This is a genomic window from Pedobacter zeaxanthinifaciens (genome assembly GCF_003313335.1).
GTDB classification, from domain to species: domain Bacteria; phylum Bacteroidota; class Bacteroidia; order Sphingobacteriales; family Sphingobacteriaceae; genus Pedobacter; species Pedobacter zeaxanthinifaciens.
The window spans coordinates 1-57,671 of record NZ_QMHP01000003.1; the positions used below are offsets into that span (position 1 = coordinate 1).

Annotated in this window: 53 protein-coding genes (1 of these 53 running past the window's edge); 26 read left to right on the forward strand and 27 right to left on the reverse strand. The window is 38.3% G+C overall.

All coding sequences use genetic code 11. From position 1 onward, the window contains the following. The first annotated feature begins 936 nt into the window (after positions 1-936). The 6 genes from DUT68_RS04910 (at position 937) to DUT68_RS04935 (ending at position 7,376) form a co-directional block, all read left to right on the forward strand. The gene (locus tag DUT68_RS04910) at positions 937-1,881 is read left to right on the forward strand and encodes an outer membrane protein assembly factor BamD (RefSeq protein WP_113636339.1); all 945 of its coding nucleotides are present in this window, start codon (positions 937-939) and stop codon (positions 1,879-1,881) included. 1 nt (position 1,882) lies between these two features. After that, complete coding sequence (locus DUT68_RS04915; RefSeq protein ID WP_113636341.1) at positions 1,883-2,209, forward strand: DNA-directed RNA polymerase subunit omega; 327 nt, start codon at positions 1,883-1,885, stop codon at positions 2,207-2,209. A 135-nt stretch (positions 2,210-2,344) separates the two neighbouring features. Continuing rightward, positions 2,345-3,547 (forward strand): bifunctional phosphopantothenoylcysteine decarboxylase/phosphopantothenate--cysteine ligase CoaBC, encoded by a 1,203-nt coding sequence (gene coaBC, locus DUT68_RS04920; RefSeq protein ID WP_113636343.1) that lies wholly within the window; start codon positions 2,345-2,347, stop codon positions 3,545-3,547. Positions 3,548-3,567: 20 nt separating this feature from the next. After that, the gene (gene porD / locus DUT68_RS04925) at positions 3,568-4,467 is read left to right on the forward strand and encodes a type IX secretion system protein PorD (protein WP_113636345.1); all 900 of its coding nucleotides are present in this window, start codon (positions 3,568-3,570) and stop codon (positions 4,465-4,467) included. Positions 4,468-4,977: 510 nt separating this feature from the next. Beyond that, positions 4,978-5,355 (forward strand): BlaI/MecI/CopY family transcriptional regulator, encoded by a 378-nt coding sequence (locus DUT68_RS04930; protein ID WP_113636347.1) that lies wholly within the window; start codon positions 4,978-4,980, stop codon positions 5,353-5,355. 2 nt (positions 5,356-5,357) lie between these two features. Beyond that, on the forward strand, positions 5,358-7,376 hold the full coding sequence (locus DUT68_RS04935; RefSeq protein WP_113636349.1) for a M56 family metallopeptidase: 2,019 nt from the start codon (positions 5,358-5,360) through the stop codon (positions 7,374-7,376). A 627-nt stretch (positions 7,377-8,003) separates the two neighbouring features. On the opposite strand, the gene DUT68_RS04940 is transcribed toward DUT68_RS04935, so the two are convergent. Further along, on the reverse strand, positions 8,004-10,424 hold the full coding sequence (locus DUT68_RS04940) for an outer membrane beta-barrel family protein (RefSeq protein WP_113636351.1): 2,421 nt from the start codon (positions 10,422-10,424) through the stop codon (positions 8,004-8,006). Positions 10,425-10,605: 181 nt separating this feature from the next. On the opposite strand from DUT68_RS04940, the gene recN reads away from it, so the two are divergent. The 3 genes from recN to DUT68_RS04955 all read left to right on the forward strand — a co-directional run bounded on the left by recN (position 10,606) and on the right by DUT68_RS04955 (position 14,327). Next, complete coding sequence (gene recN, locus DUT68_RS04945) at positions 10,606-12,258, forward strand: DNA repair protein RecN (protein WP_113636353.1); 1,653 nt, start codon at positions 10,606-10,608, stop codon at positions 12,256-12,258. Positions 12,259-12,292: 34 nt separating this feature from the next. Then, positions 12,293-13,036 (forward strand): energy transducer TonB, encoded by a 744-nt coding sequence (locus DUT68_RS04950; RefSeq protein ID WP_113636355.1) that lies wholly within the window; start codon positions 12,293-12,295, stop codon positions 13,034-13,036. Positions 13,037-13,097: 61 nt separating this feature from the next. Next, positions 13,098-14,327, forward strand: coding sequence for a carboxypeptidase-like regulatory domain-containing protein (locus DUT68_RS04955; protein WP_113636357.1), 1,230 nt, complete (start codon positions 13,098-13,100; stop codon positions 14,325-14,327). Between the two features lie 56 nt (positions 14,328-14,383). Here the strand turns inward: DUT68_RS04955 and DUT68_RS04960 are convergent, their stop codons facing one another. Together DUT68_RS04960 and DUT68_RS04965 are read right to left on the reverse strand one after the other, a co-directional pair. Then, a complete protein-coding gene (locus DUT68_RS04960; protein ID WP_113636359.1) occupies positions 14,384-15,781 on the reverse strand; it encodes a Gfo/Idh/MocA family protein in 1,398 nt (465 codons plus the stop codon). Between the two features lie 20 nt (positions 15,782-15,801). Next, the gene (locus DUT68_RS04965) at positions 15,802-16,632 is read right to left on the reverse strand and encodes an endonuclease/exonuclease/phosphatase family protein (protein WP_113636361.1); all 831 of its coding nucleotides are present in this window, start codon (positions 16,630-16,632) and stop codon (positions 15,802-15,804) included. Positions 16,633-16,757: 125 nt separating this feature from the next. Here DUT68_RS04965 and DUT68_RS04970 point away from each other — a divergent pair, with 125 nt between their 5' ends. Continuing rightward, positions 16,758-17,828 (forward strand): PA0069 family radical SAM protein, encoded by a 1,071-nt coding sequence (locus DUT68_RS04970; protein ID WP_113636363.1) that lies wholly within the window; start codon positions 16,758-16,760, stop codon positions 17,826-17,828. A 460-nt stretch (positions 17,829-18,288) separates the two neighbouring features. Here the strand turns inward: DUT68_RS04970 and DUT68_RS04975 are convergent, their stop codons facing one another. The 6 genes from DUT68_RS04975 to mnmC2 all read right to left on the reverse strand — a co-directional run bounded on the left by DUT68_RS04975 (position 18,289) and on the right by mnmC2 (position 24,577). Then, positions 18,289-20,823, reverse strand: coding sequence for an ATP-dependent Clp protease ATP-binding subunit (locus tag DUT68_RS04975; RefSeq protein ID WP_113636365.1), 2,535 nt, complete (start codon positions 20,821-20,823; stop codon positions 18,289-18,291). Positions 20,824-21,209: 386 nt separating this feature from the next. After that, entirely contained in the window at positions 21,210-21,569 is a 360-nt protein-coding gene (locus tag DUT68_RS04980; RefSeq protein ID WP_113636367.1) for an iron chaperone, read from the reverse strand. Between the two features lie 59 nt (positions 21,570-21,628). Beyond that, positions 21,629-22,435 carry a nucleoside triphosphate pyrophosphohydrolase gene (gene mazG, locus DUT68_RS04985; RefSeq protein WP_113636369.1) on the reverse strand — a complete coding sequence of 269 codons (807 nt, stop codon included), beginning with the start codon at positions 22,433-22,435 and terminating at the stop codon, positions 21,629-21,631. Position 22,436: 1 nt separating this feature from the next. Further along, entirely contained in the window at positions 22,437-22,733 is a 297-nt protein-coding gene (locus DUT68_RS04990) for a hypothetical protein (protein WP_113636371.1), read from the reverse strand. After that, positions 22,720-23,850, reverse strand: coding sequence for an AI-2E family transporter (locus DUT68_RS04995; protein WP_113636373.1), 1,131 nt, complete (start codon positions 23,848-23,850; stop codon positions 22,720-22,722). Before DUT68_RS04995 ends, DUT68_RS04990 begins: the two co-directional genes overlap by 14 nt. A gap of 55 nt (positions 23,851-23,905) precedes the next feature. Further along, the gene (gene mnmC2, locus DUT68_RS05000) at positions 23,906-24,577 is read right to left on the reverse strand and encodes a tRNA (5-methylaminomethyl-2-thiouridine)(34)-methyltransferase MnmC2 (protein ID WP_113636375.1); all 672 of its coding nucleotides are present in this window, start codon (positions 24,575-24,577) and stop codon (positions 23,906-23,908) included. 391 nt (positions 24,578-24,968) lie between these two features. Here mnmC2 and DUT68_RS05005 point away from each other — a divergent pair, with 391 nt between their 5' ends. Continuing rightward, positions 24,969-25,307: an MmcQ/YjbR family DNA-binding protein gene (locus DUT68_RS05005; protein WP_113636376.1), complete on the forward strand. Its 339-nt coding sequence runs from the start codon at positions 24,969-24,971 to the stop codon at positions 25,305-25,307. Between the two features lie 125 nt (positions 25,308-25,432). On the opposite strand, the gene DUT68_RS05010 is transcribed toward DUT68_RS05005, so the two are convergent. Continuing rightward, positions 25,433-27,469: a M13 family metallopeptidase gene (locus DUT68_RS05010; RefSeq protein WP_113636378.1), complete on the reverse strand. Its 2,037-nt coding sequence runs from the start codon at positions 27,467-27,469 to the stop codon at positions 25,433-25,435. A 290-nt stretch (positions 27,470-27,759) separates the two neighbouring features. After that, on the reverse strand, positions 27,760-28,158 hold the full coding sequence (locus DUT68_RS05015; protein ID WP_113637017.1) for an RNA-binding S4 domain-containing protein: 399 nt from the start codon (positions 28,156-28,158) through the stop codon (positions 27,760-27,762). A gap of 158 nt (positions 28,159-28,316) precedes the next feature. Here DUT68_RS05015 and DUT68_RS05020 point away from each other — a divergent pair, with 158 nt between their 5' ends. The 4 genes from DUT68_RS05020 (at position 28,317) to DUT68_RS05035 (ending at position 32,293) form a co-directional block, all read left to right on the forward strand. Continuing rightward, positions 28,317-29,135 (forward strand): 2,3,4,5-tetrahydropyridine-2,6-dicarboxylate N-succinyltransferase, encoded by an 819-nt coding sequence (locus DUT68_RS05020; RefSeq protein ID WP_113636379.1) that lies wholly within the window; start codon positions 28,317-28,319, stop codon positions 29,133-29,135. A 27-nt stretch (positions 29,136-29,162) separates the two neighbouring features. Further along, a complete protein-coding gene (locus tag DUT68_RS05025; RefSeq protein WP_113637019.1) occupies positions 29,163-30,350 on the forward strand; it encodes a glycosyltransferase family 4 protein in 1,188 nt (395 codons plus the stop codon). A gap of 73 nt (positions 30,351-30,423) precedes the next feature. Then, positions 30,424-31,305, forward strand: coding sequence for a glycosyltransferase family 2 protein (locus DUT68_RS05030; protein WP_113636380.1), 882 nt, complete (start codon positions 30,424-30,426; stop codon positions 31,303-31,305). Between the two features lies 1 nt (position 31,306). Further along, positions 31,307-32,293: a glycosyltransferase family 2 protein gene (locus DUT68_RS05035; protein WP_113636382.1), complete on the forward strand. Its 987-nt coding sequence runs from the start codon at positions 31,307-31,309 to the stop codon at positions 32,291-32,293. A 5-nt stretch (positions 32,294-32,298) separates the two neighbouring features. Here the strand turns inward: DUT68_RS05035 and DUT68_RS05040 are convergent, their stop codons facing one another. Next, positions 32,299-32,847 (reverse strand): DUF4136 domain-containing protein, encoded by a 549-nt coding sequence (locus tag DUT68_RS05040; protein ID WP_157960779.1) that lies wholly within the window; start codon positions 32,845-32,847, stop codon positions 32,299-32,301. Between the two features lie 182 nt (positions 32,848-33,029). Between DUT68_RS05040 and DUT68_RS05045 the strand changes: the two genes are divergently transcribed. The 5 genes from DUT68_RS05045 (at position 33,030) to DUT68_RS05065 (ending at position 38,006) form a co-directional block, all read left to right on the forward strand. Beyond that, the gene (locus tag DUT68_RS05045; RefSeq protein WP_113637021.1) at positions 33,030-33,593 is read left to right on the forward strand and encodes an L-threonylcarbamoyladenylate synthase; all 564 of its coding nucleotides are present in this window, start codon (positions 33,030-33,032) and stop codon (positions 33,591-33,593) included. Between the two features lie 89 nt (positions 33,594-33,682). Beyond that, positions 33,683-35,131, forward strand: coding sequence for a CCA tRNA nucleotidyltransferase (locus DUT68_RS05050; RefSeq protein WP_113636386.1), 1,449 nt, complete (start codon positions 33,683-33,685; stop codon positions 35,129-35,131). Between the two features lie 160 nt (positions 35,132-35,291). Then, on the forward strand, positions 35,292-35,942 hold the full coding sequence (locus DUT68_RS05055; protein WP_113636388.1) for an IS1096 element passenger TnpR family protein: 651 nt from the start codon (positions 35,292-35,294) through the stop codon (positions 35,940-35,942). Positions 35,943-36,015: 73 nt separating this feature from the next. Continuing rightward, a complete protein-coding gene (gene miaA / locus DUT68_RS05060; RefSeq protein ID WP_113636390.1) occupies positions 36,016-36,915 on the forward strand; it encodes a tRNA (adenosine(37)-N6)-dimethylallyltransferase MiaA in 900 nt (299 codons plus the stop codon). A 26-nt stretch (positions 36,916-36,941) separates the two neighbouring features. Then, complete coding sequence (locus DUT68_RS05065) at positions 36,942-38,006, forward strand: LLM class flavin-dependent oxidoreductase (RefSeq protein ID WP_306419601.1); 1,065 nt, start codon at positions 36,942-36,944, stop codon at positions 38,004-38,006. Between the two features lie 70 nt (positions 38,007-38,076). On the opposite strand, the gene dnaA is transcribed toward DUT68_RS05065, so the two are convergent. The 3 genes from dnaA to DUT68_RS05080 form a co-directional block, all read right to left on the reverse strand. Further along, entirely contained in the window at positions 38,077-39,507 is a 1,431-nt protein-coding gene (gene dnaA, locus DUT68_RS05070; protein ID WP_113636394.1) for a chromosomal replication initiator protein DnaA, read from the reverse strand. Positions 39,508-39,701: 194 nt separating this feature from the next. Then, positions 39,702-41,246 carry an acyl-CoA mutase large subunit family protein gene (locus DUT68_RS05075; protein ID WP_113636396.1) on the reverse strand — a complete coding sequence of 515 codons (1,545 nt, stop codon included), beginning with the start codon at positions 41,244-41,246 and terminating at the stop codon, positions 39,702-39,704. A 59-nt stretch (positions 41,247-41,305) separates the two neighbouring features. After that, positions 41,306-41,836, reverse strand: coding sequence for a DUF7935 family protein (locus tag DUT68_RS05080; protein WP_113636398.1), 531 nt, complete (start codon positions 41,834-41,836; stop codon positions 41,306-41,308). 92 nt (positions 41,837-41,928) lie between these two features. Here DUT68_RS05080 and DUT68_RS05085 point away from each other — a divergent pair, with 92 nt between their 5' ends. Then, positions 41,929-42,282: a HesB/IscA family protein gene (locus DUT68_RS05085; RefSeq protein ID WP_113636400.1), complete on the forward strand. Its 354-nt coding sequence runs from the start codon at positions 41,929-41,931 to the stop codon at positions 42,280-42,282. A 146-nt stretch (positions 42,283-42,428) separates the two neighbouring features. Next, complete coding sequence (locus DUT68_RS05090; RefSeq protein WP_113636402.1) at positions 42,429-43,661, forward strand: ABC transporter permease; 1,233 nt, start codon at positions 42,429-42,431, stop codon at positions 43,659-43,661. A 71-nt stretch (positions 43,662-43,732) separates the two neighbouring features. Here DUT68_RS05090 and DUT68_RS05095 read toward each other — a convergent pair whose 3' ends face one another. The 5 genes from DUT68_RS05095 to DUT68_RS05115 are packed head-to-tail and all read right to left on the reverse strand — an operon-like array spanning position 43,733 to position 48,406. Next, on the reverse strand, positions 43,733-44,470 hold the full coding sequence (locus DUT68_RS05095; RefSeq protein WP_113636404.1) for a tyrosine-protein phosphatase: 738 nt from the start codon (positions 44,468-44,470) through the stop codon (positions 43,733-43,735). A gap of 49 nt (positions 44,471-44,519) precedes the next feature. Next, positions 44,520-45,089 carry a hypothetical protein gene (locus DUT68_RS05100; RefSeq protein ID WP_113636406.1) on the reverse strand — a complete coding sequence of 190 codons (570 nt, stop codon included), beginning with the start codon at positions 45,087-45,089 and terminating at the stop codon, positions 44,520-44,522. After that, complete coding sequence (gene galE, locus DUT68_RS05105; protein ID WP_113636408.1) at positions 45,089-46,105, reverse strand: UDP-glucose 4-epimerase GalE; 1,017 nt, start codon at positions 46,103-46,105, stop codon at positions 45,089-45,091. Before galE ends, DUT68_RS05100 begins: the two co-directional genes overlap by 1 nt. After that, positions 46,106-47,095 (reverse strand): UDP-glucuronic acid decarboxylase family protein, encoded by a 990-nt coding sequence (locus DUT68_RS05110; RefSeq protein ID WP_113636411.1) that lies wholly within the window; start codon positions 47,093-47,095, stop codon positions 46,106-46,108. It lies immediately after the preceding gene. Further along, a complete protein-coding gene (locus tag DUT68_RS05115) occupies positions 47,096-48,406 on the reverse strand; it encodes a UDP-glucose dehydrogenase family protein (protein WP_113636413.1) in 1,311 nt (436 codons plus the stop codon). Between the two features lie 156 nt (positions 48,407-48,562). Here DUT68_RS05115 and DUT68_RS05120 point away from each other — a divergent pair, with 156 nt between their 5' ends. Further along, on the forward strand, positions 48,563-49,684 hold the full coding sequence (locus DUT68_RS05120) for a 3-deoxy-D-manno-octulosonic acid transferase (RefSeq protein ID WP_306419602.1): 1,122 nt from the start codon (positions 48,563-48,565) through the stop codon (positions 49,682-49,684). Here the strand turns inward: DUT68_RS05120 and DUT68_RS05125 are convergent. The 3 genes from DUT68_RS05125 to DUT68_RS05135 form a co-directional block, all read right to left on the reverse strand. Continuing rightward, entirely contained in the window at positions 49,681-50,292 is a 612-nt protein-coding gene (locus tag DUT68_RS05125; RefSeq protein ID WP_113636417.1) for an HAD family hydrolase, read from the reverse strand. The two genes, DUT68_RS05120 and DUT68_RS05125, sit on opposite strands and share 4 nt — an antisense overlap. 2 nt (positions 50,293-50,294) lie before the next feature. Next, positions 50,295-51,305: a ferrochelatase gene (hemH, locus tag DUT68_RS05130; protein WP_113636419.1), complete on the reverse strand. Its 1,011-nt coding sequence runs from the start codon at positions 51,303-51,305 to the stop codon at positions 50,295-50,297. Positions 51,306-51,437: 132 nt separating this feature from the next. Then, the gene (locus tag DUT68_RS05135; protein WP_113636421.1) at positions 51,438-52,286 is read right to left on the reverse strand and encodes a 4-hydroxy-3-methylbut-2-enyl diphosphate reductase; all 849 of its coding nucleotides are present in this window, start codon (positions 52,284-52,286) and stop codon (positions 51,438-51,440) included. A 78-nt stretch (positions 52,287-52,364) separates the two neighbouring features. Between DUT68_RS05135 and DUT68_RS05140 the strand changes: the two genes are divergently transcribed. Further along, entirely contained in the window at positions 52,365-53,345 is a 981-nt protein-coding gene (locus DUT68_RS05140; protein ID WP_198659540.1) for a Fic family protein, read from the forward strand. 3 nt (positions 53,346-53,348) lie between these two features. Here DUT68_RS05140 and DUT68_RS05145 read toward each other — a convergent pair whose 3' ends face one another. Next, a complete protein-coding gene (locus DUT68_RS05145; RefSeq protein ID WP_113636423.1) occupies positions 53,349-53,858 on the reverse strand; it encodes a phosphoribosyltransferase family protein in 510 nt (169 codons plus the stop codon). Positions 53,859-53,986: 128 nt separating this feature from the next. Here DUT68_RS05145 and DUT68_RS05150 point away from each other — a divergent pair, with 128 nt between their 5' ends. Beyond that, on the forward strand, positions 53,987-54,712 hold the full coding sequence (locus tag DUT68_RS05150) for a head GIN domain-containing protein (RefSeq protein ID WP_113637025.1): 726 nt from the start codon (positions 53,987-53,989) through the stop codon (positions 54,710-54,712). A 60-nt stretch (positions 54,713-54,772) separates the two neighbouring features. Here DUT68_RS05150 and DUT68_RS05155 read toward each other — a convergent pair whose 3' ends face one another. Genes DUT68_RS05155 through rlmD form a run of 3 tightly spaced genes read right to left on the reverse strand, consistent with a single transcriptional unit; the run spans position 54,773 to position 57,166 of the window. After that, entirely contained in the window at positions 54,773-55,183 is a 411-nt protein-coding gene (locus tag DUT68_RS05155; RefSeq protein ID WP_113636425.1) for a hypothetical protein, read from the reverse strand. Between the two features lie 3 nt (positions 55,184-55,186). Continuing rightward, complete coding sequence (locus DUT68_RS05160; protein ID WP_113636427.1) at positions 55,187-55,735, reverse strand: hypothetical protein; 549 nt, start codon at positions 55,733-55,735, stop codon at positions 55,187-55,189. Continuing rightward, positions 55,736-57,166 (reverse strand): 23S rRNA (uracil(1939)-C(5))-methyltransferase RlmD, encoded by a 1,431-nt coding sequence (gene rlmD, locus DUT68_RS05165; protein ID WP_113636429.1) that lies wholly within the window; start codon positions 57,164-57,166, stop codon positions 55,736-55,738. Positions 57,167-57,588: 422 nt separating this feature from the next. Between rlmD and DUT68_RS05175 the strand changes: the two genes are divergently transcribed. Further along, a protein-coding gene (locus tag DUT68_RS05175) for a heavy metal translocating P-type ATPase (protein WP_237088261.1) crosses the window boundary here: on the forward strand, positions 57,589-57,671 show its 5' end (the start). It continues 2,371 nt past the right edge of the window; the window shows 83 of its 2,454 coding nt (coding positions 1-83); it begins with the start codon at positions 57,589-57,591; its stop codon lies beyond the right edge, outside the window.

Sequence of the window (57,671 nt, forward strand, 5' to 3'; positions counted from 1 at the left end):
GTCTTAATGTTCCGCCTCAGTTCTGCACATCGTTGTTCCAGTCTTTTTTTTACCGTTACCGAACTCCGTCTGGCAACTCCCGTTTCGTTTGGGACTGCAAAGGTAGGAAACTTTTTCTTTTCCGCAAATAAAAAATAAAATTATTTTTTACTGCCTTTCTCCACCTCATCTCCCCCATTTCCCTCTTCCTTCAAACCTCCCAACTTCCTTCCGAAGCGGAGTGCAAAGGTAGCAAAAATTAAAACCCCTGCAATACAGTAGTAACTATTTTTTTGGTAAATAAATACAACACTCTGGAATACAGCTTAAAAAATTTAAAAGTTATATAAACAAAATCCCGAAAACGTTGTTTACGCCCAAAATTATAAGATTACGAACATCAATAGTATGCTGCATAGTATCAGCTGACTTTATAAAAATGGCTAGTATAATATTATTCATGTTCATTAGCTTGATTAAAATGTTGCGCCTACTGTTTATATATATTAAATAGATTGGAGACGATATATACATTATATGAGTTAACATATCACGTATCACATAAGGAATAGCACACACAGCGAGCAACTGTTTTATAACTTGGCATTTCCACTATACAGAATAGTAGCTATTGGTATATATATAATGTATTGCGATATGCGATACAAGAACAGTTTTTTAGACGCTTTGGATTGACAACGTTTATAGCAGCATTGGTATTGCAAAATAAACCCGATGATAATGGAAAGCCCGCATCCCGATTGCAAAGAGGGAGCGGACTTGTAATGGACAGCGGGGCTGCAGCAGATAGGAGCAATGAAGCATATTTCCCTATCTTTCTATATGTATATGCTCTTTGTTAAAATTTGTTAAGTATTTTAAAGCTGAAAACGGTTTAACTAGCTTAGCCTTTATTATTTAATTGACGTTATCGTATTATTACCTTATCTTTGCAAAATGTTTAAAATTAAACACCTTATTATTTCTTTCGTTGCGGTAGCTATTTTAGGCTTAGGAGCTTGTAAAAGTCGTTTCGAGAAATTGCGTTTAAGTAACGATGTAGCCAAAAAATATCAAGAAGGTATTAGGCTTTACAATAAGAAAGATTACTCGAAAGCGTTGATTTTATTTGAGGGATTGGTACAGAAATATAGAGGTACGGCCGAAGCTGAAGATTTGAACTACTACTATGCTTATACTTTGTACCGTTTGAAAGACTATACGACGGCGAGATATAAGTTTAAAGAGTTTGCTGACACTTATCCGGCAAGTAAAAACGCGGAAGAGTGTAGATATATGGGGGCTTATTGCTACTATTTGGATTCGCCGAAATCATCTTTAGACCAGGAGAACACTTATAAGGCAATTGATGCGTTGCAGTTATTTATTAACCTTTATCCGAAAAGTGATAGAGCTACACAGGCGGCACAATATATTGCCAACTTGAGGGACAAATTAGAAAAGAAGGCATTTGATAATGCTAAATTGTATTACGATTTAGGCGGTTACGATGTAACTAATTACAAGGCTGCTGTAGTTGCTTTGAAAAATGCGCAAGTTGAATTTCCTGATATTAGGTATGCAGAAGAAATGAATTTGTTGATTGTAAAGGCGCAGTTTATGTATGCAAAGAATAGTTTTCCTGCTAGACAAGAAGACCGCTTTAACGAAGCACTTGACTATTACAACGAATTTATTGAAGCTTATCCTAGCAGCAAGTATGCCAAAGAAGCTAAGCAACTGAAAGATGATAGTGAAGCTGGCATTGCCAACGCGAAGAAGATATTAGCTGAAGAGGCTGCAATGATTGCCAAGTACAAAGCGTTAGAAGAAAGCGATAAGGGCAACAAAAAGAAAAAAGATACGACTAACAATAATTTAGATATTAAAACACAAAAATAATATGAGTACTCCAAAACCAGCTATTCCAAATACTACGGTTACTAGAAATGTTCATGATTTGGATAGATCGACTGATAACATTTACGAGTCGTTAGTGATTATTGCTAAAAGAGCTAACCAGATTTCGAACAACATGAAAGAGGAGCTACACGGTAAACTAGCGGAGTTTGCTTCATCTAACGATAACTTGGAAGAGGTTTTTGAAAATAGAGAGCAGATTGAAATTAGCAAGCACTACGAGCGTTTGCCAAAACCAACGCTTATTGCTATGGACGAATTCTTGAATGACAAGGTTTACCACAGAAACCCTAACAAAGAGCAAAAGTAACAGTTGCGCAGCGCTTTAATGCGTATGCGGTAAACCAACATAAGTATAGCCACAGCTGCACAAATTAACATAATTGTGTGCCTGTGGCTTAAATGCTTTTATGCCTATTATTTTTTAATTTATATTTGCTTGCAGATGTTAAAACATAAAAATATTCTATTAGGCGTATGTGGCAGTATTGCAGCCTATAAATCGGCAGTATTAGTGCGGTTGCTTGTAAAGGCTGGTGCTAATGTGAAAGTAATTCTTACTAACGATGCTGCCAACTTTATTACTCCATTAACTTTAGCTACGCTTTCTAAAAACCCGGTATACACACAGTACTTTGAAGCCGAAACAGGTGTTTGGAGTAACCATGTGGAGCTTGGCCTATGGGCAGATTATTTTTTGGTTGCTCCGGCCAGTGCCAACACAATTGGGAAAATGGCAAATGGGCTTTGCGATAATTTACTTACTGCCGCTTACTTATCTGCCAAGTGCCCCGTGTTGTTTGCGCCAGCGATGGATTTGGATATGTGGCAACATGAAAGCACTCAAGAGAACATCAGCAGGTTGCAGCAATTTGGTAACATTATGATTGCCCCCGGAACCGGCGAGTTGGCAAGTGGCCTACATGGACAAGGACGAATGGCCGAGCCAGAGGAAATTGTTGCTTTTTTAGCTACTGAAATTTCGAAAAACCTACCGCTATTAGGTAAAAAAGCACTGGTTACTGCCGGACCAACGTATGAAGCCATTGATCCTGTGAGGTTCGTTGGAAATCATTCGTCAGGAAAAATGGGGTTTGCCATTGCTGAACGGTTGCAGGAGCTTGGCGCAACAGTAACCTTAATAGCGGGACCAACGGCATTAACAACCACTAAAGCTATTAATAGAATTGATGTTTTAAGTGCCGAAGATATGTTGCATGCTTGTACTGCAAATTTCGCCGACAGTGCTATTACTGTGATGAGCGCAGCAGTGGCTGATTACACTCCGGTTGAGGTAGCTCAGCAAAAAATCAAAAAGAAAGAAGAACACTTTAGCATTGAACTGAAGAAAACTACTGATATTTTAGCTAGCTTGGGCAATGTAAAATTGGAAAATCAAGTGTTGGTAGGCTTTGCTTTGGAAACGGCAGATGAAGACAACTATGCCAAAGATAAACTACAGCGTAAAAACTTAGATTTGATTGTGCTCAACTCTTTGAATGATAAAGGTGCTGGATTTAAAGTGGACACCAATAAAATCAGTATATTCAATAAAAACTTGGAGAAAATCACTTTTGAAACCAAGAGCAAAACAGAAGTAGCCAAAGATATTTGTAATGAAATACTAAAGCTCGTTAAAACTAGTTAATATCTAAACTGAAAAACCGAATGAAAAAAACTATTGGATTGTTATTAATGGCATTTGCTGTTTTTGCTGCAAATGCGCAAGAGCTAAATACACGTGTACAGATTTTGGCTCCAACAATTACCAACGCCAATAGACGCAACTTAGATGTTTTGCAAACAGCGATTAGGGATTTCCTGAATAATAACAAATGGACTACTGAAACTTACTTACCGCAAGAAAAGATTGATTGCAATTTGGTAATTAATATCACGGCGTGGGATGGTAATTCGAGTTATACGGGAGAAGCACAAATCCAATCAAGCAGACCAGTTTACGGTAGCTCCTACTCTACTACCTTACTTAATATGAGTGATAAGGATTTCAGCTTTGCTTTTAGCGAGGGACAATCCTTGGATTTCTCAGACCAGAACTTTATTAGCAACTTAAGCTCATTATTGGGTTTTTACGCCTACACAATTATAGGATTAGATAAGGATAGCTTTAGCAAACTAGGCGGTACAGCCTACTACCAGAAAGCACAAAACCTTGTAAATGTTGCGCAAACTGCGGGCGGAAAAGGTTGGCGACCATCAGACGGTTTGAGGAATAGGTATTGGTTAAACGAAAACCTCCTTAACAATTCTTTCAAAGGCTTAAGAACCTTTATTTACGAATATCATTTAGAAGGCTTGGATCAGCTCCAAGAAAATAGCAGTAACGGTCTAAAAAACATTCTATCTGCCCTTTCAGCGTTGAGGCAGTTTGATAAGCAAAAGCTGGGGTCGATATTTCCAAATGTTTATTTTGCCGCAAAGGCTGAAGAAATTACCAACGTACTTTCGATGGCTGATTTTCAGGACAAGAATAAGGCCTATAATTTATTAGTAGACATTGATCCGCCGAACACTACCAAATACGACGGGCTGAAAAAGCGCAACTAGGCCTCTCGAGCCTGTTTAAAAAGTGTATTTAAGTCGCTATCAGTGGGCCAATGCATTGTAAAGGCTCAACCTCAAGCTGCTGCATTTCTTTAAAGCAACCCAATTTATTTTCAAAAAACTTCATAGTACATGCAACATAATGGAGTTTTTTGCTACTTATATTTAACGTTAGTTCGGGTTAAGTACTTTTATAATTATTTAAAAATTTGCATTAAACATTTTTTAGCTCGCCGCCACTGGGCTCTTACTTTTTGACCGCAAAAAGTAACAAAAACTCTCGGTTGCTTATTTTTCTTTCAAAGAAAGTGCTTTGGCTTATTAGTGCAACCCGAAAAATAAGAGACCGAAAATTAGCTGAACGAAGATTTGAAGCGCTATCGGCAGCAAACAGCATAATTCTCTTATCCCGAACTCATGCTATAGTTAACTAACATTTTAAAAAATTGTTAAAATATTTGTTTATACGAAAATGTTCGTATATTTGAATACGAAAAAATTCGTAGTATAAAAATGAGCAACAATAACATCAAACCTACCGACGGCGAAATGGAGATTTTACAAGTGCTTTGGGAAAAGGGCAATTGTACCGTTAGAGAAGTGCATGAGGCATTAAACAAAAAGGACTCAGGCTATACCACTACTTTAAAGCTGATGCAGATTATGCATGAGAAAGGGCTAGTGGGAAGAGACACAAGTTCAAAAACGCATGTTTACGAGGCCATTGCCAGCAGAGAAACTACACAGCAACATTTGGTAAAGAAAATGATTGACAATGTATTTAACGGATCTGCAGCAAGGCTAGTAATGCAAGCTTTAGGCAACAAAAGTGCAAGCAAGGAGGAGATAGATTTAATCAAAGAATATTTGAATAAACTTGAAAACAAATAATTATGGAGGCCATTGTTAACAATCTTATTAAAGCCATTGGCTGGAGCATTTTACATTCTTTATGGCAAGGCGCAATTATTTTTGCTGTTCTTTTCATCCTTCTTTCTGTTAAAACAAAAGTAAGTGCCAAGTTAAGGCACAATTTTTCGATAGTTGCTCTGTTTGCTACATTTACAAGCTTTTGTTTCACTTTTGCTTCGCTATTTAATTTGCCCAAGCAGGCAGCTGGATCTTCGGATACGCAACTAACGAACGAAATGCTCCTACAGTTTTATAACTTAAGTAACAACTGGAGTTTTAAAACCGAACGTTATTTCCCAATTATTGTAGCGCTTTATGTGCTTGGCATTGGATTTCAATTAACAGTTTTGATATCAGGCTACGTAAAGTTGAAAAAACTTAAAAAATCGCACATTGCCCCAATTCCTAGCGAATGGTTAACTGTAGCTGCGCAGACGGTTGCCAAATTAGGAATCTCCAAAAAAATCCAGTTTTACTTATCGGACCGAGTAAATGTACCAGTAGCATTAGGCTTTTTAAAACCAGTGGTTCTTTTCCCCGTAGCATTGGTTGCACAGCTTGATATTAAGCAAGTGGAAGCTATACTGATTCATGAACTTTCGCACATTCGAAGAAACGACTATGTTTTAAATCTGATTAAAACCGGAATTGAAACGGTGTTGTTTTTCAATCCTTTTGTATGGCTCATCTCCAGATTCATACACATTGAACGCGAACATGCTTGCGATGATTTAGTAGTAAACTTTACTGGAGAACCCGTTACCTATGCTCATGCACTTTTGAAATTAGAGCTCATTAAAGACAAAATGCAACCTGCCCTTTGTTTAGCGGCAACGGGTAAAAACCAACACCTTTATCAACGTATTAAAAGAATTACTAATATGAAAACCAATTACATGAATGCAAAGCAAAAAATACTTGCGCTTTGCTTAACCTTAGCTACCGTTATTTCATTAGCTTGGATTAACCCCACAAAAAATGAGATAGCCAGTGTTAAAACTACAAAAGCTAATCTTCGAAAATTGCTGACTTCAGCGGAAAAGCCTAGTAGTTTGGTTTGCCTGGCAGATACCGATACTGTAAAAAATAAAATTGTTAGAGAAATTGTGATCAAAAACAAGGATGGCAAGCGGACGGTTTACCAGTCGTTAGATGAAATGCCTGACAGCGTTAGAGAACGAGTTTTAGAATTAGATAAAAAATTCAATTCGCCGGAGTGGAAAGAACACATTGCTAAGATTGAACTTAGAGGAAAGGAGCTAGATCAACAATTTAATTCGCCAGAATGGAAAAGAAAGATGGCTAAAATTGAGCTTGACGCCAAAAAAATGGAAAAGAAGTTCAATTCGCCAGAGTGGAAAGAAAAGATGGCCAAAATGGAGCTGAACGCAGAGGAAATGGCAAAGAAGTTCGACTCTCCTGAATGGAAAGCACAAATGGCAAAGATTGAACTAATGGGAAAAGAGCTGGATAAAAAATTCAATTCGCCAGAATGGAAAGAACACATTGCCAAGATTGAGTTGAATGCGAAAGAAATGGAGAAAAAGTTTAATTCGCCAGAGTGGAAAGCGAAAATGGACCAAATTGAGCTTCAAGGTAGGGAACTAGATAAAAAATTCAACTCGCCGGAGTGGAAAGAGAAGATTAAAAAGATTGAGCTTGATGCCAAAAAAATGGAACAAAAGTTAAACTCGCCGGAATGGAAGAAAAAAATGAAAGATATTGAAGAGCTTAGAAATTCTCCTGAATACAAAGAGCTTCAAGAAAAATACGAAAAAGATTTAGAGCAGTTGAAAAAGAAAAAAGGCATTTCAAGCGATAAGGCATTCTTATTACTTGATAGTTCGTTGCCAATACAAATAACTAATTTACCGATGATTGCGCTAGCGCCTGTTGAGAAAGTTTTTGTAACCGCTCCAACTGCAACACTCAACATTAACCCGACGGTTGATTTGAATAAAACCATTAACTTGCAGTTATTTAAAGATAAAAACAAATAAACCAAACAAATGAATACCGTTAAGGGGTGGGAGTTTTACTTCTGCCCTTTTTTGTTTTGTAAGCTTTTATTGTGGTAAGGTAGATTTAATGCTGAAATAATTGCTTGCTAGAGATTGCTTCGTTGTACCTCCTCGCAAAGACGCTAAATGGCTGCGATTTCAGAGATGATCGCTAGCAAATAGCATAATTTTCCTATGTCGTACTTATGATAGGTTTGATCCAGAAAATAATTGCTTGCCAGAGATTGCTTCGTCGTACCTCCTCGCAAAGACGCTAAATGGCTGCGATTTCAGAGATGATCGCTAGCAAATAGCATAATTTTCCTATGTCGTACTTATGATAGGTTTGATCCAGAAAATAATTGCTTGCCAGAGATTGCTTCGTAGTGCCTCCTAGCAAAGACGCGAACGGCTGCGATTTCAGAGATGATCGCTAGCAAACCGATGAAATACTGCTGGTTGTAAATTAAGCGGGATAGCAGTGGAAAGCCCGCAGGCAAGGGCCTGATTAGGGAGCGGACTTGAAACGAATAGCCCGGCTACAGCTGCCAAACGGTTGTGCCACTCACTTTCTAATACATAAAAAAGCCGAGCTACAATGTAACCCGGCCCACGGTATATCAATTATTAATTACTCGATTTTTTGGTATCGTCGTTACTGATACTGCGTTCACTTTTCTTGATGGAGCTTTCCAGCTTTCCGAATTTCCAATTAAGACCGATATTGATTCTACGGAAGAAATTTTCACGGATACGCTCCTGTGTAAAATCAGGTCCTTCGGTAATGTTTCTGTAAGCCCTAAATTTTTGGAATGGATTGGCCACCATTGCGGAAAGGGTCAATTTATCTTTAATGAGATCCTTACTACCACTAAATCCTATAAAATAATAGTCGTTAGATTTGCCTTGAAGCATGATATTTGGCGCACTATAGCTTAAAGACAAGCTGGCTTTCCAAGTGTTTTCAAACTTATAGCTAGTGTTTAAGCTGCTATAACCCGTAACTCCGCTATTTTCTTCGGACACACCATTTACCATACCGTCAATCCATATCATGTTTAAATTAGCACTAGCATTAAGATTCCATTTTGAAGTAATAGGATAATTAAAGTTAGCATTTAAGCCCAAAAGCCTGTCCTTTCCAATATTTAAAGAGGTGATACGCGTTAAATTTTCAGCTGCTATGTACTGGAAAACTCGCTGCTGCGTGTTGTTTGCAAAATTATAGCTGAGGCTTAGGTTGAGTGAACCTTTTTTGAAATTACTGTAAGTTACTTCGAAATTATTACTTAGTACCGCCTCCAAATCAGGATTACCAACATATTCGAAATTTGGCCTTGACCTATCCACAAATGGATTAAGATCCCAAATACCTGGGCGTTGAATGCGCTGGGTGAAACCTAAACTAACACTTTGACTGTTCTTTAATGTACGGTTAAAAGACACCGCAGGGATTAAGTTAAAATATTTGGTTTTAACCTCGGTATTGGTACTCTCAAATAAACCTGTAACATAAGTTCCTTCCAAACGAGCGCCTGCTTTAAAAGTCCAGTCCTTTAGTTTGAGCACATAAGTATTATAAACGCTGTAGATATTTTGATCGTTACTGTAAATGTTGCTTTGGCTCGGATCAAGTACGTAATTATTTGTGGCGCTATTGAACACCGAAGACTGGAAGTTAGCTTGCCCTGTTCTTAAAATTGCCTTCACTCCTGCTTCAACGGTAATTATTTTGAAAGGATTTACATAATCAACTTGTGCAGTTTGCTCTTTTGATTTGCTGTTGTTATCCTGTATGTAATTATTTATAGAAAAGCTTGGTTGAGCCGAAGAAAAACGGATATCGTTAAATTGAGGCTCTTTATTATCAAAAAATTTGTAAGAGAAAGTCAACAAGTGCTCTTTTTTATCCTTAAAACCTTTCTGATAATTCAACGTATAATCGGTTCCCTGCCACTTGTAACGTGTACGCGAAGCCATGTTGTAAGCCGTTGCCGTAGCACCATCTTTGATATCAAAGCTTTGGTTGAGGTTCTGATCATTGTATCCTCCATAAGGATTGATTTCGGCAGTAATTAAGTTGAGCGAATCAATTTCATAGCTCAGCTCGCCGCCGCCCCAAGCCCAAACGTTATCGATACTTTGTAGTCCTTCAGAGTATAGCGTAGATTTAACGCCATTGGTTTGCGCAATTCGGGTATCGATATTTCTAATACCGTTTACCCTCCAAACCCCAGTACCAGCATATAAATTGGCACCAAAATTACCTTGTTTAATGGTTAAATTTGCATTTCCGCTAGGTCCACCTGGTATTTGGTAGCGTGTGTTGATGTTACCATTGTATCCGTTATCTACTTTCCTGGAAGTAACAATATTGATGATACCTGATAAACCTTCACTTTCATATTTAGAGGGAGGCGTTGTAATTACTTCTATTTTTTGCACGCCATTAGCAGGCATGTTGCGTAAAAACTCTTTCGGGTCGCGAGTTAAAATACCCGAAGGTTTGCCGTTAATTAAAATCCTGTAGTTGCCCGTTCCTTTCAATTTCAAGTTATCATCAGCATCCACAGACAGTAAGGGCACTTTACGCATCATATCTAAAACTGTAAGCACCTTGCTTTCAGGATCTGCCTGGGTATCGTATACAATTCGATCTGGCTCTTGCTTGATGATTGGTTTGCTGCCCACAATGGCAACCTCATTCAAGTCATTGCCTTGGGTTTTCATTTGGATTTTTCCCAAATCAATATCGGTATTGAGTTTAACTGGAATTTGCTTCGACTTGTAACCTAAAGAGCCAATAATCACCGTGTATTGTCCGGCGTTTACTGCAGCAAAAGAAAATTTTCCTTGCTCATCGGAAATGACGCTTTTAATTACTGTTGAATCTTTTTTTAGAGCGATGGTAAAATATTCGCCTGGTTTTTGAGTTAGGCTATCTACCACTATACCTTTTAATTGGTGCGTTTTTTCTTGTGCTTGTAGGTTGGTTAACTTAATGCTAAGAAGTATCAGTAAACAAGAAAAAAGGAAAATTTTGTTCATTTTTAAATAGTAGGTTTATTGAGCAATGCTTACTTACATCACTACTCAACAGACGCAGGGTTTATAGAAACGTTGCACCAAATGCCATATAAAAACATAAAACCTTAAAAATGAAAACTATAATTTATGTTGATGGCTTTAGTTTTTTTAAGCTCTGCGTTTTGTTAATTTAGCAGAAGATATGCTACAAAAACTTTCGATACGGAACTATGCCTTAATTGATACGCTAGAAATAGACTTTAATAAGGGGCTAAATATCATTACAGGTGAAACTGGCGCTGGAAAATCAATTATTTTAGGTGCACTATCTTTGATTTTAGGCCAACGTGCCGAAAGTAGATACTTTTTTAATCAAGATAAAAAGTGTGTAATTGAAGGCAGTTTTTCCTTAGCAGATGACACATTAAAATCGTTATTTGATGAGCGTGACTTGGATTTTCAACAAGAAACGTTGTTGCGTCGAGAAATATCAATAGATGGAAAATCAAGGGCTTTTGTAAATGATACACCCGTTAATTTGAGTACACTGAAGTTAATTGGAGAGCAGTTGATTGCCATCCACTCGCAACACGCAACGCAAGAAATTAGCAGTGCAGATTTTCAGTTGTTGATTTTGGATGCATTGGCAGACCATCCATCTTTATTAAAAAATTACAAGCAGGGATATAAACAGCTCAAAACGGCAGAGCAAACATTAAAAGAGTTACAGCGCCAAACTAGCGAAGCAAAAAACAAGCAGGATTATGAGCAGTTTTTGTTTAATGAACTAGAGCAGGCTGCATTAAAAGAAGGGGAACAGGAACAACTGGAACAGGAACTGGAAAAGTTAACCCATGCTGAATCTATTAAACGTGCCTTGTTAGCCAGTTCCAATCTGCTTAACGACAGCGAAACCGCAGCAACCATTTTATTGAAGGAAGCTGGTACGCAGTTAAATGGAATTGAAAAATTTGATGCCGAAATTGCTAATTTAAACGGTAGAGTTAAATCGGCCTTAATTGAACTAAAGGATATTGCGAGTGAAATTGCAACTATTGAAGCCAATACGGATTACAATCCGCAGCGTTTAGAGGTGATACAGGAACGATTGGATTTATTTTACGGACTTCAACAAAAGCACAGGGTAAATACCAATGCCGAATTGTTGGCTATACAAGAGCAACTTTCTACCAATTTAAATGCCTTGTTAAATAGTGATGAGCAGCTTGAAAAGCTGAAAATGGAAATTGAGCAACTTCAACAACGTTTATATTCGGAGGCCGAGCAATTACATAACAACAGAAAAAAAGCCATTGCCGTTGCGGAAAAGGAAATAGATAGTGCTTTGATTAAAATGAGTATGCCCAATGCACACATCAATTTTCAATTGGTACAGCTATCACAGTTAAATGCTAATGGATTTGATGAAGTGCAGCTTCTATTTACTGCCAACGCCGGACAGCAAGCTGCACCAGTTGGAAAAGTAGCATCAGGCGGTGAGCTTTCGAGGTTAATGTTGGCGGTAAAAGCTTTGCTTGCTAAACATACTTCGTTACCTACGTTAATTTTTGATGAAATTGATACCGGAATTTCTGGAGAAACTGCGCTACGTGTTGGCGAAGTAATTGATGATTTGGCGAAAGACATGCAGGTGATGGCCATTACGCATTTACCTCAAATTGCAGCCAAAGGACAGTCGCACTACTTCGTTTACAAAAATGAACTAGCTGATAAAACTACCACCGGTATTAAAAAATTAGCGGAAGAAGAACGTGTAAGTGCGATAGCGGAGATGTTAAGTGGAAAAAACCCGGGAGCATCTGCATTGCAAAATGCTAGGGATTTGTTAAAGTAGTATGGAAATTCGATTTTTTTGACATCTATTCTTTATGAAAAGAATTTTACTTATTTGCATTCTATATTTATTATCAACAACTGTTTCAGCTCAAAAAGATAGTATCGAAGTTATCGTTGACACATTAACTTTCAATGGTATTGTTGTAGACGAATCTGAAAATCCTTTAAAAAATCTGAGGGTGAAAACTCTTTATTCAAAAAAGGAAACGGTTACCGATGATGGTGGAAATTTTATTTTTCGCTCCCTTAACGCTAATGAAAGAATAATGATAACCGTGGGTGATAGAATCTTGTGGGAAAATGTCAAAGGTAGTCGATTCATAAAATTTAAGGTTAAAGCACCCACAGATTTCAACTTAAACATGCAATCATATGGCTTTCGCGAATACGAAATAAACGCTAAAAGAGCTTTTCCTAAAACTAGAAAGATTATAGAAAACGATTCCGTGGTATATCCTTTTGATTTTGAGGGACATTTTAATCAGCCATCATATGCCGGCGGGTTGGAAAAATTTTATAAATATCTAATTCAAAATATAATATATCCAGAAAAGGCAATCAAGAATAATGTTGAAGGTTTAGTAAAAATTTCATTCGTGATAAAAAAAAATGGAGGATTTGGTGACATTGAAATCATAAGAGATATTGGGTTCGGCTGTGCCGAAGAAGTAATTAGAGTTTTGAAAATGACGGAAAAAAAATGGAACCCTGCAAATGATATGACTTCAATTGATCAAAGGATTATTTTCGAAATCCCTTTTAAACTTAAAGACTAATAGCCTACGAAATTTTCGTAAATAATTCTTCTATAAACTAAAATATTAGTTACCTTAGGGAATGAGTTTAAAATCAAGATTACTTATTTCACTGCTGCTAACGACAATAAAACTTTCCTTTGGTCAGGCAACTTTTTCTATCAATGGTACTGTACGTGATGATAAAGAAACCATACCCGGAGCTGCAATTTACCTTAGTGGCACAAAAATTTCCACGATCAGCAATAATCAGGGTAAATTTAGCATAGCGAATTTACCTGCTGGGAATTACGATTTATTGATTCAAGTGGTAGGCTACCTTCCCTACGCAAAAAGCATTATCATAGCTGGCAAAAGTGTTCAGGTTGATGCCACTCTAAAAGCAAACACCGTAACCTTAAACGAAGTAGTAATTAAACCAGACCCTAACCGGTTGGCATATCTCAATTTATTTAAGGACTACTTTATTGGTAGAACACCAAATGCAAAAGAGTGCAAAATTTTAAATAGCGAAGTATTGCTTATCGATTATGACAAAAGAAACAGGTTGCTAACGGTAAGTAGCAATGAGTTTCTGATCATCGAAAATAAAGCACTCGGTTACCGCATTAAATATCTTTTACAAAACTTCGAATACGATTACAAAACAAACATCGTTTATTTTGCCGGTTTTCCTTACTTCGAAGAACTGAAAGGCTCAAAATCGAAAATTAACAAATGGAACAAAAAGCGGAACATAGCCTATCTCGGCTCTTCGGGCCACTTCTTCAGGTCTCTTTATGATGGTACAGCACAAAATGAGGGATTTGCAATTCACAAACTGGCCACTATCGATAATAAAAATAGAAAGCCGGATAGTGTAATAGCCAAAAATATCCGACTACTATCCACTGGTAATAAGGCAATTAATGTGATAACTTTTAATAAAGATGATTCTTTAAATTATTGGCTTAAAGAACGTAGCAAGCCAAAATCTATGTCTGTATTAAATAGAGCAAACGTATTAGCGGATACTTTGGTAAAAACTTACAATAACGATTTAAAGTACATTAACTTTAGCGACGAGCTTTTTGTGATGTACACTAAGGAAAAAGAAACGGAAGAATACAGACAGCTGGGCTTTTATGTGAGCAGATCACCCGACATGGGCAATTATCAAACTTCCTTAATTAATTTGCGAGAGCCGCCTATTTACTTTTACAAAAATGGCAATATTGCTAACCCGAGAAGCTTTTTGTTTAAAGGATTTTGGGCCTACGAAAAAATGGCTGATGCAGTTCCTTTGGAATTTACACCTTTACCGATAAAATAAAAAGCTGAAAAAGAGCGATTATGGGTTCGCTCTTTTTCAGCTTAACTGGATGCTATTTACAATTTGATTTCTTCTAGCTTTTTGGTTTTCCTACTTTTCTCTGCCATAAAGCCCATAATGTGACTCTCGATAGAATCATCAATAGTTGAAGTAAGCATTTTAGGGTCCTGATGCGCTACTGCTTGTACAAAATCCCTAACTAAGAACCAATCACCACCGCCATGGCCTGAATTGGTGTAGCCTTCCACATCTTCGGCTTTAGGCTTAAATTTCACCTGTTCACCTGTTTTAAAATCAGTAACTACCAACTCTTCCATGTCGCCAACCATATCGCCCATGGCACCAAAAATACGGGTACGCCTGCCGTGATAAGCCGTAAATGCTTCCATTGAGAAACTAGCTGTTATACCATCTGCAAACTGAATATTGGTGATGTAATGATCAGGTTGGTCATTATCCATGCGGTAAACGCAGCGACCATAATCAGAGGTTTTCAATTTCTCCAGCACATATTTTTGCTTATCTGCTTTATCTTTTAACTCCGTTGGAATATCCAATACACTTACCCTCGACAGTTTATCGTGATAGGCTTTAATTGCCGAATAAGGGCATTCACGCTCCACTTTACAACCATCGGTGCATCTTGCGGTGCTTCCTTGTGGCGCATTTTCCTGCTTAAACCAGGTCAAATCGCCCATGGCTACAATTTCTTTACTCGGTTTATTCAACACCCATTTTATAATGTCCAAATCATGGCATGATTTAGCCAACAAAATTGGCGTAGTTTTTTTGGAATTATGCCAGTTGCCACGCACATAAGAATGTGCCATATGTGTGTGCTCAATTGGTTCCAAATGTTGTACGCTAAGCACCCTACCCACTGCTCCTTTAGCAATCAATTCCTTCATTTTTACAAAGTAAGGTGCATAACGCAACACGTGACAAACCGCCACTATACGACCTTTCTTTTTTGCCAAAGCTAAAATATCCCTACATTCCTTTTCGGTTGGAGCGATAGGTTTTTCCAATAAAATATCATAGCCCATCTCCAAAGCTTTCATACATGGAGCGTAGTGCAAATCATCTGGTGTTGATATGATTATCGCATCAGCAAATTTTGGACGCTTAAAAACATCTTCCCAAGTATTAAACCTATTTTCTTGCGCTATGCCGTGAATTTTTGCATACTTATCGTTTCTGAATGTATTTGGCTCTGCTACACCAATAATTTTTAAATCATTTGGAAATTTAGCTGCGTACCCACCGTAAACATTTCCTCTATTACCGGCTCCCAAGGTAATTGCAGTTACCGTTTTAGCTAAAGGTTTATGGTTCGGATTGGCAGGTAATTCGTATGAATAAGTGTTATCGGCAATTTTCCCTAGCGTTTCGGTGCTAATAATAGCTCCGCCTAAACTAAGGCTCAGGGTTTTGATCAGGCTTCTACGATTCATGTTGTTTTGTTATATTTTGATTATGGTTTCAAGTTAAAGGTAGCCATCAATGGTCTGTGGTCTGAAGCATAGCTTTCTGCAATTACTTGATGCTTCACTAACGGCCAACCCCAATTTTTAACGGCGATATAGTCTATGGTTCTATTGGGATTGGTTTCGGGAATAGTACCTTCGCAATTTGCAAGGCAAGTGCGTTTAAATTGGGTGTCGAGTAAATTGATGGCCGCAGTACCAGCAACGCTATTCAAATCGCCACATAAAATTACAGGTAGTGTTTCTTTTTCAAAAGTTTTGAGTATTTCCTGCATCTGCACCTCTCTATTTGCTGGATTACCCGTGGCATCTAAGTGAGTATTGGCAAAAATGAACGGCATTTTGTTAACACTTATTTTCACGAAGGCGAGGATTCTCTCTTCGGCGGTATTTTTTTGCGGTAAAGGAATGTAAGTGGGTTGCTCAAAAGGATATTTACTTAAAATGGCAATACCATAGTCGCCACCATCGTAGTTGATTGCTTTAAAAAAATGGTAATATTTCAATCCCGCTTTTTCTGCAATCAATTGAATTTGACTAGCGTTGCCACTGCGTTTGGTAAATTGATCCACCTCTTGTAAAGCTACAATATCGGCTTTACTCTCAACTATCACTCTTGCTATAGCATCAATATCAATTACATTTTTTTTTGAAGGAGGATTAGCATGATGGATGTTATAAGAGAGTACTTTTAGAAGAGCTTCGTTTTTTGACATTCCAACTTTTTTTGAAGTACCGCAACCCGATGCCACAATTAAAAACAATAATCCTCCAAATAGGCAAAGCCTTAATTTCATTTTATTTCGAAAACGCTTCATTATGTTTCTAATTGTTAAGCAATTTAAAAATTTTTAATTAATTGAAGAATACATTTTAAAAATTAAAACAATAAAAAAATCAAATAACTCTTAAAAAATGCTAATATTTTTAGTAATTTCACCTTATGGATTTGGATAAAAAGCAGCAAGAGTATTTGGACGGACGCGGCGCACAAGTGAACACCATCAATAAATTCCTAAAAAACAGTCTTAGCAAAGAACATGTTGAAGCAATTGATGATTGGGAAATTAGCAAAGAAAAAACCGCTTACATTATTGGCAGTTCTAAAAGCATTGTTAATAAAGTTGAAAGCCCAGATGTAGGTATGATGTATTCTTTAAACCCCTACCAAGGTTGCGAACATGGATGTATTTACTGCTATGCCCGCAACAGTCATGAATATTGGGGCTTTAGTGCTGGTTTAGATTTTGAACAGAAAATTATTGTTAAACAGGATGCACCGGCTTTATTTAAAAAATTTATTGAGAAAAAAGGATGGGAAGCTTATCCCATTAGTCTTTCAGGAAATACAGACTGTTATCAACCTTGTGAGCGAAAATTCAAGCTTACCCGGCAGGTACTTCAAATAGCATTGGAGTACAAACAGCCAATTTCGCTGATTACAAAAAATTCGCTGATTTTGCGTGACCTTGATATTCTGCAAGAAATGGCCAAGCACAATTTGGTTTGCGCTTTTGTTTCTATTACAAGTTTAGACGAGCAGTTACGCCAAAAACTTGAACCAAGAACAACTACCGCCAAACAACGATTGAAAGTGATTGAGCAACTGAGCAATGTTGGTGTGCAAATGGGTGTAATGGCAGCGCCGATGATTCCAGGTTTGAATAACCACGAAATCCCAAATATTTTAAAAGCAAGTGCCAACGCTGGAGCTATTGCCGCAGGTTACACTGTGGTAAGATTAAATGGCGTAATTAATCAAATATTTGAAGATTGGTTGAAAAAGAACTTTCCAGATAGGTTTGATAAGGTTTGGCATCAAATACAGGATTGCCATGATGGGAATGTAAACGACAGCAGGTTTGGTACAAGAATGCGAGGCGAGGGGAATTTTGCGCAGTTGATGAACCATACGTTTAAGTTGCATTGCAAACTGAATGGGCTAAACCTCAAACCAATGGAATTAAACCGATCCGCATTTAAAATTCCGCAAGCACAAATAAGCTTGTTTTAGGTTCATACGCTGCAGAAAAAGTGGGCGTTAAAAGCATGACGGAAAGCGTAAGTACCGTCACCCTGAATTTATTTCAGGGTCTGTTAGATTTTAAGTCCCAAACCTTTTATCATTTGCTCGCCTTAGTTTGGATATTATACACAAAAAAAGCGAGTGCTAAAATCCAATGACCGTGGAGCATACAGGCCCTTAGCAGATTATCCCATCATCACTTAAACCTTGTAAGTTCCAATTACTCCGTGAAGCTGCTTTAAAACTGATGCTGATCCCGAACATTCGGGACAGCATGACGGAAAGCGTAAGTACCGTCACCCTGAATTTATTTCAGGGTCTGTTAGATATTTTAAGCCCCAAACCTTTTATCATTAGCTCGCCTTAGCTTGGATATTACACAAAAAAAGCGAGTGCTAAAATCAAAATTATGATTGCTGCACTCGCTTGAATTATGAAGTTAAAGGATTTAAGCTCCTTCTTCTTTCTTTTTCTTTTTACTTGCTTTCGATGAAGAAATTACGATTTCTTCTTTTGTTGTGTCGTAGTTTACTTCTAACGTATCGCCTTCGTTAACCTCGCCTTTCAAAATTTCTTCAGCAATTGGATCTTCCAAGTATTTTTGGATGGCACGTTTTAAAGGACGAGCACCAAATGCACTATCAAAACCTTTGTCTGCAATGAAATCTTTAGCTTCGTCAGTTAACTTGATTTCGTATCCTAAAGAGAGTACTCTTCCAAATAATCCTCTTAATTCAATATCGATAATTTTGAAGATTTCCTCTTTCCCTAACGAGTTGAATACCACTACGTCATCAATCCTATTCAAAAACTCTGGAGCAAAGGCACGTTTAAGTGCATTTTCAATTACCCCTCTGCTGTGCGCTTCTGTTTGGCTAGTTTTAGCGGTGGTTGAGAAACCAACACCAGCACCGAAATCTTTCAACTGGCGGGCGCCGATATTAGAAGTCATGATGATGATCGTATTTCTAAAATCAACTTTCCTACCCAAACTATCGGTTAATTGACCTTCATCAAGCACTTGCAATAAAATGTTGAATACATCCGGATGGGCTTTTTCAATCTCATCCAATAACACTACTGAATATGGTTTACGACGAACTTTTTCGGTCAGTTGTCCACCTTCTTCGTAACCAACATATCCTGGAGGCGCTCCCACTAAACGAGATACGGCAAATTTCTCCATGTATTCGCTCATGTCAATTTGAATCAGCGAATCTTCCGCATCAAACATGAAACGAGCCAACTCCTTAGCTAATTCAGTTTTACCAACACCTGTAGGACCTAAAAAGATGAAAGAACCGATTGGTTTTTTTGGATCTTTTAACCCTGCCCTGGTACGTTGAATTGCTTTGGTTAATTTCTTAATTGCTTCATCCTGACCAATGATTTTATCTGCAATGGTGTCATACATATTCAATAGCTTATTGCTATCGGTTTGTCCAACACGTTGCAATGGAATACCGGTCATCATCGAAACCACTTCCGCTACGTTATCTTCAGTTACTTCGTAACGCTTGGTTTTAGTTTCTGCTTCCCACTCTGCTTTAGCCTTATCTAATTCTTCAAGCAGATTTTTTTCTGTATCGCGTAATTTGGCAGCCTCTTCGTATTTCTGGCTTTTTACTACACGGTTTTTCTCTAACTTGATATCTTCGATTTTGCTTTCGATAGCGATGATGTTATCAGGAACGTGGATATTGGTTAAATGTACCCTCGATCCAGCTTCGTCCAATGCATCAATTGCTTTATCTGGTAAAAATCTATCAGTAATATACCTAGAAGTAAGATTAACGCAAGCATTAATGGCCTCCTCAGTATAAGTTACACCGTGATGCTCCTCATATTTCTCTTTGATACGATTTAAAATTTCGACAGTTTCATCAGGTGTAGCTGGCTCAATCATTACCTTTTGGAAACGACGATCAAGTGCACCATCTTTCTCAATATACTGGCGATATTCATCTAAAGTAGTGGCACCAATGCATTGAATTTCGCCCCTGGCTAAAGCAGGTTTAAACATGTTTGAGGCATCTAAAGAGCCTGAAGCGCCACCTGCACCAACAATGGTATGAATTTCATCGATGAATAAAATCACATCGGTTGATTTCTCCAACTCGTTCATCACCGCTTTCATACGCTCTTCAAACTGACCGCGGTACTTGGTTCCAGCAACTAACGATGCCAAATCTAAAGTAACTACGCGTTTTCCGAAAAGCACTCTCGAAACCTTACGCTGTACAATACGTAATGCTAAGCCCTCTGCTACCGCACTTTTACCAACACCCGGCTCGCCAATTAAAATTGGATTATTTTTTTTCCTACGTGATAAAATTTGAGAAACACGTTCGATTTCTTTTTCACGACCTACAATGGGATCAAGTCTACCTTCTTCCGCAGCACGTGTAAGGTCTCTACCAAAATTATCTAAAACTGGTGTTTTGGATTTGATATCCGAAACTTTCTTAGGTGCGGTAAAGCTTTCCTCTTCTTGATAATCATCATCGCCTCCGGCAGTACCACCACCTTGAGCTTCATCTTTGAATCCGTTTTTGTTCACTTCAACTTCTTGCTTAAAAATTTCGTAATTAATACCATACTGTAACAAAATTTGTGAAGCAATGTTGTCATCGTCTCTTAAAATAGACAATAACAAATGCTCAGTACCTATTAAATCACTTTTAAATATCTTAGCTTCCAAGTAGGTAATCTTCAAAACTTTTTCTGCTTGCTTGGTTAATGGGATGTTACCCAAATTAACCGTAACGCTTGAGGTTCCCCTAACGGCTTCCTCAATTGAACGGCGGAGCTTCAACGTATCAACCCCCAAAGATTTTAAAATCTTGATGGCCATACCATCCCCTTCGCGTATAAGGCCCAACAACAAGTGCTCAGCTCCTATATAATCGTGACCTAACCTTAGGGCTTCCTCCCTACTGAAAGAAATCACATCTTTTACTTGTGGTGAAAATTTAGCTTCCATAATATGTATGTTATCGGGACGACACTAAACTATAAATTTGTTTTATAAATACGGCGCCTCGATTTTTATATTTTTATCAACAATTACGCCATATTGGTGGAATAAAGCACTCTTGTATTATTCTATAAACACCGAAACACAATAAATATGTTGTAGTTAAGGCTTTTGTTACCCTATTTAAATAAGATTTTTACATTAATATATACGGCAACGCACTAATTGTCGGTTTTTTGTAAGCTTTATTACTACCGGTTTAACTGACAAAAGATACAAAATCTACTGTTAAAGTAGAAGTTTTGACAGTATTTGTGGCTATGCAATTTTGACTACAACAACCAACAGCACTCTTTAGTTTTTACCAAGCATTTACTACTCAAAGTAAAAGCCTATCGTTTCTTTTTTGTTAAGTTCTGCTCCACACAAAATGCAACAATCTTTTCTATGAGCGGCATGGGCAGCGGTTCGTTTAGTGGAAACTGAACAGTACCCTTAGATGTTTGATAAGCTTGCAGTTCGTTTTCAAAAAACACAATTGCTTTGCTGCCTGGGTACAGGCCAATGTGGTTTTTATAAGCAGCAAAATGGATTAAATTGCCATTTAGCGTAAGTGTTGGAATACCGTAGCCAATTTTCTCCTTAGCTTGGGGCACCAGCTTTAATAAGTGTGAGCGCAATTGCTGCATAACGTTTTGCACCTCTGCCGGAAACGCTGAAAGGTATTCATCTATGTTTTGAACCTTTTCCATGTTGATACCAAGCTAATTAATGTAAGAAAAAGAATACGCTTTGTTGAGCTTATGCTAATTTACAATTTCTTCGCCTCATTCCAATATACATCCATTTCGGCAAGGGTCATATCTTGTAGTGCCTTACCGCTTTCCTTGGCTTTTATTTCGAGGTATTGAAAACGTTTAATGAATTTTTTGTTGGTTTTTTCCAAGGCATTTTCTGGATTAATATCCACGAAACGGGCATAGTTAACCAGTGAGAAAAGCAAATCTCCAAATTCAGCTTCTGCTTTTTCGGCATCAATTTGCTGATTCGAATCGATGTTAAATTCAGCCTTAAACTCTTGAAGTTCTTCCTCCACTTTTTCCCAAACCTGCTGTTTCTCTTCCCAGTCAAATCCTACTCCTCTTGCTTTTTCTTGTATCCTACTGGCTTTAACCAAGGCTGGTAACGACGTTGGCACTCCCGCCAAAACAGATTTATTTCCCTCTTTCAGCTTGAGCTTTTCCCAATTCTGCTTTACTTGCTCTTCTGTATCGGCTTCTACATCGCCATAAATATGCGGATGCCTGCTAATGAGCTTATCACAAACTCCATTAAGTACATCAGTAATATCAAATTGTTGCTGTTCTTTAGCAATGCGGGCATAGAAAACCAGGTGCATCATTACATCGCCAAGTTCCTTTTTGATTTCCTGCATATCGCCCTCTAAAATCGCATCAGAAAGTTCGTATGTTTCTTCAATCGTTAAATGCCTTAGCGTTTCCATAGTTTGCTTTTTGTCCCAAGGGCATTGTGTACGCAACGTATCCAGTACGTTCAACAGTCTCAAAAAAGCACCATCAGGCGTAGGATTACTTACAGGAGGAATATGAGCAGGCATATTAAATGATATTAAAGGCAATTAAAATGGTGGTTAAAAACAGTATAATTAGTCCACAAAGAAATAAAACATCTGCTAATTTTTCCAATCTTTGCCCCCTTTGTTCCACTTGGCTTCTGATAGCCAGAAACGAAAACAGGCAGCTGCTCATGAAACACACAACGGCTAAGGTTGCTCCTTCATCAATGTAAGAAGCCTCATTCATTTTGGTAATTTTACTTGAAGTGAGTACTACAAAGCAAAATCCAAGCAAATTAGCCGAGGTTCCAAGAATATGGGTGGACTTATTGTGATTCATCAGGTAGTTTCTTTTCTACAAGTTGGCGACGTTTTTTAAAAAATGTCCTTCGCCTTCTCTCGATTGGCGCTTTTTGCTCTTCGCCAAGCAGTATGGCCCAAGCGTGTAATCCATCAACTTTTTGGAAAACAATTTTCATAATAGCTAGATAAGGCATGCACAAAAACATACCTGATATTCCCCACAACATTTCTCCAATTACAATTCCAATAAAAGCAATTAAGGCATTGATTTTAACCTTTGAACCAACAATTAAAGGCATGAGGATATTTCCATCAATGGTATGTACACCGATGTAGGTTAGCAACACAAAAAAAGCTTTTGTGGCACCTGCAGTAGCAAACGTAATGAGTACACTTATAATTAAGGCTAATGAAATGCCCAAGTATGGGATAATGTTAAAAATCCCGGCCACTAAACCGAGCAAAATAGCATATTTAACGCCTAGCAAAGATAGCGTAAGCACCATTAACGTACTTACAATTAACATCTGTATAAATAAACCAGTAATGTATTTTTTTGTCATGTACTGAATTTCCATTACCGTTTCGCTTACTTTAATGCGATGCTCCTCAATGAAAACGGCGGTAAGAAAACCGTACAATAAACGCCTATAGTTTAAAATAAAGAAAGTGAACAACAAGGTGAAAGCAATAAATAATAGGCTGGACGACAATGTAATTAACGTTGTTCCAATTACTGTTGCACTTGTAGCCAAGGCTTTCTCAGCGCTATCCGCCAAATAGGTTTTTTGCTTACTGATGTTAACGTGAAAAGTTTTAGAAACCCAATATTGCAATTCGTGGAAAGAGTTGCTGACCTGTTTTTCAAGCAACGGCCAATCTCTCCATAAATCAGAAAGTTGGATGGCAAAAAAATGGCCTATGCCGTACAAGGCGCCCAACATAATCAATACAGTGAGTACTGTGGCAATACTTCTGTTGAGCCGAAATTTAATTTCTAGAAAATTAGCTAAAGGCAGCATTAAAAATGCCAAAAGCAGTGAGAATAAAAGTGGCGACAGTAGGCTTTTGCCAAGAATAGCAAAGTAACCTAACATTAATATAGCCAAAAGTGTAAGCGTGAGCCTAACAATAAAAGGTAATTGTATTTGCATAAGCACTATTACTGCAAAAGTTACTAAAAAATATATACTTTAGACAGTTATTTCTTTAAATGGTTTTAGCTGCACGCAACATTTCTCTTTTACCGGGAGCTCCTGGTAGTTTTTGGATATTAAAACCACAACTTTTAACTGCCCTTTTTAGATTTCCAGTAATGGCATAGGTTACAAATATACCGCCAGGCTTTAAAAATTTACAGGCGTGGGCAATAACTTCGTCTGTCCAAAGCTCGGGTTGGTGGCGTACCGAAAAAGCATCGTAATACAGTAAATCATAGCGTTTGTCTGTTTCAAAATTTTGAAATGTGGTGTGGCTAACCTGCAATTGGCAGTTGCTAGAAACCTCCACTTCAGTATTGATTGCTGAGGTATAAGCCTTCAAAAAATCATCCCAAACCGAGGCCGGCACATATTGATGATAACCTGTAGCAACCAAGGTTTCCTTGCCTAATGGAAAAGCTTCAACAGCGTGGTAATGCAACTTTATATTTTCCGCTTCGCAATGCGCCATGCTCAGCAAAAAGTTTAAACCAGTACCAAAACCTACTTCCAACACCGCTATTGAAGGTTGTTGCAATTGCTGCAAGGCATGTTTAAGGCCTGCCTCAATAAAAACGTGTTTGCTTTCCTGCAGGGCACCGTGGGCGGAGTGGTAATGCTCTCCAATTTCCTCGTTAAACAAAGTGTTGGAACCATCAGCAGTTGGAGTAAGGATATTCATAGCGCAAAATTAAACGAATTGTTACATTATAGCAGTTTTTATTTATATCGATGTAAAGGTATAGATAGTGCGCTTGGCTAATTCAGTCCCGTTTTACGCTATATCTTTACGCTGTGCTACAAGGATGCCGCTGCAACCGGGTTTATTTACATTGGGCAGTGCTGAGCTAGCTTCAACAAAGTCATACCCTGATAGGCTGAGGTTTGTGAAAGCTTGTGTATTGCACAACTGTTTGTAAACTAAACCCGATAGAAGCGAGCATCCCGACGCTAGTTCGGGATAAAGCGGATAGCGGGACATCCCGCTAATAGCAGCACCAATTAGCTTTTCAAAAACAATTCTAACTCCTAATTATTGCCGCCGTTGATAGCAAAATAGATATATTTACCAAATGGATATTGAAACTTTCAGGACTTATTGCCTTAGCTTAGCGGGAACCACCGAAGGAATGAAGTGGGAGCATCTTTGTTTTATGATTGAGGAAAAAATTTTTGTTTTGGTTGACTTGGATACTCAGGGCTTTTGTATAAAATGCAGTGCTGAAGAGTTTGAAGAACTTGCAGCAAGAGATGGTGTAAAACAAGCACCGCACTTTGCCAAAAAACAATGGATTTTTGTGGATAATTTAGAAGTTTTTGGCAACGCCGAGCTGAAAAAACTTATAGAGCGCTCAAGGGAATTGGTGTTAAGCAAGCTCCCTAAAAAAACGCAAGCGAAGTATAATGGATGATGGGATGATTTGATAATGAGATGATGGGATGATGGGATGATGGGATGATGGGATGATGGGATGATGGGATATAAAAAAAGCTAATCTGAATTAACAGATTAGCTTTTTTATTAAGGTGTTTTTACCTACCAAAGTTTAATTCTATCTTCTGGTTTTTTGTAAAGCTTATCGCCCGGTTTAACATCAAAAGCTTGGTACCAAGCATCCATGTTTACTGGTGCGCCAATAGTTCTAAATTCACCTGGCGAGTGCGTATCAGTTTTAATTAACTGAGCGGCAGTTTCTGGCAATATATTGCCTCTCCATACTTGTGCCCAAGAAAGGAAGAAACGTTGATCAGGAGTAAATCCATCAATTTTCTCGTTGCTTTGGCCTTGTTTAGTCATTTTGAAAGCAGTATAGGCCGCATTTAAACCGCCTAAATCACCAATGTTTTCGCCCATGGTAAATTTACCATTTACATGAATTGTATCTAGTACAGTATACTTATCGAACTGCTCACCCAATAATTTGGTTTTTGCGTTAAATTTGGCCCTGTCCTCTTCAGTCCACCAGTTTTTCAAGTTACCGTCTTTATCGTACTGGCTACCAGTATCATCAAAACCATGGCTCATTTCGTGTCCAATTACGGCACCAATACCACCATAGTTAATGGCATCATCAGCATCTGGGTGGAAGAAAGGAAATTGTAAAATACCAGCAGGGAACACAATTTCGTTCAACGTTGGGCTGTAGTAAGCATTCACCGTTGGAGGAGTCATGCCGAAACGCTCTCTATCAACAGGTTTACCTAACTGACCAATGTTTTCGTTATATGCCCATTTACCAGCGTTACGAAGATTTTGGAAGTAAGTTGCACGGTTGATTACCAAACCATCGTAATTTCTCCATTTGGTAGTGTAACCCACTTTTGGTCTAAAAGCATGAAGTTTAGCCAATGCTTTTTCTTTCGTAGCATCGCTCATCCAATCTAAACCTTTAATTCTAATTTCAAAGGCTTTACGAAGATTAGCAATCATTTCGTCCATACGTGCCTTAGCAGCTGGTTTGAAATATTTAGCTACATAAAGCTGGCCTAATAGATCACCAAGTACGCCATCAGTTAACGACGACATGCGTTGCCAACGTGGAGTTTGTACTTTTTGTCCAGTTTGAGCTTGCGTAAACGCAAAGTTTGCTTTTACAAACGGCGAACTTAAATTACTTGCTGAACCTTTTAATACGTTCCACTCCAAATAAGTTTTCCAATCATCAACCGAAGTTGAGGTTAATACCGTATTTAATGATTTAAAGAAAGCAGGCGAATTGATTAAAACCGTATCCTGACCGTTTACCTTTAACTGCGCCATGGTATTTTTCCAGTTGATGGCAGGGGTAAGCTTGTTAAAATCAGCAACGGTAAGTTTGTTATAAGTTTTATAAGGATCACGCATCTCCAAACGGCTCATTTGCGCCTCTGCCAAAGCTTTTTCGATAGTGAACACTGTTTTTGCTTTTTGTTGCGCTACTGCATCAGTATAACCTATTAGCTTAAATAAAGTAGTCATATAGGTATCGTAAGCTTCTCTGATTTTTACGCTACGGCTATCATCTTTCAAGTAATAATCTCTATCACCAAGTGAGGTACCACCTTGAGAGATGTTTACCATGTATTTGTTTACATTTTTTCTGTCCTGACCTACGCCAAAACCATACAGAGCCCCGCCTAAGCCGTTAGTGCGCATGTACGTAGTAAAATCAAGCACACCTTGTAGGTTGTTAATTTGCTTAACTTTTTCCAAATCTGCTTTGATTGGTGTGTAGCCAAGTTTTTCGATGGTTAAACTGTCCATTGCAGCAGCGTAAAAATCGCCTACACGTTTAGTTACCGATCCTGCAGGAGCACTTTTATCTGCAGCAGCGCCTTCCACTAAACTTCTAACAGCATTTACATTGAAATCACGAAGTTCGTTGAAAGAACCCCAGCGAGTTTCCTTTGCAGGAACTGGATTTTTACGAATCCAAGCACCACTTGCGTAAGTATAGAAATCATCGCCTGGTTTAACGTTAAGATCCATATTTGCTGGATCAATAAACTTTTTAATTGGCGTTTGAGCGCTCGCTACACCCACGGTAACCACCCCAAGTGCGGCAAAAAACGATTTAAATTGATTGATATTCATCTTCTTTTCTAAAATAAGTTAGAGAGATGAAAATTAAGCAAAAAACTTAATGCTTAGGCTACGATAATTAAATTGTTACTTATTGAACCAATAGTACAATTTAGCCAAGCCTATTTTGCGAAGTAGTTCGTTGGTGATTAAAGCTATTTTAAAAACTTTCATATCAAGCATCTTATGTATAATTAACATATTTTAACACTTTTTATTGTGTGAAGTTTTCAAAAGTTTGCTTGAAAAGTTAAGGTGGTTAAATTCCAATCGGCAAAACAATTGTTTGCTGATGTTACAGACTAATCTTCCTCAAAAAAGCTGTCCAGTAAATCATCAGTCTCACGGCGATCTTTCTTCGTTGGTCTTCCTAAACCTCTGTCTCTTTTTAATGTTGGCGCATGAAATACCGACTTGAAGGCATGGGTTTCCTCCACGGGAGTTAAATCTTTGTATTTAGTTACTGCAATTTTTGCATCGGTGCGGTTATGAGAAAAATCAATCACTTCAATTATTTTTTTCTCGATGCCTTTGCTAATTTGATAAACATCGCCAATTTTTACGACAGCTGATGGTTTAATGTTTTGTCCATTCAGTTTCACTCGTCCAGCCTTGCAGGCATCCGTAGCTAGGCTTCGGGTTTTAAACATTCGAATAGCCCAAAGATATTTATCAATACGTAATTTTTCTGCCTCTGCCATAATCACAAAATTAAACAAATTTAAGACTTGAGTGTTCATTTTTACATCATTAAGCGCAGTATTTGAGTTATGGTTATAAGGTAAAAGCAACAACTTTACGATTTAACCCTTTAACTTTTAACTTATAAAGCCTTATTTTGCATAAATTTTAAACAACAATGATTGCTGAACTTAAAAAACAAATAGAAGAAGCTTGGGAAGACAGAAGCTTATTACAATACAAAGAATATTCTGAAGCCATTGAAACTGTAATCCAACAGTTAAACTGTGGTGAGTTGAGAGTTGCCGAACCTGTACTAAATGGATGGGGCATCAACGAGTGGGTAAAAAAAGCGGTAATTCTTTATTTCCCTATCAAACAGATGGGTGAAACTAAAGCTGGTCCGTTTGTTTTCCACGATAAAATGGATTTAAAAACCGATTATAAAGAAAAAGGTGTACGTGTGGTACCAATGGCTAGCGCTCGTTACGGTGCGTTTTTAGCACCTGGTGTAATCATGATGCCTTCTTATGTAAATATTGGTGCTTATGTAGATGAAGGTACAATGGTAGATACCTGGGCTACAGTAGGTTCTTGCGCACAAATTGGCAAGCGTGTGCATTTAAGCGGCGGCGTAGGTATTGGTGGTGTTTTAGAACCTGTACAAGCAGCTCCAGTAATTATTGAAGACGATTGCTTCTTGGGTTCAAGAGCTATTGTTGTTGAAGGTGTACGTGTAGAAAAAGAAGCAGTATTAGGCGCTAATGTAGTGTTAACGGCATCTACCAAAATTATTGACGTTACTGGCGAAAAACCAGTGGAATATAAAGGTGTGGTTCCAGCTCGTTCGGTGGTAATTCCTGGCTCGTATACCAAACAATTCCCTTCGGGCGAGTATCAAGTGCCTTGTGCTTTAATTATTGGCAAACGTAAAGAGTCTACAGATAAAAAGACCTCTCTTAATGATGCATTGAGAGAAAATAATGTAGCTGTATAAAGCTTTAAAGTGAAAGCAGAAAGCAAAATGCAATTTAATAAAGCCGAAAGTGCTGAACTTGAGCAATCGAGATCTAGGCTTTCGGCTTTAGACTTTCAGCTTAAAATTGGCTTCGATGGGAAACGGGCAGTTAATAACCTTACCGGACTTGGAAATTACAGCAGGTTCATTATCGAAAGCTTGGCAAAAAAATTTCCCGCAGAGCAATACTTTATTTACAGCCCAAAGGTTAACCAGCAACTTCGTAACCTCTCCTTACTATCATTGCCTAATATAAAGCTCGAACTTCCAAAATCATCAAAGTTTTTATGGAGAGCTTTAGGAGTAAAGAAGCAGTTATTGGCCGATCAGATTGATATTTATCACGGTTTAAGTCATGAAATTCCATTTGGCTTGCAGCAAACCAAAATCAAATCCATTGTTACTATCCACGACTTGATTTTTTTGAGAAAACCTCATTACTACAAATTCATTGATAGAAAAATTTACGAATGGAAAAGTAGATATGCCTGCCAAAATGCTGACCGAATTATTGCCATTAGCGAAAGAACCAAACTAGATATCATCGAATTATATGGAATTTCTCCAAAAAAAATAGATGTTGTTTATCAAGGTTGTGATGAGGCTTTCAAAATAAAAGCGACCCCCACAAAATTAGCTGAGGTTAAAAATCGTTACCAATTACCTGATACATTTATATTAAGTGTTGGCACTATTGAGGAAAGAAAAAACCTGAACTTAGTAATTGAAGCCCTTGCCCAAGCTCAAACTTCTGTCCCGCTGGTAGTAGTGGGCAAACCTACACCTTATCTCGAAAAGGTAAAAGATACTATTGCTAAGCATCAGCTACAAAGCCGTGTGCTATTTTTGCACAAGGTTACTTTTAATGATCTGCCAGCAGTTTACCAATTGGCCAATTTATTTGTTTATCCGTCATTTTATGAAGGTTTTGGTATTCCAATTATCGAAGCCATCAATAGCAATTTACCTGTTATTGCAGCTACCGGATCTTGTTTAGAGGAAGCTGGGGGTCCTGATTCTGTTTACGTTTCTCCTGCTCAACCTAACGAATTAGCGATAGCAATAGACAATGTGTTGAGTGATGAGAATCTCCGCCAAATGATGGTAAGCAAATCATCGGCTTATGTTAAAAAATTCAACAACGATTTAGTGGCCGAACAAGTAATGGAATGCTACAAAAAAGCACTCCGTTAAAAACTTATCTGCTATACATCATCACATTGAGCCGGCATTTGCTTAATTTCGCTCTTCAATAATTAAAAAATCAATGAAAGTTGCGGGCTTCACCTTCATCAGAAATGCAGTTAAAAACGACTATTCCATTGTAGAAGCCATCACTTCTATTCTCCCTATTTGCGATGAATTTGTGGTAGCTCATGGTAATTCTGAAGATAGCACACTGGAACTGCTAAAAAGCATTGATTCTGAAAAAATTAGAATTATTGAAACTACCTGGGATGATTCCCTAAGAGAAGGTGGCAGAACTTTCGCCCTCGAAACCGACAAAGCCTTTGCAGCCATTAGCAAGGATGTAGACTGGGCATTTTATATCCAAGGTGATGAATGTGTGCATGAAAAATATCTGCCAATCATCAAAAAAGAAATGGAGCTTTGCCTGCACAATAAAAAAATAGAGGGCCTACTGTTTAATTACAAGCATTTTTATGGTTCTTATGATTTTGTTGCGCATTCGCGGAGATGGTACCGAAGGGAAGTTCGTGTAATTCGTAATTTGCCCGGCATGCAATCCTACAAAGATGCGCAAGGCTTTAGGTACAATGATAGAAAAATAAAGGTGAAACATATTGATGCCTACATTTATCATTACGGATGGGTTAAACCGCCTGAAGGCTTAACCAATAAGGTGCGCAACTTCAATAAGTTTTACACTACTAACGACGAGTGGATTGAAGAAACGTATCCAGAGCAGTCGGCATTTGACTACAAAAATGCAGATGAACTTTTCCACTTCAATGAGTCACATCCTAGGGTATTCCAATCAAGGGTAGAGAGAAGCAATTGGAAGTTTAATTTCGATCCAACATTGTCAAAAAATAAGCTTCCATTGCGACGAAAAATATTAGCTTGGATAGAAAAGGTAACCGGCGCTAGGTTATTTGAGTACAAAAACTACGATAAAATTGCCTAGCATGGGAAGCAAGAAAAGCATATCGGTTATACTACCAAACTACAACGGCAAACATTTGATGGAGCAATTTATTCCATCAACTTTGGAAGCCCTTGAATTTAGCGGCGTTGATTACGAGTTTATAGTAGTAGATGATTGCTCAAAAGATGACTCCATCAGCTTTATCAGGAACAACTATCCAAACTTCATCTTATTAAAAAATGATATCAATAGCGGATTTTCCAAAACCTGCAACAAAGGTATTCAACAAGCCACAAAAGACCTGATATTCCTGCTCAATTCTGATGTACAACTTACACCCAACTACTTTGAAAACCAATTTCAGTATTTTGAAAATGTAGAAACTTTTGGAGTGATGGGACGCATCATGAATTTCGACGGAAAAAAAATGGAAGATACCGCCCGACTACCGTATTACAAAGGTGGAAAATTTAAGGCGAATAAGTTTTTTTACATCGAAGGAAATAACAAAGTGCCTACTACATATTTATCAGGTGCTAACGCATTAATCGATAGGCAAAAATTACAGCTATTAAACGGCTTTGATGAAATTTACTCTCCCTTTTATTTTGAAGATTTCGATTTAGGGCTACGGGCATGGGAAGCCGGCTGGCTTTGCTATTACGACCACCAATCTTATTGCTACCATCAAGTGAGTTCTTCCACCAAAAAGGTAAATAAAGGCAACTCCGTTAAAATTACGTACAATCGTAACGGTTTTACCCTGCAAAGCATTCATCTTAAAGGTTTCAGAAGGAGCTTTTGGTTAGTACAGCTATTTACGTTAACGCTACTAGGCCACCTCTTCAAAGGCGAGTTTTGGATCGTCAAAAGCATTCAGCAATTTATTTCGCAGCGGAAGGCAATGGAGCAATCCAGAACAAATATGCGCAACTTGCAACAGCAATTAAATAGGCAACATGACCTGAATTACATCATCTCAACTATCAGCACTGCTATTGCTAATCAAAAAGTAAAGTGGCTATAAAAGCATTAGTTAGACTGAGGTGGATATTGTGTTAAAATTTCCTTCACCCCTACGGCAATTCTTTCTTCGCGATTTTTGAAATTATCTAGATTAAAGCCGCTGCCCCTACCATGCCAAACATGCATTTTCGTTTTAGGATCTAAAAAATCGATGATAAAGGTACCTTCTTCATATCGGTCTACATTATACATTCCACCTCCCCAGCCAGGACCCCAACCCCAGCCCCAACCACCACGCCATCCCCACGGGCCACCGAAACCATTAGCATAAACGTCTGTTCTTTCACGTTTAACTACAATCAAATTCACAAACAAATCTGGCTTATCGGCCTTTGTAAAACCTTTCGCTTGCATTTCAGCATCAACGGCTGCCATCATTCGCTTCTTATCCAACCCATTAACAGCAAGCTTTTCTAAGCCTTTATCGTAAAAATTGTAGGTTTTATAATTTTTAAAATTGCCTTCCTTATCAAAATCAGAAGCAACACGTAAAGTGGTAGTACATGCAGCAAGTAGTAGAACCACTACCAACACACTGCCCAATCTCTTCATCATATTCATAACGTTCGTATTTTTATGTGGTACGTTAACTAATTTATAAACGTAAATTTACTGATAAATATTTTCGACCTTATCTTATCAAAACACATCTAAAAGTCAAATTGTTACGCTAGAAAGTGTTAAAATAAATTAGATTTACAAGCTAACGTATCAATGATTAATTTTGCGCTATGGCGATGAAAGAAGAAATCAACAAAACTTTGGAGATATTAAAAGCGGGTGGTGTAATTCTTTATCCTACCGATACGGTGTGGGGTTTAGGTTGCGATGCTACCAATGCGGAAGCTGTGGCAAAAGTGAATGAAATTAAGGGCCGTGCTGCCGATAAAAGCCTAATTGTACTGCTTGATACCGACAATAAGCTGCAAAGCTATGTTAATGACATTCCCGAAGTGGCCTACGACTTAATTGAATATGCCGAAAAGCCTTTAACCGTTGTTTTCTCAAATGCTAAAAATTTAGCTTCAAATGTTATTAATGCTGATGGCAGCGTAGGTATCAGAATTGCTAAACACGATTTCTGCCAGCAACTGATTCAACGTTTTCGCAAACCAATTGTGTCTACTTCCGCCAATATTAGTGGACAGCCTACCCCAAAATTTTTCGATGAAATTAGTGAAGAAGTTAAAGCTGCTGTTGATTACATCGTAGATTTAGAGCAGGAAAACCATACGCCTAAACAACCATCAACCATTGTTAAACTGGGCCCAGGCGGACAGTTCGAATTCATTAGAAAATAGCTTTAAACCTTTGCAATTAGCTATTCCCAAAATGCACTTTAAGCCTTGCAGTAAAAGCATATTATGGGTTTTTTGTTAACTTTGTCCACATGCAAACCAATCCACAGGCTCACAATACTAAATCTTTATTACAAAAAATAAGTGCGCCTATCTTTAAAATTTTAGCCCATACCGCACAGCAAACTAACACCGAAATTTATGTTATCGGTGGGTTTGTAAGAGATATTTATTTGGAAAGACCATCTAAAGATATTGACGTAGTGGTATTAGGCAACGGAATTGCTTTTGCAGAAAAAGTTGGCCAAAAGTTAAAAACTAACGTAGCGGTTTTTAAAAATTTCGGCACTGCCATGTTAAAACATGCCGATTTAGAAGTTGAATTTGTAGGAGCTCGTAAAGAAAGTTACCGATCTGATTCCCGTAAGCCCATAGTGGAAAATGGTACTTTAGAAGATGATCAGTTGAGGAGAGATTTTACCATCAATGCTTTGGCCATCTCCTTAAACAAGGATAACTGCGGTGATGTGGTAGATCCATTTAACGGCTTGGAGGATTTAGAAAACAAGCTGATCAGAACGCCGTTGGATCCAGTTATCACTTTTTCAGATGATCCCTTACGCATGATGCGTGCCATCAGGTTTGCTACACAGCTTAATTTTAAGATCGATGAAGCAGCTATTGAGGCCATCAAATCGCAAAAGGAGCGCATTAAAATTGTTTCAAAGGAGCGCATCAGCGATGAGCTCAATAAAATCATCTTAGCTAAGAAACCTTCCATAGGCTTTAATTATCTCTTTGATACGGGCTTACTCGAGCTAATCTTCCCTCAAATGGCAAAATTATATGGGGTAGACATTGTTAAAGGAAGGGCGCATAAAGATAACTTTTACCACACCTTACAAGTACTGGATAATATTTGCGAAACCACCGATGATTTATGGTTACGCTGGGCTGCCATTTTGCATGATATTGCCAAACCTGCAACCAAACGCTTTGAGGAAGGCCACGGGTGGACTTTTCACGGACATGAGGATAAAGGTGCACGCATGGTGCCACAAATTTTCTCGCAACTGAAGCTGCCCTTAAATGAGAAGATGAAGTTTGTGCAAAAGTTGGTACTACTGCATTTAAGGCCTATTGTATTGGCACAAGATAAAATCACCGACTCGGCGGTAAGAAGGCTCCTATTTGAAGCCGGCGAAGACATTGAGGCATTAATGTTGCTTTGCAATGCCGATGTAACCACCAAAAACGAATACAAAGTCAAAAAATACCGCAACAACTTCGAATTGGTTAAGCAAAAACTGAAAGATGTTGAGGAGCGAGACCAATTGCGTAACTGGCAACCGCCAATTAGCGGCAACGATATTATGCAAACTTTTGGACTAACAGCCGGCAAGGAGGTGGGCTTACTAAAGAACGCAATTAGAGAAGCGATTTTAGAAGGAGATATCCAAAACAGCTACGATGAAGCCTTCGGTTTTATGCTTAAAAAAGCAGAAGAGCTAGGCCTAAAAGCAGTTAAGCAAAACGATTAACAAAATTGTTGCAACATACTCAAAACGAAAAATTTTCGAACATTTTTTGCGTTTTTTAGTTATGTGGGTAGCCTTGTAATAAACAACTTTGCAAAGCTACGGAGTTCAAAAATTATATTTTTTTCATATTTTTACAGCACAACAAAGCAGTTCATAGCAAATGGCAATTTATAGATTTAGGATTTCCTTTGAAGATTACGACGACATTAGCCGCGAGATAGATATTAAGAGCAATCAAACTTTCGAAGATTTGCATAGGGCCATACACCGCAGCACTGGATATGATGCGGATAAGTCTTCTTCATTTTATGTAAGTACAGATAACTGGATTAAAGGTGAAGAAATTGCCATCCATCCTAACCAACGCAAAATTGATAATGGCGTAACGTTAATGGAAAAGTCTAAATTGAGCAGTTTTATTGATGATCCACATCAGAAATTTTACTACATCTATAATTTTGATAGACCTTATGATTTTCATGTAGAGCTCATCAAAATTATTTTGGCCGCTGATCCGAAAATCGAATATCCATATTTGGTAAAAAGCATTGGCGAAGCACCAAAAATTATTGACAAAAGCAATATTGGAAGCTTTGCGGCAAGCACTACTGCCAACGATGATTTCGATTTCCTTAATGAAATGGATTTTGTTCCTGAAGATACAGATGAATTGGAAGCCATGGGCGGAAGAGGAATAAACGCCGAAGAAACCCAAGAAAGCGACGAAGAGGAAGAACAGGAAGATGAATTTGGTGACGGCGAAGAAGATTACGGGAACGACGATTACGGCAACGATAAAGACGATTACTAATCAACCCGTAAGTATCAAGCCAACTGATTAATCAATTGCGCCTAATTCATTTCGAAACTCAAAGTTACGATTCATGAAAACTCTCATTGTGGTAGTAGGGCCAACAGCAATTGGCAAAACAGCATTAGCTATTGAACTTGCCCAACGTTACCAAACGGAGATTATTTCTGCGGATTCTCGACAGTTTTTTAAGGAAATGAGCATTGGTACGGCAAAGCCATCAGTGGAAGAACTTGCCGCCGCACCTCATCATTTTATAGGTTCCCATAGCGTCAATCAGTTTTTTAGCACCGGCGATTTTGAAGTTCAAGCGCTTGCATTAATGGAGCAGCTATTCCAGCAGCACAACGTTTTAATCATGGTTGGCGGCTCTGGGTTGTATATCAATGCGGTTTGCAACGGGTTAGATGATATGCCGGAAATTGACCTTAACGTTCGCGAAAAGCTTAACCAACAATTTACTACCGAAGGCATTGATGCCATTAGAAGGCAACTTGCAGCGCTAGATCCTGCATATTTCGAGAAAGTTGATCAGAGCAATCCCCAACGGATGATTCGCGGGTTGGAAGTGGTGCTATCTACCGGACAAAAGTTAAGTTCCTTTTTAACTTCCAATAAAAAGCAACGTCCGTTTAACATTGTAAAAGTTGGCTTAAATACGGATAGGGCTCAACTCTATGCTCAAATCAATCACCGTGTGGACAAAATGGTTGATGTAGGATTGATTGACGAAGTAAAATCGCTACTGCCTTACAGGGAACTTAATGCGCTAAAAACAGTTGGGTATTCAGAAATTTTCGATTACTTAGATGGCACAACTGATTTAACCACCGCCATTGATAAAATCAAACAAAATACCCGCAGATTTGCCAAGCGCCAATTAACCTGGTTTAAAAAAGATTTGGATACCGTTTGGTTTGAACCGGGGAAAAACGAAGAAGTCATCCAATTCTTGGCTCAACAAATTTCTTAACATACATCAAAAACTTTAAACCTGGCATGTTTTATCTTTGTAACAAAGAAAGGAACTACATGGAATTAGGTATTGGAATGTTCGGCGATTTACAAATTGATGCTAACGGCAAAGTACAATCGGCGCAACAACGTTTACAGGAAATAATAGAAGAAATTAAGTTGATGGACCAAGTTGGTCTGGATTTTTACGGCATTGGCGAACACCATAGACCTGACTATGCCGTATCAACCCCCGAAATTATATTGGCTGCGGCGGCCACAGTTACTAAAAATATCAAATTGGGCAGTGCAGTTTCTGTGCTAAGCTCGTCTGACCCGGTAAGGCTTTACCAGAGTTTTGCTACTGTTGATTTAATTTCAAATGGCCGTGCTGAATTGATGGCTGGACGAGGCAGCTTTATTGAATCATTCCCTTTGTATGGTTACAATTTGGGTGATTATGATGCTTTGTTTGATGAAAAGCTTAACCTTTTGGTAAAGATCAACCAGGAAGAAACCATCTCTTGGAAAGGCAAGTTTAGACCTGAGCTGAAAGATCAACAAATATTACCGAGAGCGGTAGACAACAATTTGAAAATGTGGGTTGCTGTTGGAGGAACACCTGCCTCTGTAGTACGTGCCGGAAAATTAGGCTTACCAGTAATGTTTGCAATTATCGGTGGCAATCCGGCGCAGTTTCAACCATTGTTTGAGTATTATAAACAAGCTTACGAAGATGCGGGACACGATATGAGCAAGTTTCAAGTTGGTGTACACATGCATGCTTTTTTCGGGGAAGAAAGCCAAGCAACAGCTGATTATTATTACCCTGTTTATTCGGCACAAATGGATAGGATTGGAAAATCGAGAGGATGGCCTCCTTTCCAACGCGGGCAATATGACTTTGGCCGATCTAAACATGGCCACTTAATTATTGGCGACGCCAACGAAGCAGCAGAGAAAATCATTATGATGCACGAGCTATTTGGTTTAACCCGTTTCTCAGCTCATATGGATGTAGGCGCACCTTCTCACGAACATATGATGAAGTCCATAGAAATCTACGGAGAAAAAATTGCGCCGCAAGTGCGAAAAGCGATAGCAAAATAACATATCCTATAAAAACAAACAAGCCCCGATGAAATCTCACCGGGGCTTGTTCGTATCATTTCATTGAAGATTAGCTCATTTTCAATTTTTTCTGAATGTCATTCACATAAGCCTTAAACTTCTTATCTGTCTCTATTAAATCTTCCACCGTTTGGCAAGCATAAATTACCGTGGAGTGATCCCTTCCGCCAAAAAATGCACCAATAGTTTTCAATGAAGATTTAGTATGGCTTTTGGACAAATACATAGAGATTTGGCGGGCCTGTACAATTTCACGTTTACGAGTTTGCGATTTTACCATCTCAACCGGTACCTCAAAATATTCGCAAACTAACTTTTGTATATACTCCATCGAAATTTCCTTCGATGTATTTTTGATAAAGTTCTTCAACATCTGTTTAGCTAACGCTAAATCGATGTCTTTCTTATTCAATGTAGATTGTGCCAACAAAGAAACCATTGCTCCTTCTAGCTCACGTACGTTATTGTCAATGTTATGCGCAACATACTCTACCACTTCGCCTGGCAACTCAATACCATCGGCATACATTTTCTTTTTAAGGATAGCCACACGAGTTTCTAAATCAGGCACCTGCAAATCAGCAGATAATCCCCATTTGAAACGGCTTAGCAATCTCTCTTCCAAACCAGCCAAATCTTTAGGCGCTTTATCAGAAGTTAAGATAATTTGCTTTCCTGATTGATGCAAATGGTTGAAAATGTGGAAGAAAATATCTTGCGTTTTCTCTTTTCCAGCAAAGTTGTGTACATCATCCATAATGATTACATCCATTGCTTGATAGAAGTTTACAAAGTCGTTAATGGTATTGTTTTTTAGCGAGTCAACAAATTGCTGACAGAATTTTTCGCATGAAACATAAATTACCAATTTATCAGGCAGGTTACGTTTAATTTCGTTACCAATAGCTTGAGCTAAGTGCGTTTTACCTAAACCAACACCTCCGTATATCATTAAAGGATTAAATGAAGTGCCACCTGGTTTTGCTGCTACAGCATAACCTGCCGAACGAGCTAAACGGTTGCAATCACCTTCAATGTAATTGTCAAAAGTATAATTTGGGTTTAACTGAGGGTCTACATTAAGTTTCTTTAAACCCGGAATAATAAACGGGTTTTTAATGTCTTTATTAATAGCAACAGGAATAGGCATCGACTGCGATTTGGCTTCAGCTCCATTACCATTGGAAGGCATGTTAGTAGTGTATGGCGAACCCGTGTTCGACGATTTGTCGACTACGATATTGTACTCCAATCTACCCTCATCTCCGAGTTGCTTTTTTACGGTTTTTCTAAGTAAACCAACATAGTGTTCCTCAAGCCATTCGTAGAAAAATAAACTAGGTACCTGTATGGTTAAAACCTTGCCTTCTAACTTAAGGGCAGATATTGGCTCGAACCAAGTTTTGAAACTTTGATTCGGAATATTATCCTTAATAATTTGGAGACAGCTATTCCACACTTCGGTACAAGTTTTTTCCATATCGTTTCTATAATTTATTGGTTTACAGTCCTATTAAGTGCCATTTGATAGTGCACTTTCGAGACTTCGAATATTCAAAAAATTATCAACATTCAGAATATTTTTTTGAATTATTTTGTAACTGCTTAAACTGCAATAGCATATACAAGCCCACCTCAATAATTAATGTTAATAACTATTTTTCCACATCAATTTTAGTACTCTCCAAACACTTCTCTTAAGCAGTTAGCTATTTCTCCTAAGGTAGCATATTCTTCCACAGCAAGCAATATAAAAGGCATTAAATTTTCGGTTCCTTTTGCTGCATTTTTCAAATCATTTAACGCTTTTGTTACAGCTGCATTATTACGTTGCGCTCTTAGTTCCTCAAGCTTTGCTGTTTGTATATTTCTTATCGTTTCATCAACCCTAAAAACATCATCAAATGCTTCTTCTTTTTGCGTGAACTTATTTACGCCGACAATAATGCGTTCGCCACTTTCAATTTCCTTTTGGTATTGATAAGATGCATTAGCAATTTCCTGCTGAATGTAACCGTTCTCTATGGCATTAACAGAGCCCCCCATGGCATCAATCTTATCCAAATAAATATGTGCGGCAGCCTCCACCTCATCTGTTAATGTTTCTACAAAGTATGATCCAGCCAAGGGATCCACCGTATCGGTAACACCACTTTCAAATGCAATTACCTGTTGTGTGCGCAAAGCGATTTTTGCCGCAGCTTCAGTAGGTAATGATAACGCTTCGTCGTAGCCGTTGGTATGTAACGATTGTGTACCACCTAAAACCGCAGCCAAAGCTTGGTTAGAAACCCTGATTACATTATTGAGCGGTTGCTGCGCCGTAAGCGTTGAGCCGCCCGTTTGCGTATGGAAACGCAACATCATCGCCTTTTCATCAGTAGCACCCAAATCTCTCACAATTTTGGCCCACATTCTTCTTGCCGCTCTAAACTTGGCTATCTCTTCGAAAAAGTTGTTGTGGCAATTGAAGAAAAACGATAATCGCTTTGCGAAGACATTAATATCAAGCCCTTTTTGCAGGGCAGCATTAAGGTAAGCTTTGCCATTTGCCAAAGTAAATGCCAACTCCTGAACCGCCGTTGAACCAGCTTCGCGAATATGGTAGCCTGAAATGGAAATGGTATTCCACTTAGGAAGCTCCTTGCTACAATATTCAAAAATATCGGTGATGATGCGCATCGAAGGCTTCGGTGGATAAATATAAGTACCTCTTGCAGCATATTCTTTCAAAATATCGTTCTGTATTGTTCCAGAAATTTGAGTCAAATCAGCTCCCTGCTTTTTAGCCAAGGCAATGTACATGGCTAGTAGAATAGATGCTGTGGCGTTAATGGTCATTGAAGTGGTGATTTTTTGCAACTCAATCCCATCGAACAAAATTTCCATGTCCTTTAAAGAATCAATTGCCACACCAACCTTTCCTACTTCACCTTCGGCCATGTCGTCATCAGAATCGTACCCAATTTGTGTAGGCAAATCAAAAGCAACTGATAAACCCATTGTTCCCTGCGCTAAAAGGTAATGGTATCGCTTATTTGACTCTTCTGCTGTAGAAAAGCCGGCGTACTGGCGCATGGTCCACAAACGGCCCCTGTACATATCTTTTTGGATACCTCTAGTGAAAGGAAAACTTCCCGGCTGTTCATTATTTTCGGGTGCAGAGCTGTAAATATCCTTAATTTCTATACCCGAAGTAGTATATCTTTTATCGCTCATTATTTGATTATTTTTGGTCAGTTAATTGTTCAAATGCAATTTAGATATGATCAAACTACCTAAAAAAGTTGGTGTATATCCTGTTTAATCAATCCAATTGTTAGCTCGTATGGATTTTCATCAATTTCGCTCATGTAATGTAGCACCTTTTTGCTTAGCTCAACACCGGAGGCGTCCACGGGTAGGTTTTTTACCGCATTGTTCACCATAGCAATAGTGTCGTCTTTTAATTTTCTGATGACATTCCAAGTACCGGCCTCCAAATACAACTGCTGTGTAATGTTATGTTGAAACTCTGTTTTAATTTCGTTAACCGCCATCAACTGCAATGCGCTAATTTCAATTCCTTGCTGGTGCAAACGTAGCAACAAGTTAGCGGGGTTAATCCTATCCACGAAAATGATCATGCGCTCATGCGCCTGAAGTCGAAGCTGCAACAAAGGGGTCTTATCTTCATCGGGCGGCGTAGCATTATCAATTGTTTTAGTAGTTTGCAACTGCCTACCGAACAAGTAATACACCACAACTGCAACAATTACGCCTGCCGTGGTTAAACTTGAAGCGTAAAGAAAATATTTACTTAAATCCATTTTAGTTTTGTTTATACACCGTAATATTAGCCCTAACTACAGGCAAAAATGTACATAAATATTTATATTTGTTTGTCATAATTTTAAATAAGATGAGTAGCACAGTTGAAACAAGTTTTGCACCAGTATCCTTTACAGAAGGCGCAGTGAAAGAGCTGATAAAGCTTAAAGACCAACAGGAAATTGCCGATGATTTTGGTTTACGCGTTGGTGTTGAGGGAGGTGGCTGTTCAGGAATGAACTACGTTTTAGGCTTCGACCAGAAAAAAGAAGGTGATCAGGAATTTGTAATTGATGGCATTAAAGTGTTTATGCACAAAGCTCATCAAATGTATTTGCTAGGCATGCAAATAGACTGGCAAGATGGCCTAAATTCTAGAGGATTTACTTTTAACAATCCAAATGCAGCTAGCACATGTGGCTGCGGCACTAGTTTTTCCGTTTAGTTTAACCTTAGTTGCAACAACAATAAAACAAAATACTTTGTAACATTTAAAGAAGTCTCGTTGTCTTAACAGCGAGACTTTTTATTTAACCACAAGCCACGCTTTTATTACTATATTAGCAAAGCCAGCAATTATTATATCTAAGTATGACCTACACGGAAAACGTACGATTAGCAATGCAATCCATTAAAAGTAACCGTTTGCGTACTTTTTTAACTGCGTTGATTATTGCTATAGGTATATCTGCATTAGTAGGCATATTAACTACCATTAAAGCTATTGAGCGGAAAATGACCGATGCTTTCTCAAGCATGGGCGCCAACTCCTTCACTATTAGAAATAGAGGTACCGGCATTAGGATTGGTGGTTCTGGCGAGCGTCCAAAAAGTTACAAACCCATTAGGTATGAAGATGCGCTGAAATTCAAAGAAAGATCCAACACCCCCGGCGGAGTTTCCATCAGTGTTTTTGCAAGCAATGGCGCTACCGTAAAATACGAGCAAGAAAAAACTAATCCGAACATTAACATTAGAGGTATTGATGAAAACGGACTAGCAGCACAAGGTTTAGAATTAGCACAAGGCCGTAGCTTTAACGAAGCTGAATCTCTAAATGGGCCAAACATTTGTGTTATTGGCTCTGAAATAGCAAAAACCTTGTTTAAAGATAATGTTGCTTTAGATAAAATCATCACCGCTGGTAATAACAGACTAAGGGTGATTGGTGTACTTGCGGCCAAAGGTTCAAGCATGGGCGCTAGTATTGACAGAGCGGTTTATGTTCCTTTGTTTAAAGCTAAAGTAATTAATGCTAACAGCAACCCTTCCTATACCATTACCGTGATGGTACCTAGTGCTGATTTAGTGGATAACGTTATTGGAGAATCTACTTCGACTTTCAGAGCCATCCGAAAATTAAAAATTGGACAAGGCGATAATTTTGAAATTACCAAAAGCGATGCGGTTGCCCAAACTTTAATTGAAAATTTGAAAGTAGTTACTATTGGCGGTATGGCAATTGGCATTATTACGCTTCTTGGCGCTTCTATAGCCTTAATGAACATTATGCTGGTATCAGTAACTGAACGTACCCGAGAAATTGGCATAAGAAAAGCCATAGGGGCCAACCCGTCGGTGATTAGAAAGCAATTTTTGATTGAAGCGATAGTTATTTGCTTGCTGGGAGGCATCTTAGGCATTTTGTTAGGCATCGCCATTGGCAACCTTGTTTCCATGTTTATGGGCGGAGGGTTCATTATCCCTTGGCTGTTTATTATGCTGGGCTTAGCGCTATGTATTACCGTAGGTATCCTTGCGGGTTACTATCCTGCGCAAAAAGCATCAAAATTAGATCCAGTAGAGGCTTTGCGCTACGAGTAAAACGTTCCGAAGGATTTCCCGTCCAACCTTACTATATGCCTATATTGCTAAACGGCGTTATAGCTATTCGGTTACAGCAACAGGTTATTTAACTGGCCTTGCTTAATCAATTTTTCTACCCTAGCACTCAATAAACTGTCTGTGAGTGCTCTTGCATGGCGCATATGATGCATATCACTCCCTAAAAAAGAAATGCAATTATGATCCACTAAACTTTCCGCAGCACTTTTAACGCCTTTACCATAGTAACCTGTTAAAGAAATTGTATTGAGCTGCAAGAAACAGCCATACTCCTTTATTTGCAAATAGTTTTCTATACTACCGTGATAATATGGATATCGTTCAGGATGGGCCAATACGGGATAAAAACCAGCATCTTGAATTCTAAAAAGTACATCTAGTAAGTTAGGCGGCTGATTGATATAGGAGAGCTCAAACAAAAGGTAGTTGTCGCCAAAGCCTAATACTTGCTTTTTTTCGAGTTTGTTAATAAAAGTTTCGTCAAAATAATACTCAGCCGCCGCTTCAACTTTCAAATCAATTTGATGCTGTTGCAAAGCTTCTTCCAAAACAGCCAAACCACCGCGGATGCTATCAGGCGTGTTTCTATAAAAGTCAGCCATTACATGTGGCGTAGCAATTACTTTCTTAAATCCTAATTCTACATATTTTTTTGCCATTGCAACAGCAGCCTCCACATTCGGGGCGCCATCGTCAATTCCTGGGATAATATGAGAGTGCATATCCGTCCCTAGCGATGAAAAATCGATGGTGGGCTTTTTAGCACGGCTTTTAAATAATCCAAACACAAAGTGAAGTTAAAAGTAAAAAGACAAAAGTGAAAATGCTTCCAGCAAATTAGCCTACTTGCTTGGGTAAACCTAAATTTATTGCAGTTTTAGAGATGTAGCTTTCATAGATTTTAGCCAGCACGTCATTCATCTCTTCTTTCAAATCGAATTGTAAATCATCATGCAGCTTTTCAAACTTACGCAGCAACACCTGCATTGATTTCACCACATAACTAGCCAATAATTGCTCATGATTTTTAGTTAAGGAATACACTTTATACCTAAATGCCATGGGCGACATTTTAAAGAGCATCAATTTCAATTCTAGCTCTTCTACATCGGCTTTAGTTACTTTGTAAAAGTGATTGATTTGCTTAGTCAACTTCCTCAAAATCAACAAAGCATCCTTAGCGCTAGTTTTAGGAGTAGTATTCAGCTCCGTTAGCGTTTCGCTAATCTCATTTTTAATAAAAGCAACCCTATCCCTAAGGTTGCTTTCATCTTCCAATAATAAAAAATGCAAATGTTCAGTGAGCACTTTATCCTTAGCAACCAGGCGTAAAAGCAACTTATCTTTCTCCTTTACTGGCAGTGCTAAAATCTCTTTCTTTAAATCCTTATGCTCACTAAGTTTCATTAAAACGGATTATCCTTTAAATATTTTTCCCACTCCCATGCTGAGCGCATCATTTCGTTCAAATCAAGCTGCGTTTGCCAGCCTAGTACGTTTTTTGATTTAGTTACGTCACCGTAAATCTTCTCCACATCACCCTCTCTCCTTGGCGCAATTTTATAATTCAATTTTTCACCAGTAGACTGTTCAAAAGCATTGATGATTTCCAACACAGACGAACCTTTTCCGGTGCCAAGATTGAAGACATCATAACCATCAACTTTGCCTTCCGCTAATCTTTTAATTGCTGCGACGTGAGCCTTAGCCAAATCAACAACATGGATATAATCGCGTATTGCAGAGCCATCTACTGTGTCATAATCATCTCCAAAAACCTGAATTGGACCACGTTTCCCAATTGCCGACTGTGTAATAAATGGCACTAAATTTTGAGGAACACCGTTTGGCAGCTCTCCAATTAATGCAGTATGGTGCGCTCCTACTGGGTTAAAATAGCGCAAAGCGATGACATTTAAGCCAGCAGTTGCTTTAGTAGTTTCCACCAATATTTCTTCCGCTATTTGTTTGGTATTACCGTACGGAGATTCCGCTTTTTTGACAGGACTATCTTCTGTTACAGGCAATTGATCTGGCTGCCCATAAACAGTACACGATGAAGAAAAAACAAAGTTAGTTTGCGGATAAGCAGTTAACAAGTTGATTAAACTATAGAAATTATTTCTGTAGTACTTTAATGGCTGCTCTACCGATTCACCAACGGCCTTGTAGGCAGCAAAGTGAATAATTCCTGAAATATCTTGGTTTTGTTTTGCAAAAGCATCAACCGCAGCACTATCCTGTAAATCTAACTCCACAAACTCGTGCCTTTTACCAGTAATTTGCTCCAACTGATCTAATATTTTGATATTAGAATTTGAAAGGTTATCCACGATGATTACTTCGTAGCCAGCCTCGTGAAGCTCAACAACGGTATGCGAACCAATATATCCAGTTCCGCCGGTAACTAAAATTTTCGACATCTATTTATTATACGTAGTGAAATCTTTATGCTCTATTTTGGCCAAAGCCTCTGCTGATAAGGACTTGAAATAATCGTAAGTAATTTTCAAACCTTCTGCCCTATTTACTTTAGGCTCCCATTTTAATAATTCTTTTGCTTTGGTGATATCAGGCCTGCGTTGCTTTGGATCATCCTGAGGTAGCGGTTTATACACAATTTTTTGATCGGTGCCTGTCAGTTTAATAATCTCCTCACAAAACTGCTTAATTGTAATTTCGTCAGGGTTTCCAATGTTAACTGGCGATGCATAATCAGCATGCAATAAACGATAAATCCCCTCAATTAAATCATCCACGTAGCAAAATGAACGCGTCTGGCTGCCATCACCAAATACTGTCAAATCTTCGCCCCTTAATGCTTGTCCTATAAATGCAGGCAACACTCTTCCATCGTTAAGGCGCATACGCGGACCGTAAGTGTTGAAAATACGCACAATGCGTGTTTCTACTCCGTGAAACGTATGATAAGCCATTGTAATTGCTTCCTGAAAACGCTTAGCTTCATCATAAACTCCTCTAGGGCCAACAGGGTTTACATTGCCCCAGTATTCTTCAGGCTGCGGGTTAATATTAGGATCTCCGTACACCTCTGAGGTAGATGCAATTAGCATCCTAGCCCCTTTGGCTCTAGCTAAGCCTAGCAAATTGTGCGTACCTAACGAGCCTACTTTTAAAGTCTGAATCGGAATCTTTAAATAATCAATAGGACTTGCCGGCGATGCAAAGTGTAAAATGTAATCCAATTTACCCGGAACATGCACAAACTTAGAAACATCGTGATTGTAAAACTCAAAATTTTCCAGCTTAAACAAATGTTCGATATTAGCTAAATCACCCGTGATGAGGTTATCCATGCCAATTACATGGCAACCTTCTTTTATAAATCTATCACACAGGTGCGAACCTAAAAATCCAGCGGCACCTGTAATTAAAACTCTCTTACGCTCCATTTAGCTAATAATTTTACGACCAATACTGTTGTAATAATACCCTAAATCAATCATTTTTTGCAAATCGAAAAGATTACGGCCATCAAAAACTACCTTGTTTTTTAGCACTTCTTCCATTTTCTCAAAGTCAGGATTACGGAAAACCGACCATTCAGTGGCGATTAACAAAGCATCTGCACCTTCTAAAGCTTCGTATTGATCTTTAGCGTATTTGATTTTATCACCTAGCAAGCCTCTTACATTATCAATTGCTTCTGGGTCAAATGCCACAACTTCTGCACCTGCATCAATTAAATCTTTAATGATGTATAAAGCTGGTGCCTCTCGGATATCATCGGTTTCAGGCTTGAATGCCAATCCCCAAAGCGCAAACTTTTTGCCTTTAATATCGCCTTTGTAATATTTTAATACTTTATCGGTAAGTACGGTCTTTTGTTTTTCGTTCACTTCCATCACCGACTTTAAAATTTTAAAATCGTAATCGTGTTCTACAGCTGCCTTTTCTAATGCTTGTACATCTTTAGGAAAACAGCTACCACCATAACCAATACCCGGAAATAAAAATCTTTTACCAATTCTATCATCTGAGCCAATTCCTTTACGTACCATATCCACATCAGCACCCACAATTTCGCATAAATTAGCTATCTCGTTCATGAAGGTTATTTTTGTTGCCAGGAATGAGTTTGCGGCATATTTAGTTAACTCCGAAGAACGCTCATCCATGAAATAGATTGGGTTTCCTTGGCGTACGTAAGGGGCATACAACTCGCCCATCAACTTTTTAGCTTTGTCGCTTGTTGTACCAATCACAACCCTATCCGGCTTCATAAAATCGTCAACGGCAACACCTTCACGTAAAAACTCCGGATTAGAAACTACATCCACCTCTACCTCAGTATGTGCTTTAAACACAGCGGCTACCTTATCAGCAGTACCTACCGGTACCGTAGATTTGTTAACGATTACTTTATACTCGGTAATAAGCTTCGAAATATCTTTGGCTGCTCCTAAAATATAAGAGAGATCAGCAGCACCATCACCCCCAGGAGGAGTAGGTAGCGCCATAAAAATAATTTGCGCTTCTTTCACACCTTCGGCTAAATTGGTAGTGAAAGATAAGCGACCCTGAGCAATATTGCGATGAAAAAGCACATCCAAACCAGGCTCATAAATTGGGAGTTGCCCAGCCTTCATTTTATTTACTTTTTCCTCAACAATATCCACGCAAATTACGTTGTTTCCAGTTTCTGCTAAGCAGGTTCCGGTTACCAAACCAACGTAACCTGTACCAATTACAGCTATCTTCATATATTTTTAGAGTGTTTTTAACATTAATATCTATCTTCGAGCGAAGATAATAAATTCTGTAGCAAAATGCATTGGCTTTACAATATTAGTATATTAATTTACGGCCTATTAATCAGGTTGGTAGCATTGTTTAATACAAAAGCCAAGCTGTTTGTAATGGGCAGAAAAGATATATTTAAGCTTATCGCTTCGAAAATTGATGCAAGTAGCCAACCTATCTGGTTTCACTTTGCTAGTTTGGGAGAATTTGAGCAGGGAAGGCCTGTTTTAGAAAAAATCAAACAGTTGCATCCAAAAGAAAACGTAGTGATTACTTTCTTTTCTCCATCGGGCTATGAGATTAGAAAAAATTATGCCTTAGCTAACGGTATTTTTTATTTGCCTTTAGATACCCCCCGAAATGCTAAGCGATTTATTGATCTTGTTAAGCCTAAAATGGCGATTTTTACTAAGTATGAGTTTTGGCCAAATTACTTTAACGCACTATCAAACCAGCAAATACCACTCTACATCATTTCCGGTATTTTTAGGCCAATGCAAGTTTTCTTTAAATGGTACGGCGGATTTTACCGCAAAGTTTTAAAATCAGTAAGCCATTTTTTTGTACAAAACGAAGAGAGTGTACAGCTGCTTAAAACCATTTCATTTACCAATGTCGATGTAAGTGGAGATACCCGATTTGACAGGGTGTACGAAAACGCTCAAGCCCCCAAACAGCTTCCCGTAATAGCAGCATTTTGCCAACATTATCCGGCACTTATTGCTGGGAGCACCTGGCCAGAAGATGAAAAAATATTGGCAGAACTAGCAGCCAAAAATCCCGAATGGAAGCTGGTAATAGCACCTCACGAAGTAAATTCAGCTCATATTGCCGCAATTACCCAACTATTCCCTGCAAGCATCAAATTCTCTGAATTACAAACATCAACCGTTGACAGCACAACCCAAGTACTGATAATTGACAACATTGGGATGCTGTCTTCGTTATACCAATACGGCAAAGTAGCTTTTATTGGCGGAGGTTTTGGAGCAGGAATACACAACACTTTAGAGGCAGCAGCATTTTCGGTACCGGTTATTTTCGGTCCTAACTATCAAAAATTTCAAGAAGCAAAAGACCTGATTGCCTTAGGTGCTGCCAAAAGTGTAACTAATGCTACTTCGTTATTACAGGCTTTTGAGCATTTCAAGCAACATCAGTTAGGAAAAATTGCTGGAGCGTATGTTGCAGAGCAAAAAGGAGCTACCGAAATGATTATTGCGAAGATACTGGCTTAGATTTTATCAACCCTTACCCAATCCATACCGGCCGCAATTGCACCTTGCACACCTAGTTCTGCATCTTCAAAAACAATGCACTGTTTGGGATCAATGCCTAATGCCTCCGCAGCAGCTAAAAATGGATCTGGTGCCGGTTTACCTTTTGGCGTTTCGCCTGCGCAAACCATCGTATCAATCAAATCTATCAAACCCAAAACAGTAAGTGTTTTAGTAACGGTTTTTCTGCTCCCACCAGAAACCACCGCAATTTTAACCTTACCTACGTGGTTTCTCAAATGTTCGGCAACGTAAGATATAGGCTGCGTTTGTTCAATATACTTATCAATAAATATTTGCGATTTTTCGGCAGCAAAAGTATCTGGCAAATCAACACCATATCTTTTTGTAATTTCTTTGGCGAAAAGTGCAGTAGGTACGCCAGCAAATTCGTCCACCATTGCATGGTCTAAAGCAACACCATAACGTGCCGCCACTTCTTCGTAGGCCAATTTGTGCGCCAACATGTTATCGGCCAAAGTGCCGTCGCAATCATAAAGAAAAGCTTCGTATTTATCGGCTGTTCTATTGGTAAGGTATTCTAGTTTTTCTAAATGTTTATCGTTCATTCTTATTTCGACATTTCTACTAGCGCCTCAATAAATCTAGGATCGTCATTTAAACTTTCCACTAACTGTACATGCTCGCCGCCAAGTTCTTTAAACTCTTCGTTATATTCAACCGTAATTTCGTAAAGGGTTTCTAAGCAATCAGCCACAAAAGCCGGACTGAATACTAACAAACGTTTTTTACCTTCTTCAGCTAGTTTCTTAAGCACATCTGTGGTGTAAGGCTGTATCCAAGGTTCTTTACCTAAACGAGATTGGTAGCATACAGAATAATTTTCTCTAGCTAAACCCAATTTTTGAGCTAATAGCTTCGCTGTATGATGACACTGCGCCGAATAGCAAAACTTATTGGCATCGTTATAATTATCGCAGCAATTATTGACTTTTAGGCAGTATTTTCCGGTATGATCAGATTTGGTCATTTGCCTTTGTGGCAAGCCGTGGAAACTAAATAGTACGTGATCGTAATTTTCAACGCCGTGTTTTTTTGCATTATCCGCAAAAATTTCCAGCATCAACTCGTTATCATGAAAAGAGTTAACGAAAGAAACTGGAGGAATAGTAGGCCATTTGCTCAACAATTCCATCACCAACTGTAAAACTGAGCCAGTACTAGCCGAAGCATACTGAGGGAATAAAGGAATTACTTTGATGCTGCTTACCAATCCTTTTTTGAGCTTTTCCAATGCCTGCTCTATAGATGGATTTTGGTAACGCATAGCTAACTCCACCTGATACTCATTACCTAACTTCTCTTGCAACATCTTTGCCTGCAATTCGCTATAGTAAAGTAGTGGAGATCCGTTTTCATTCCAAATTTCTTTATAAAGTTTGGAAGTTTTAGGACTACGAAAAGGCACAATAATACCTTTCACCAATAGAGTTCTATTTAACTTAGGGATATCTATCACCCGCTCATCCATCAAAAATTGATCAAGATATTTTCTTACATCTTTAACTTCCGGACTATCTGGCGTACCCAGATTGACTAGCAATATTCCTTTCTTAGCCATTAATTCTTATTTGCTGCAAATATACGCCGATTTACGATTTTAGGAGTACGATTTTAGATTTTAAGACAGAAAGCAGACAGAACCGGAGTCAGTTTACAATTTTCAGTTTACAGTTGCAGAACAATGGGGCAATTATAAGCGCTCCAACTGTGCTTTAACTTGCTCCATTAGCCACATTGGCGTAGAGGTAGCCCCGCAAATGCCCACTTTATCATTAGGCTGGAACCAGCTTTGATCTAGTTCTTCTACATTAGAAATGAAATAGGAATTATCGTTGTATTTTTTGCAAACATCGTAAAGCACTTTCCCATTTGACGACTTTTTACCGGAAACGAATACAATCCTATCAAAATCACTCACAAATTTTTCCAACTCCTCATATCGGTTAGATACTTGCCTGCAAATGGTATCATTAGCTTTCACCTCATAACCCCTGTTGAGTAGCTCTTCCTTAATTTGATAGAACTTATCTACACTTTTGGTAGTTTGACTGTACAAGGTAAATTTATTCGGAAGTTCTACATTGTCGAGCTCGGCAATGTCCATAAATACTTTAGCCTTACCATCGGTTTGACCTTGCAATCCAATTACTTCGGCATGGCCATGTTTTCCAAAAATAAGGATCTGCTCGCCATCATCATGTGAGTTTTTAATGCGGTTTTGCAGCTTTAACACCACAGGACATGAAGCATCAATTAAAGTTAAATTATTGTTCAGCGCTAGCTCATAAGTAGAAGGCGCTTCACCATGCGCTCTAATTAGCACTTTTTCATTGGAAAGTTCTTTTAATTGATCATGATCAATGATGCGTAAACCTTTTGCTTTCAGCCGTTCTACTTCTTCATCGTTATGTACAATATCGCCCAAGCAGTATAAATACTCTTCCTGATCAAGGATATCTTCGGCCATGTCTATAGCGTAAACAACGCCAAAACAAAATCCCGAAGATTTATCAATAGTAACATTTAAATTGTAGCTCATAATACCAATGTATAACAAAGGTACGCAGAAGAAGTTAAAAAATTTGAAAGAAAGTTACTAATATCGGATATAATAATTATGTTTGTTAACGATATTAAAGAAATGTGGGATTTTAACCTTGAAAATTTAGCTGAGCTACAGCCACAGATAGATAGGCTATACGAAAAAAAAGCGATGATTAGCCAATCAAGGCCGCTGCCCAATGCTGTGCTATACAAAATCAAGGAGCAGCTTAGCCTCGAATGGACATACAATTCTAATAGTATAGAAGGAAATACGCTTAATATCAGGGAAACTCAACTCATTTTAGAAGAAGGCATTACCGTAGGGGGAAAATCTTTAAGAGAGCATTTTGAGGTGGTAAATCACGAAAAAGCTATCACCTACCTTTACGGTTTGATAAATCCTAACTACACTTTGAGGAGCATTGATATTTTAAATTTACACGGCTTTGTATTAAAAAATATCGAAGATGAATATGCTGGCCGCTTACGAAACGGTGGCGTACGTATTGTTGGCACTAATTTCACACCGCCTAGTGCCAAAAAAGTTCCAGATTTATTTGATGAGTTAGTAGATTTCATCAATCAAAACCCATTGGGCCTTGATGATTTAACTCTAGCTACGCTTTTTCACCACAAGTTAGTATGGATTCACCCGTTTTTTGATGGCAATGGGCGTACAGTTCGCTTGGCGATGAATTTATTGTTGATGAGAAAAGGCTTCCCTCCCGCTATTATCCTCAAAAATGATAGAAAAAAATACTATGATGCACTCAACCAAGCTAACAACGGAAATTACCAAAAGCTATGCTTAATTATGCTGCAGGCCACAGAGCGTTCGCTAAACATGTATATTAACGCTATGCCGGGCAATAGTTACGATGATTACGAGCCAATTTCTACCATTGTTGCTGAGCCAAATTTTCCCTACGGGCAAGAGTACATCAGCTTACTGGCAAGGCAGGGCAAAATAGACGCTTACAAAGAAGGCAAAAACTGGCTTACCACCAAGGAAGCAATAGAAGAGTATGTAGTGAATAGAAAACGGAAAAGGTAGGGTTTAGCTCAAATATACCCTATCTTCTTCACCTTCCACATCCATAATTACATCTACATGCTCCTTTAATACCGTAGCCAATTCCAAACCAACAAAATCTGTAGCAATTGGAAAAATCTTATGGCTTCTATCTACCAGCACAACGGTTCTTATTTTTTTGTGAGGTGTATTAAGGAAAACTCCTAAGCCATAGGCCAATGTTTTTCCACTGTTAAGCACATCATCCACTAAAATAATTACTTTATTTTTCCAGTTGCTTTCTGGCAAATCCGTTTTTGCTACCAGCCTGCTACTTTGCTTTTCCAAATCTATACGCAATAGGGTAATTTGGAATTCAGCAATTTCGTTAAGCGTTTGTTGCAGCCTAACAGCAAGCTTATAGCCACGATCCCAAATGCCAGCGATCACTAATTCCTTTTCGTCTATGTTATCCTCTAATATCTGATAGGCAATCCTATTGATTTTTTGTTGGATTTGCTTTTGATCTAAAATAAGTACTTGATTTTGGGGCATCTTGGTAAAGGATTTTAAGTTTACAAAAGAACGATTTTAAGGCTCAATATCAAATAACGATTTTTTTTTAGTTGACCGTGCAACGTTTGAGAACAAGGTAACGTCTAATGGGTAAAATACATAATCAAATGACACCAATCTCAGCCATCAGCAAGTTATTCGCTATCATCTTATTTTCAGTTTTAAATTTAACGTACATGCCTTTGTTTGCACAATCGAGCAAAACTGTAGCCGTAAGCAGCTTCAGCGGAATTGGCGTGAGTAGTGGCATCGATCTTTATTTAACGCAAAGCGAAAAAGAAAGCGTAGTAATTAAAGGAGATGAAAACGTAATTAAAGATGTAGTGGTTGAACAAAAGAACGGCAGTATCTACATCAAATATAAACAAGGAATTAGCTGGTCGAAAATGTTTAAGAGCAGAAAAATTGAAGCATATGTTAGCTTTAAGAATTTGACAGTGATTTCGGCAAGTGGCGGCAGCGATGTAGAAACACAAGGCCCAATTAAAGCTGCTAACATTATTTTGGAAGCCAGCGGCGGTTCGGACATGAGCTTGAACCTTACCTGCAAAGATGTAACTATTAGCATTAGTGGCGGAGCAGATATTTCCTTAAAGGGATCAGCAGAAAACATGATGCTAAATGCTAGTGGCGGAAGCGATTTAGACGCATATGATTTTAAAGTGAACTACGCACAAGCGAACACCAGCGGCGGAGCAGATGCACATCTTTATGTAATGAAAGGATTAACGGCCAACGCAACCGGCGGAAGTGATATCACTTACAAAGGTAGCGCAGCATTAAAGAAAGTATCAAACTCTAAAAGTGGCGGCATTACACACGTTAACGATTAGAAAGAGTTTAGTTTTAGTTAATACCAAGCGCCAATACTACGGATGCAGTATTGGCCATTTTTATTTAGTAGGATAAGGATAAAAAATAAAGTTAGCTCCCTCAGGTACAATTACAAACACACACATAAATTCTTCTGGCTTTTTGTAATTCTTAAGGAAATGTTCTTTTTTCTCGGGTTTAATTACACCTTTTTCTATGAATTCTTCTAGGGTAGAAGCCTGTATAGTCCAATTGGTATTAAGCTCCTCCCTATTCAAAATCATTTCCCCTAGCTTTACCTCATGTTGGTGGGCCACAAAAATTGGTGATGTAGATATTCCTTCAACCATTATTTCCACCGAAACCTCTTTAATTGATTCGGCATAGAAAGCCAAATCTTTCTCCAAGCTTACCAGCGGACTTTGTTTTTTCTCTTGCTTTTGCTCACCCCCATTAAGGTTAGCGCCTCCTAATAATTCTTCAGATTCCATATCTTAAAACTCAATTTCTTTGCGATCAACAACAAACTTTTCGTTAATTATCGTATCTGTTATCAAATAATATTTTTCGTTTTGCTTTTCAATTCGAGCTGGTAACGGATACTGATCAGCACAAAAATACATTCCGCCAAATTTCACCAAACGCCAGCCGCCTTCTTTCAAACTAAACAAATTAATGCTCGACCAACAGTTATTGAACCATTCGGGGCGAAGTAATAGTTCAGGTTCATCATCTCCATCTAAATCTCCAGCTACATATAAATCAGCACCAATGGCATTTTTAAAATGAAGTACAGGCCATTTTTTATTACTGAACATGACATGAATTTCGTACACCGCCCGCTTCGTTCCCATATCTTTATCACTTACTTTGTTTTTCACTACAAAAGCAGTGTCATTATTGTTCATTATAAGCGAGTCAACGGTGTGCTTATTTGCATCAACCACAAAAGTTTGCGCACTTACCGAAACGTTGCTAGCATTTTTATTGCGGCAAGCAACAAATGCACTCACTATCAAAAACAAAAAACAAAGTCTTTTCACTTATTTCAATTTTAGTAAAACTACGTTTTCCACATGTTGTGTATGAGGGAACATATCTACAGGCTTGATGCGTGTAACCTCATATTTTTCGTTTAACGTTGCCAAGTCTCTTGCTTGCGTAGCGGCATTACAACTAACGTAAACAATTTTTTCAGCCTCCATCTCCAATAAACGCTCCACTACATCGGGATGCATACCTGCCCTTGGCGGATCAGTAATTACCACATCAGGTTTCCCATGTGAGGCAATGAATTCTCTGGTAAGGATGTCTTTCATATCGCCTGCGTAAAAAATGGTATTTTCAATCCCGTTCAGTTGAGAGTTGAATTTCGCATCTTCAATAGCAGAAGGAACATACTCCACACCAACCACTTGTTTAGCGCTGTGCGCTACAAAGTTAGCAATTGTTCCAGCCCCGGTATATAAATCATACACCAGCTCATCCCCTTTTAAGTCGGCAAACTCTTTTGTAATGCGATACAATTCATAAGCTTGCTCAGAGTTAGTTTGATAAAAAGATTTGATGCCGATTTTGTATTTAACGGTTTTGCCGTTCCCTAATGGCATTTCTTCAAAAATGTGATCTCTACCGGCGTAAGTAATCACCTCTTGGTCAAAAATAGTATCGTTTTTTTTGTGGTTAACGATGTATTGCAAGGAAGTAATGTTCGGAAATAATGCTTTCAAATACGCCATTAATCCATCGATTTTTTCCTGAGCAGCATAGGCAAAAACAACACCGACCATAATTTCTCCGGTACTTGACGTACGGATAATCAAATTACGCAGTTCACCTTCATGATTACGCAAATCATAAAAACTAAATTGATTCTCCAAGGCATAATCGCGAACCTTTAAACGAATTTGATTACTTGGATCAGCTTGTAAATAGCAGTGCTCAATCGCCAAAATTTTATCGAACCTACCTGGAACGTGAAAACCAAGTGCATTCATCTGCCTGCCTTCGGCTTCATCGGCCATATCCAAGCTATCGAGCCAGCGCTTGTTCGAAAATGTAAATTCTAATTTATTACGATAATATTGATTTTGTGCCGAACCCAAAATAGGCTCAATGTCAGTGGTATCAATTTTTCCTAAACGCTGCAATGCAGATTCTACACTTTTTTGCTTGTAGGTAAGCTGTGCACTGTACTGCATGTGCTGCCACTTACAACCACCGCAAGTTCCAAAATGGATACAAAATGGCTGCTGCCTCAACTCAGATGGGGTATGCAAGGTTTCAATTACTGCCTCAGCAAAATTCTTTTTCTTTTTTACTACCCGTACATCTACCACATCGCCAGGCACCGCTTTATCCACAAACACCACCAATTCATCGGCCTTGCCCACCCCTTTGCCTTCCTCGGCAATATCTATAATACTTAAGCCTGAAATTCTAATTGGCTCGGTATTTTTTCTTTTTCTGCTCATTGCCGCAAATATACGACGATTATTTAATGATTAAGTTTTGAATGAGTGAATGATAGAAGGAGTAAATGATGAATTGAGTAAATGAGTAAATGATGAATTGCAGGAAAATTTAGACACTATGGTAGCATACAGATTGCTTAAGATCTGCAAACGACCACAATTACCTATGTCTGTTAATTCTCAAAAATGCTTAAGATTAAACCAAAAACATTGTTGGGCAAGTTAAACTTGACATCGAATTGCTCGTCAACCATTACTGAAATTTCTAGTACTTCTTGACTCATAATTACAACACTATAAACACAAATTTAATCATTATGAACCAAAAACCAAATTGGTATAGTGTTATTTTTATGTTAAGGTTTCATCATCTTTAAATAAAAAACATATAAACAATTGCATGAATGATATAAAACAATAAGATGTACTGGGCGCTAACTTTGGATGATCAAAAAATCAAAATGACGACAGAACAACCCATATATATTCCCTTAATAGATGTTGA

Coding starts and splice junctions, on each gene's coding strand:
- DUT68_RS05135 (WP_113636421.1), bottom strand. CDS start 52,286: ATGAGCTACAATTTAAATGTTACTATTGATAAATCTTCGGGATTTTGT.
- DUT68_RS05050 (WP_113636386.1), top strand. CDS start 33,683: ATGCAAACCAATCCACAGGCTCACAATACTAAATCTTTATTACAAAAA.
- DUT68_RS04910 (WP_113636339.1), top strand. CDS start 937: ATGTTTAAAATTAAACACCTTATTATTTCTTTCGTTGCGGTAGCTATT.
- DUT68_RS05090 (WP_113636402.1), top strand. CDS start 42,429: ATGACCTACACGGAAAACGTACGATTAGCAATGCAATCCATTAAAAGT.
- galE (WP_113636408.1), bottom strand. CDS start 46,105: ATGTCGAAAATTTTAGTTACCGGCGGAACTGGATATATTGGTTCGCAT.
- mazG (WP_113636369.1), bottom strand. CDS start 22,435: ATGCCTGCTCATATTCCTCCTGTAAGTAATCCTACGCCTGATGGTGCT.
- DUT68_RS04960 (WP_113636359.1), bottom strand. CDS start 15,781: ATGAATCGTAGAAGCCTGATCAAAACCCTGAGCCTTAGTTTAGGCGGA.
- DUT68_RS05080 (WP_113636398.1), bottom strand. CDS start 41,836: ATGGATTTAAGTAAATATTTTCTTTACGCTTCAAGTTTAACCACGGCA.
- DUT68_RS05010 (WP_113636378.1), bottom strand. CDS start 27,469: ATGAATATCAATCAATTTAAATCGTTTTTTGCCGCACTTGGGGTGGTT.
- DUT68_RS04955 (WP_113636357.1), top strand. CDS start 13,098: ATGAGTTTAAAATCAAGATTACTTATTTCACTGCTGCTAACGACAATA.
- DUT68_RS05035 (WP_113636382.1), top strand. CDS start 31,307: ATGGGAAGCAAGAAAAGCATATCGGTTATACTACCAAACTACAACGGC.
- DUT68_RS05005 (WP_113636376.1), top strand. CDS start 24,969: ATGGATATTGAAACTTTCAGGACTTATTGCCTTAGCTTAGCGGGAACC.
- DUT68_RS05125 (WP_113636417.1), bottom strand. CDS start 50,292: ATGAACGATAAACATTTAGAAAAACTAGAATACCTTACCAATAGAACA.
- DUT68_RS05145 (WP_113636423.1), bottom strand. CDS start 53,858: ATGCCCCAAAATCAAGTACTTATTTTAGATCAAAAGCAAATCCAACAA.
- DUT68_RS05040 (WP_157960779.1), bottom strand. CDS start 32,847: ATGATGAAGAGATTGGGCAGTGTGTTGGTAGTGGTTCTACTACTTGCT.
- DUT68_RS05120 (WP_306419602.1), top strand. CDS start 48,563: ATGGGCAGAAAAGATATATTTAAGCTTATCGCTTCGAAAATTGATGCA.
- DUT68_RS05115 (WP_113636413.1), bottom strand. CDS start 48,406: ATGAAGATAGCTGTAATTGGTACAGGTTACGTTGGTTTGGTAACCGGA.
- DUT68_RS05020 (WP_113636379.1), top strand. CDS start 28,317: ATGATTGCTGAACTTAAAAAACAAATAGAAGAAGCTTGGGAAGACAGA.
- recN (WP_113636353.1), top strand. CDS start 10,606: ATGCTACAAAAACTTTCGATACGGAACTATGCCTTAATTGATACGCTA.
- DUT68_RS04975 (WP_113636365.1), bottom strand. CDS start 20,823: ATGGAAGCTAAATTTTCACCACAAGTAAAAGATGTGATTTCTTTCAGT.
- porD (WP_113636345.1), top strand. CDS start 3,568: ATGAAAAAAACTATTGGATTGTTATTAATGGCATTTGCTGTTTTTGCT.
- DUT68_RS05075 (WP_113636396.1), bottom strand. CDS start 41,246: ATGAGCGATAAAAGATATACTACTTCGGGTATAGAAATTAAGGATATT.
- DUT68_RS04950 (WP_113636355.1), top strand. CDS start 12,293: ATGAAAAGAATTTTACTTATTTGCATTCTATATTTATTATCAACAACT.
- hemH (WP_113636419.1), bottom strand. CDS start 51,305: ATGGCTAAGAAAGGAATATTGCTAGTCAATCTGGGTACGCCAGATAGT.
- DUT68_RS05065 (WP_306419601.1), top strand. CDS start 36,942: ATGTTTTATCTTTGTAACAAAGAAAGGAACTACATGGAATTAGGTATT.
- DUT68_RS05100 (WP_113636406.1), bottom strand. CDS start 45,089: ATGAAACTTAGTGAGCATAAGGATTTAAAGAAAGAGATTTTAGCACTG.
- dnaA (WP_113636394.1), bottom strand. CDS start 39,507: ATGGAAAAAACTTGTACCGAAGTGTGGAATAGCTGTCTCCAAATTATT.
- DUT68_RS05025 (WP_113637019.1), top strand. CDS start 29,163: ATGCAATTTAATAAAGCCGAAAGTGCTGAACTTGAGCAATCGAGATCT.
- DUT68_RS04980 (WP_113636367.1), bottom strand. CDS start 21,569: ATGGAAAAGGTTCAAAACATAGATGAATACCTTTCAGCGTTTCCGGCA.
- coaBC (WP_113636343.1), top strand. CDS start 2,345: ATGTTAAAACATAAAAATATTCTATTAGGCGTATGTGGCAGTATTGCA.
- DUT68_RS05045 (WP_113637021.1), top strand. CDS start 33,030: ATGAAAGAAGAAATCAACAAAACTTTGGAGATATTAAAAGCGGGTGGT.
- DUT68_RS04935 (WP_113636349.1), top strand. CDS start 5,358: ATGGAGGCCATTGTTAACAATCTTATTAAAGCCATTGGCTGGAGCATT.
- rlmD (WP_113636429.1), bottom strand. CDS start 57,166: ATGAGCAGAAAAAGAAAAAATACCGAGCCAATTAGAATTTCAGGCTTA.
- DUT68_RS05055 (WP_113636388.1), top strand. CDS start 35,292: ATGGCAATTTATAGATTTAGGATTTCCTTTGAAGATTACGACGACATT.
- DUT68_RS05085 (WP_113636400.1), top strand. CDS start 41,929: ATGAGTAGCACAGTTGAAACAAGTTTTGCACCAGTATCCTTTACAGAA.
- DUT68_RS05015 (WP_113637017.1), bottom strand. CDS start 28,158: ATGGCAGAGGCAGAAAAATTACGTATTGATAAATATCTTTGGGCTATT.
- miaA (WP_113636390.1), top strand. CDS start 36,016: ATGAAAACTCTCATTGTGGTAGTAGGGCCAACAGCAATTGGCAAAACA.
- DUT68_RS04965 (WP_113636361.1), bottom strand. CDS start 16,632: ATGAAGCGTTTTCGAAATAAAATGAAATTAAGGCTTTGCCTATTTGGA.
- DUT68_RS04970 (WP_113636363.1), top strand. CDS start 16,758: ATGGATTTGGATAAAAAGCAGCAAGAGTATTTGGACGGACGCGGCGCA.
- DUT68_RS05030 (WP_113636380.1), top strand. CDS start 30,424: ATGAAAGTTGCGGGCTTCACCTTCATCAGAAATGCAGTTAAAAACGAC.
- DUT68_RS05110 (WP_113636411.1), bottom strand. CDS start 47,095: ATGGAGCGTAAGAGAGTTTTAATTACAGGTGCCGCTGGATTTTTAGGT.
- DUT68_RS04995 (WP_113636373.1), bottom strand. CDS start 23,850: ATGCAAATACAATTACCTTTTATTGTTAGGCTCACGCTTACACTTTTG.
- DUT68_RS04940 (WP_113636351.1), bottom strand. CDS start 10,424: ATGAACAAAATTTTCCTTTTTTCTTGTTTACTGATACTTCTTAGCATT.
- DUT68_RS05155 (WP_113636425.1), bottom strand. CDS start 55,183: ATGGAATCTGAAGAATTATTAGGAGGCGCTAACCTTAATGGGGGTGAG.
- DUT68_RS04990 (WP_113636371.1), bottom strand. CDS start 22,733: ATGAATCACAATAAGTCCACCCATATTCTTGGAACCTCGGCTAATTTG.
- mnmC2 (WP_113636375.1), bottom strand. CDS start 24,577: ATGAATATCCTTACTCCAACTGCTGATGGTTCCAACACTTTGTTTAAC.
- DUT68_RS05150 (WP_113637025.1), top strand. CDS start 53,987: ATGACACCAATCTCAGCCATCAGCAAGTTATTCGCTATCATCTTATTT.
- DUT68_RS04915 (WP_113636341.1), top strand. CDS start 1,883: ATGAGTACTCCAAAACCAGCTATTCCAAATACTACGGTTACTAGAAAT.
- DUT68_RS04930 (WP_113636347.1), top strand. CDS start 4,978: ATGAGCAACAATAACATCAAACCTACCGACGGCGAAATGGAGATTTTA.
- DUT68_RS05140 (WP_198659540.1), top strand. CDS start 52,365: ATGTTTGTTAACGATATTAAAGAAATGTGGGATTTTAACCTTGAAAAT.